Source organism: Soonwooa sp., assembly GCF_032062245.1.
GTDB lineage: Bacteria > Bacteroidota > Bacteroidia > Flavobacteriales > Weeksellaceae > Soonwooa.
In genome coordinates, this window is record NZ_DAMBQF010000017.1 from 1 (window position 1) to 54,214 (window position 54,214).

At 34.5% G+C, this 54,214-nt stretch carries 43 protein-coding genes and 3 pseudogenes; 23 read left to right on the top strand and 23 right to left on the bottom strand.

The genetic code is table 11. The annotated features are described in order from the left end of the window. Positions 1 to 68: 68 nt before the first annotated feature. Complete coding sequence (locus RT037_RS09170) at positions 69 to 2,069, bottom strand: S9 family peptidase (RefSeq protein WP_313030242.1); 2,001 nt, start codon at positions 2,067 to 2,069, stop codon at positions 69 to 71. A gap of 165 nt (positions 2,070 to 2,234) precedes the next feature. Here RT037_RS09170 and secG point away from each other — a divergent pair, with 165 nt between their 5' ends. After that, positions 2,235 to 2,582, top strand: coding sequence for a preprotein translocase subunit SecG (gene secG / locus RT037_RS09175; RefSeq protein WP_313030246.1), 348 nt, complete (start codon positions 2,235 to 2,237; stop codon positions 2,580 to 2,582). A 112-nt stretch (positions 2,583 to 2,694) separates the two neighbouring features. Further along, a complete protein-coding gene (locus RT037_RS09180; RefSeq protein WP_313030249.1) occupies positions 2,695 to 4,122 on the top strand; it encodes an MFS transporter in 1,428 nt (475 codons plus the stop codon). A 59-nt stretch (positions 4,123 to 4,181) separates the two neighbouring features. Here RT037_RS09180 and RT037_RS09185 read toward each other — a convergent pair whose 3' ends face one another. From RT037_RS09185 to recQ, 4 genes are all read right to left on the bottom strand, one after another. Next, a complete protein-coding gene (locus tag RT037_RS09185; protein WP_313030253.1) occupies positions 4,182 to 5,087 on the bottom strand; it encodes a DUF4476 domain-containing protein in 906 nt (301 codons plus the stop codon). Between the two features lie 224 nt (positions 5,088 to 5,311). After that, positions 5,312 to 6,715, bottom strand: coding sequence for a dihydrolipoyl dehydrogenase (gene lpdA, locus RT037_RS09190; protein ID WP_312324763.1), 1,404 nt, complete (start codon positions 6,713 to 6,715; stop codon positions 5,312 to 5,314). Between the two features lie 105 nt (positions 6,716 to 6,820). Continuing rightward, positions 6,821 to 7,894, bottom strand: a complete 1,074-nt coding sequence (locus RT037_RS09195; protein ID WP_313030339.1) for a glycosyltransferase — start codon at positions 7,892 to 7,894, stop codon at positions 6,821 to 6,823. 69 nt (positions 7,895 to 7,963) lie between these two features. Continuing rightward, positions 7,964 to 10,171, bottom strand: coding sequence for a DNA helicase RecQ (recQ, locus tag RT037_RS09200; RefSeq protein WP_313030258.1), 2,208 nt, complete (start codon positions 10,169 to 10,171; stop codon positions 7,964 to 7,966). Positions 10,172 to 10,392: 221 nt separating this feature from the next. Here recQ and RT037_RS09205 point away from each other — a divergent pair, with 221 nt between their 5' ends. The 3 genes from RT037_RS09205 to RT037_RS09215 all read left to right on the top strand — a co-directional run bounded on the left by RT037_RS09205 (position 10,393) and on the right by RT037_RS09215 (position 12,924). Further along, complete coding sequence (locus RT037_RS09205) at positions 10,393 to 11,343, top strand: KpsF/GutQ family sugar-phosphate isomerase (protein ID WP_313030262.1); 951 nt, start codon at positions 10,393 to 10,395, stop codon at positions 11,341 to 11,343. 85 nt (positions 11,344 to 11,428) lie between these two features. Next, positions 11,429 to 12,259, top strand: coding sequence for a twin-arginine translocase subunit TatC (tatC, locus tag RT037_RS09210; RefSeq protein ID WP_313030265.1), 831 nt, complete (start codon positions 11,429 to 11,431; stop codon positions 12,257 to 12,259). An 89-nt stretch (positions 12,260 to 12,348) separates the two neighbouring features. Then, entirely contained in the window at positions 12,349 to 12,924 is a 576-nt protein-coding gene (locus tag RT037_RS09215) for a mechanosensitive ion channel domain-containing protein (RefSeq protein WP_313030267.1), read from the top strand. 99 nt (positions 12,925 to 13,023) lie between these two features. Here RT037_RS09215 and RT037_RS09220 read toward each other — a convergent pair whose 3' ends face one another. The 3 genes from RT037_RS09220 to tpx form a co-directional block, all read right to left on the bottom strand. Continuing rightward, a complete protein-coding gene (locus RT037_RS09220) occupies positions 13,024 to 13,224 on the bottom strand; it encodes a hypothetical protein (protein ID WP_313030268.1) in 201 nt (66 codons plus the stop codon). A 655-nt stretch (positions 13,225 to 13,879) separates the two neighbouring features. Continuing rightward, positions 13,880 to 15,085, bottom strand: coding sequence for a DUF763 domain-containing protein (locus RT037_RS09225; RefSeq protein ID WP_312322754.1), 1,206 nt, complete (start codon positions 15,083 to 15,085; stop codon positions 13,880 to 13,882). Between the two features lie 60 nt (positions 15,086 to 15,145). Then, complete coding sequence (gene tpx, locus RT037_RS09230; protein WP_312322753.1) at positions 15,146 to 15,643, bottom strand: thiol peroxidase; 498 nt, start codon at positions 15,641 to 15,643, stop codon at positions 15,146 to 15,148. Positions 15,644 to 15,831: 188 nt separating this feature from the next. Between tpx and RT037_RS09235 the strand changes: the two genes are divergently transcribed. Continuing rightward, the gene (locus RT037_RS09235) at positions 15,832 to 18,048 is read left to right on the top strand and encodes an NADP-dependent isocitrate dehydrogenase (protein WP_313030270.1); all 2,217 of its coding nucleotides are present in this window, start codon (positions 15,832 to 15,834) and stop codon (positions 18,046 to 18,048) included. Positions 18,049 to 18,142: 94 nt separating this feature from the next. Here RT037_RS09235 and RT037_RS09240 read toward each other — a convergent pair whose 3' ends face one another. After that, positions 18,143 to 18,421: a hypothetical protein gene (locus RT037_RS09240; protein WP_313030274.1), complete on the bottom strand. Its 279-nt coding sequence runs from the start codon at positions 18,419 to 18,421 to the stop codon at positions 18,143 to 18,145. A gap of 428 nt (positions 18,422 to 18,849) precedes the next feature. Between RT037_RS09240 and RT037_RS09245 the strand changes: the two genes are divergently transcribed. Continuing rightward, the gene (locus tag RT037_RS09245) at positions 18,850 to 19,251 is read left to right on the top strand and encodes a hypothetical protein (RefSeq protein WP_313030277.1); all 402 of its coding nucleotides are present in this window, start codon (positions 18,850 to 18,852) and stop codon (positions 19,249 to 19,251) included. Positions 19,252 to 19,416: 165 nt separating this feature from the next. Here the strand turns inward: RT037_RS09245 and katG are convergent. Next, positions 19,417 to 21,528 (bottom strand): annotated as a pseudogene (katG, locus tag RT037_RS09250) (catalase/peroxidase HPI). Between the two features lie 439 nt (positions 21,529 to 21,967). On the opposite strand from katG, the gene RT037_RS09255 reads away from it, so the two are divergent. Further along, positions 21,968 to 22,435 carry a methylglyoxal synthase gene (locus RT037_RS09255; protein ID WP_313030279.1) on the top strand — a complete coding sequence of 156 codons (468 nt, stop codon included), beginning with the start codon at positions 21,968 to 21,970 and terminating at the stop codon, positions 22,433 to 22,435. A gap of 36 nt (positions 22,436 to 22,471) precedes the next feature. On the opposite strand, the gene RT037_RS13875 is transcribed toward RT037_RS09255, so the two are convergent. The 6 genes and pseudogenes from RT037_RS13875 to RT037_RS09285 all read right to left on the bottom strand — a co-directional run. Then, positions 22,472 to 22,855, bottom strand: a complete 384-nt coding sequence (locus RT037_RS13875) for a hypothetical protein (RefSeq protein ID WP_409529552.1) — start codon at positions 22,853 to 22,855, stop codon at positions 22,472 to 22,474. Positions 22,856 to 22,938: 83 nt separating this feature from the next. Beyond that, the gene (locus RT037_RS09265; protein WP_313030281.1) at positions 22,939 to 23,451 is read right to left on the bottom strand and encodes a YetF domain-containing protein; all 513 of its coding nucleotides are present in this window, start codon (positions 23,449 to 23,451) and stop codon (positions 22,939 to 22,941) included. Between the two features lie 33 nt (positions 23,452 to 23,484). Beyond that, positions 23,485 to 24,093, bottom strand: coding sequence for a T9SS type A sorting domain-containing protein (locus RT037_RS09270; RefSeq protein WP_313030284.1), 609 nt, complete (start codon positions 24,091 to 24,093; stop codon positions 23,485 to 23,487). A 104-nt stretch (positions 24,094 to 24,197) separates the two neighbouring features. Then, positions 24,198 to 24,602 (bottom strand): hypothetical protein, encoded by a 405-nt coding sequence (locus RT037_RS09275; protein WP_313030287.1) that lies wholly within the window; start codon positions 24,600 to 24,602, stop codon positions 24,198 to 24,200. Positions 24,603 to 24,777: 175 nt separating this feature from the next. Continuing rightward, positions 24,778 to 27,603 carry an excinuclease ABC subunit UvrA gene (gene uvrA, locus RT037_RS09280; protein ID WP_313030342.1) on the bottom strand — a complete coding sequence of 942 codons (2,826 nt, stop codon included), beginning with the start codon at positions 27,601 to 27,603 and terminating at the stop codon, positions 24,778 to 24,780. 99 nt (positions 27,604 to 27,702) lie between these two features. After that, positions 27,703 to 28,515, bottom strand: a pseudogene (locus RT037_RS09285) (DUF6845 domain-containing protein); the annotation flags it as partial. Positions 28,516 to 28,809: 294 nt separating this feature from the next. Here RT037_RS09285 and RT037_RS09290 point away from each other — a divergent pair. Then, the gene (locus tag RT037_RS09290; protein ID WP_313030292.1) at positions 28,810 to 29,604 is read left to right on the top strand and encodes a S1/P1 nuclease; all 795 of its coding nucleotides are present in this window, start codon (positions 28,810 to 28,812) and stop codon (positions 29,602 to 29,604) included. A gap of 405 nt (positions 29,605 to 30,009) precedes the next feature. Then, entirely contained in the window at positions 30,010 to 30,876 is an 867-nt protein-coding gene (locus tag RT037_RS09295) for an RNA polymerase sigma factor RpoD/SigA (RefSeq protein ID WP_079665561.1), read from the top strand. Positions 30,877 to 30,978: 102 nt separating this feature from the next. Here the strand turns inward: RT037_RS09295 and RT037_RS09300 are convergent, their stop codons facing one another. The 3 genes from RT037_RS09300 to RT037_RS09310 all read right to left on the bottom strand — a co-directional run bounded on the left by RT037_RS09300 (position 30,979) and on the right by RT037_RS09310 (position 33,553). After that, positions 30,979 to 31,974: a DUF4349 domain-containing protein gene (locus tag RT037_RS09300; RefSeq protein ID WP_313030294.1), complete on the bottom strand. Its 996-nt coding sequence runs from the start codon at positions 31,972 to 31,974 to the stop codon at positions 30,979 to 30,981. Between the two features lie 144 nt (positions 31,975 to 32,118). Further along, entirely contained in the window at positions 32,119 to 32,817 is a 699-nt protein-coding gene (locus tag RT037_RS09305) for a ZIP family metal transporter (RefSeq protein WP_313030297.1), read from the bottom strand. Between the two features lie 7 nt (positions 32,818 to 32,824). Beyond that, positions 32,825 to 33,553 (bottom strand): class I SAM-dependent methyltransferase, encoded by a 729-nt coding sequence (locus RT037_RS09310; protein ID WP_313030302.1) that lies wholly within the window; start codon positions 33,551 to 33,553, stop codon positions 32,825 to 32,827. A 132-nt stretch (positions 33,554 to 33,685) separates the two neighbouring features. On the opposite strand from RT037_RS09310, the gene RT037_RS09315 reads away from it, so the two are divergent. Next, entirely contained in the window at positions 33,686 to 34,846 is a 1,161-nt protein-coding gene (locus RT037_RS09315) for a THUMP domain-containing protein (RefSeq protein ID WP_313030306.1), read from the top strand. Positions 34,847 to 35,046: 200 nt separating this feature from the next. Next, positions 35,047 to 36,042 carry a glycosyltransferase gene (locus RT037_RS09320; RefSeq protein WP_313030309.1) on the top strand — a complete coding sequence of 332 codons (996 nt, stop codon included), beginning with the start codon at positions 35,047 to 35,049 and terminating at the stop codon, positions 36,040 to 36,042. 35 nt (positions 36,043 to 36,077) lie between these two features. Here the strand turns inward: RT037_RS09320 and RT037_RS09325 are convergent, their stop codons facing one another. The 3 genes from RT037_RS09325 to RT037_RS09335 form a co-directional block, all read right to left on the bottom strand. Further along, on the bottom strand, positions 36,078 to 37,619 hold the full coding sequence (locus RT037_RS09325) for a family 10 glycosylhydrolase (protein ID WP_313030314.1): 1,542 nt from the start codon (positions 37,617 to 37,619) through the stop codon (positions 36,078 to 36,080). A gap of 118 nt (positions 37,620 to 37,737) precedes the next feature. Continuing rightward, positions 37,738 to 39,543: a translational GTPase TypA gene (gene typA, locus RT037_RS09330; protein WP_313030317.1), complete on the bottom strand. Its 1,806-nt coding sequence runs from the start codon at positions 39,541 to 39,543 to the stop codon at positions 37,738 to 37,740. Between the two features lie 131 nt (positions 39,544 to 39,674). Beyond that, positions 39,675 to 42,278 (bottom strand): T9SS-dependent M36 family metallopeptidase, encoded by a 2,604-nt coding sequence (locus RT037_RS09335; protein WP_313030320.1) that lies wholly within the window; start codon positions 42,276 to 42,278, stop codon positions 39,675 to 39,677. A 339-nt stretch (positions 42,279 to 42,617) separates the two neighbouring features. Between RT037_RS09335 and RT037_RS09340 the strand changes: the two genes are divergently transcribed. From RT037_RS09340 to lgt, 10 genes are all read left to right on the top strand, one after another. Then, positions 42,618 to 43,901, top strand: coding sequence for a dihydrolipoamide acetyltransferase family protein (locus RT037_RS09340; RefSeq protein WP_313030322.1), 1,284 nt, complete (start codon positions 42,618 to 42,620; stop codon positions 43,899 to 43,901). Between the two features lie 748 nt (positions 43,902 to 44,649). Continuing rightward, complete coding sequence (locus tag RT037_RS09345) at positions 44,650 to 44,979, top strand: PadR family transcriptional regulator (RefSeq protein WP_079665560.1); 330 nt, start codon at positions 44,650 to 44,652, stop codon at positions 44,977 to 44,979. A gap of 10 nt (positions 44,980 to 44,989) precedes the next feature. Next, on the top strand, positions 44,990 to 46,744 hold the full coding sequence (locus RT037_RS09350) for a PspC domain-containing protein (RefSeq protein WP_312324173.1): 1,755 nt from the start codon (positions 44,990 to 44,992) through the stop codon (positions 46,742 to 46,744). A 320-nt stretch (positions 46,745 to 47,064) separates the two neighbouring features. Then, positions 47,065 to 47,631, top strand: coding sequence for a 1-acyl-sn-glycerol-3-phosphate acyltransferase (locus RT037_RS09355; protein WP_312324174.1), 567 nt, complete (start codon positions 47,065 to 47,067; stop codon positions 47,629 to 47,631). Positions 47,632 to 47,646: 15 nt separating this feature from the next. Further along, positions 47,647 to 48,069: a PaaI family thioesterase gene (locus tag RT037_RS09360; RefSeq protein WP_079665557.1), complete on the top strand. Its 423-nt coding sequence runs from the start codon at positions 47,647 to 47,649 to the stop codon at positions 48,067 to 48,069. A gap of 2 nt (positions 48,070 to 48,071) precedes the next feature. Next, a complete protein-coding gene (locus RT037_RS09365; protein ID WP_313030330.1) occupies positions 48,072 to 49,052 on the top strand; it encodes a chorismate-binding protein in 981 nt (326 codons plus the stop codon). Positions 49,053 to 49,366: 314 nt separating this feature from the next. Next, complete coding sequence (locus RT037_RS09370; protein WP_312323512.1) at positions 49,367 to 49,654, top strand: hypothetical protein; 288 nt, start codon at positions 49,367 to 49,369, stop codon at positions 49,652 to 49,654. A 53-nt stretch (positions 49,655 to 49,707) separates the two neighbouring features. Then, on the top strand, positions 49,708 to 50,319 hold the full coding sequence (locus RT037_RS09375; protein WP_409456523.1) for an alpha-ketoglutarate-dependent dioxygenase AlkB family protein: 612 nt from the start codon (positions 49,708 to 49,710) through the stop codon (positions 50,317 to 50,319). 64 nt (positions 50,320 to 50,383) lie between these two features. Beyond that, entirely contained in the window at positions 50,384 to 50,623 is a 240-nt protein-coding gene (gene yidD, locus RT037_RS09380) for a membrane protein insertion efficiency factor YidD (protein WP_079665553.1), read from the top strand. Between the two features lie 376 nt (positions 50,624 to 50,999). After that, positions 51,000 to 51,899: a prolipoprotein diacylglyceryl transferase gene (gene lgt, locus RT037_RS09385; RefSeq protein WP_312323516.1), complete on the top strand. Its 900-nt coding sequence runs from the start codon at positions 51,000 to 51,002 to the stop codon at positions 51,897 to 51,899. An 885-nt stretch (positions 51,900 to 52,784) separates the two neighbouring features. Here lgt and RT037_RS09390 read toward each other — a convergent pair. Then, positions 52,785 to 53,366: a hypothetical protein gene (locus RT037_RS09390; protein WP_313030336.1), complete on the bottom strand. Its 582-nt coding sequence runs from the start codon at positions 53,364 to 53,366 to the stop codon at positions 52,785 to 52,787. 642 nt (positions 53,367 to 54,008) lie between these two features. Between RT037_RS09390 and RT037_RS09395 the strand changes: the two are divergent. Beyond that, a pseudogene (locus tag RT037_RS09395) lies at positions 54,009 to 54,214 on the top strand (transposase); the annotation flags it as partial.

Consider the following 54,214-nt stretch of genomic DNA (forward strand, 5'->3'; position numbering starts at 1 on the left):
AATTAAAAATTTTAACCTGAAAAATTTGCAGATTAACATAGAACATCGGGGCTATCTTACAAGCTTTGTTACAAAGTCTCTTTCAACCAATCAAAAAATTCACGTTGCCATACCAATCCATTTTGAGGATGAAGCACCCAGTGATTTTCGTTCGGGAAGTATAAAAATTTAGTTTTCAAACCTTTTAATTTTGCAGCTTGGAAAGCTTCTTGACCTTGCTCATAAGGTACACGGAAATCAATTCCACCTTGGATAACCATAATTGGTTTGTTCCAATTAGCTACTTTTTTAATAGGGTTAAAATCGGTGTAAGCCTTAGGCGTTGGATTTTTCCAATAAGGTCCACCCAAATCCCAGTTTGCAAACCACAATTCTTCCGTCGTTCCGTACCAAGATGTCATATCGAATAAGCCATCATGCGCAATAAAAGTTTTGAATCTATTCTCATGTACACCCGCCAACATAAACACCGAATATCCGCCGTAACTAGCGCCAACTGCTGCAACACGATCTTTATCTACATACGGAAGTGTTTTAGCAAAATCCGTAGCAGCAAGATAATCACGAATTGGTTGTCCTCCCCAATCGCCAGAAATATATTCGTTCCATTTGGTTCCCCAACCTGGCATACCGCGACGGTTAGGCGCTACAACGATATAATCGTTAGCTGCCATCAAAGCGAAATTCCATCTTACAGAATTGTATTGAGTTAACGCCGATTGCGGACCACCTTGACAATATAGAAGCGTTGGATACTTTTTGTTCGGATCAAAATTTGGTGGATAATGGAACCAAACGCCCATCTCTTTACCATCCGAAGTTTTAACCATTTTAAGTTCAGACTTACCGAAAGTTAATTTTGCGTAGTTATCTTTGTTAACATCGGTGATCTGTGACAATTGCCCTTTTATTAATTCAACATTAAAAAGATCCGCATTGTGATTGATATCCACTTTAGAAACTACTAAACCGCTTTTAGTTTGAGCAAAAATATCATTAACGTCAAATTGACCATTCGTAACTTGATTGACTTTTCCACCTTTCGCATCAACAACAAAGAGTTGTTTAGTCCCGCGATAAGCCGCTGTAAAGTAGATACTTTTAGAATCTGCACTCCAAAATGTCGAACCAGACACCGTTTCGTCCCAAGCTTCCGTTAGATTTTTTTTGGTTTTAGACTTCCAATCCATAACGATAATGTCATTTTTGTCTGCCTCGTAACCATCGCGTTTCATGCTTAACCAAAGTAAATTTTTACCATCGTTACTAAAACTCGGGGCAACATCGTAACCCATCATTCCTTCTGTTAAATTGGTGGTTTGGCCAGTTGCTAAGTTGTAGGCGAAAATATCTGTATTGGTACTTTGCGCGTAGTCTGCACCACTTTTAGCTTTGGTTACATACAGCAATTCTGTAGAATCTGGACTCCAAACGAAATCCTCGCTTCCACCAAAAGGTTTCTGCGGCGAATCAAACTTTTTACCTTCTAATAAATCTTTTGCTTTATCTGACGAATTGGATGTGTTAACTACAAAAACGTGATTGTATTTTCCGTCATTCCAAGCGTCCCAATGTCTGTGGTTAAGATCTGTGTAGATTTGTCCTGTAGATTTTGGTGTATCAACATATTTGTCTTTAGCCATTAAATTCTCTACTAAAACAGCTTTGCTAAACGCCACCTTTTTTCCGTCTGGAGAAATTACAATATTCTCTGCATCAGTACCAATTGTATAGAATTCTGTCCAAGTTTTGCCCGCATCTTTTGACAACACAATTTTATTACCTTCTTGCGCGTACAAGCCATTTTTATCCCATTGGATAACCGCACGTTTTCCAAAATCAACTTTCTCTGCCGATTGATTGAGCAAATTCATAAAATAAGTAGAAGAATTTGATTTTTCTGTTTTCAAATCCGTTTTACTGACTTTGTAGATTAGCGAAGATTGATCTGGAGAAACTGCCTGAACGCCTAATTTATTAAGTGTCCATAAGATTTCGGGCGTTAATTTTTGCTGTGCATTCATCATAAAGGGCGCAACAAGCGCAACGATAGTATGTTTTAACTTCATGAAACTATTTTTTCTTTGTAAGCACGAATTTATTAATTATAAATTTAAATAATAGTAAATAAGCATAGTAAGTCAGATTTTAATACCAAAAATTGAAAATATTAAATTTTGATTTCAATAAATAAATATTTATCATTATATTTGCCACTCAAAATTTAAAATTACATGGGCACTATATTTACGCTATTTATGGTATTGATTATGATTGCATGCGTGCTGTTAATCATTATTATTATGGCTCAAAACCCAAAAGGTGGCGGTCTTTCAGGAACATTTGGTGGTACTTCTTCAGCAACTTTTGGAGTACAAAGAACCAATGACTTTATGGAAAAAGCAACTTGGACATTAGGAATTTTCATCGCTGTGATGATTATTTTAAGCATTGTTGTTACTGGTAAACCAACAACTACTTTCCAAGCGCCAAAAATGCCAACTAAGAAAGAAGTACCTGCACAAGGTCAAGCACCAGCTAATCAAACAGCTCCTGCAACACAGGCACCTGTTCAAAAATAAACTAACTACATAGTATATATAAAGCGATTGATTTTTTCCAGTCGCTTTTTTGTTTTTAAAATAGTTGATGGCATTATTTTAGCACCAAAGAAAAGTTGTTTTAATTATAAATATGGAAGCAAAAGCTCTTCGAGTTTCGTTGATAGTAGGTGCCACTTTTTTAATGGAAAATCTAGATTCCACAGTAATTACGACTGCGCTTCCACAAATGGCAAAATCTTTTGGCGCCGATCCGCTTCACATGAGTATTGGGGTTTCTGTCTATATTATAATGTTAGCCGTTTTTATCCCAATTAGTGGCTGGATCTCTGAAAAATTTGGTGTTAAAAAAGTTTTTGGAACTGCAATTCTTGGCTTTTTGGTTGCTTCTGCGCTTTGTGGGATAAGTCAAAATTTGACAGAATTCACTCTATCTAGAGCTTTACAAGGCTTCTTTGGAGCGATGATGGTTCCTGTAGGACGACTTTCGGTTCTTAAAAACACGGAGAAAAATGATCTAGTCAGCGCCATCGCATTTATTACTTGGCCTGGACTTATTGGTCCCATTCTCGGACCTTTTGTAGGAGGATATATTACGACCTATTTCAGTTGGCACTGGATCTTTTTCATTAATATTCCGTTGGGACTTTTGGCTTTCTTTTTAACCATGAAATACATTCCCGATACGAACGAAAAAACGGACAGAAAACTTGATGTTAAAGGATTTGCATTAAGTACGATTGGGATGATTGGATTTATGATGGGTTTAGAAAGTTTTACGAATGATATGCTGCCAGTTTATTATTCGGTACCATTGATGATATTTAGTATTTTGGTGTTTTATATTTTTTATTTACATACCAAAAAAGTTGATAATCCACTACTCGATTTTTCCGAATTAAAAACCAAAACTTACGCAATTACGATTTACTCTGGTTCGATAACAAGAATGGTTATTGGGATGGCGCCTTTTTTAATGCCATTAATGTTTCAAGTTGGATTTGGGTTGACAGCCTTCGAGTCTGGAAGTTTGCTAATGGCAAGTATGATTGGGAGTTTAGTAATGAAACCCTCAACAGTTTGGATCACTCGGAAATTTTCGTTCAGGAGAGTTCTAGTAGCCAATACTATTTTACTTAGTTTAACATCTTTTGCAATGCTGCTCCTCTTCCCAGATACGCCGCATTGGATGACCATAACAGTATTGTTTATTTCAGGATGCGTTCGGTCGATGCAATTTAGTAGTCTTAATACTTTAGCCTACGCTGACATCCCGAAAGAGCGCATGAACAACGCAAATACATTATATAGCACAGCTCAGCAAATGACTTTAGGAATGGGAATTACGCTTGGTGCATTCTCGTTAAAAACTGCAAGTCTTTTTCATGGTACTGAAGGTCATTATAGTGTTAAAGATTTTCATTTAGCTTTCGCGATTATTGGCGTTCTTGGCTTGGTAACACTTTACGAATATCTAAAATTATCAGATCGCGATGGCATCAATGTCAGAAATATGAAAAGCCGAAAACGTGCGAAAAACGATTTACACAAAACGCATTAACCAATTTAAGTTGCATTAAAAAACAAAAAAAGAGAAAGCTAACTTCCTCTTTTATTATATTATTGATTAGAAATAAACTTCATTAGATCTCGTCTTCCTATCTCAAAATCAAATGCATCACCGACAACGAAATATTGATTTTTATCAACGCAATTTTCGTATAATATTTTTGCTACATCCAGTCGATTACTGTCAAACGAAAACGGTTTTAGTAACATTGCAATTTGATTTGATGTAAAATTCGAAGCTCGGAGTTGTTGAAGAATGAACTCCTTTTTATCTTTATCAAAAGCCGCATTTTTCAGCATTGTATTATAAAATTGTTGAAACAATTGATTGTTCATAACGCCACTGTTGTTGAAATTTGGAGAAGTAGGTTGATTCCATCCAGAATTATATGGATTATTCCAAACATCATCCCACTCGTTAAAGCCATACATTTGTCCTTGTACAGGATACGAATCCAGCAAAAACAAACCTTTATTGGTAAAGAAATCCAAAACCATTCTACTGTTATTCGCCACCCTTAATTGAGTTCTATAAATTAAGTAACCATTTGTATAAATTGATACGGGAGTCTTACCAGAACTTAAATCAAAGAAACGGTATTTTCCTGAAGCATTACTTACCACTTGATCACCAACTTCTACTGTGAAATAGCCATGTTCAGGGATTCTTAAAAATACTTCCGAGTAGCCATAGTTTTGGTTCCAACGATAATTATTTGTCGACCTTGTTCCTGACGATCCATTGCTTCGACCATAATCATTACTATTATTTCCAGAGTTTCTTTGTCCGTTATTTTTTGAAGAACCTCTTTCACCACTTATCTCGCCAATATTATTTCGTTGTTGCATTTCGGAAGTACTCGCTTCATTTTTCAGCAATTCTCCAGATCGTCCAGCTTCTTGGGTAAAAGTTTGTAAGCTGACAGCTAAAATTAAAAATGTAAATATCTTTTTCATGACTTTTAAAATTTAGGTTTACAATTTTCTATATTCTACAAATGTGCCAAAAACCAAGTATTTTAGGACCTTTAAATGAATAATTTAATATTTTTAGTAAATCATTTTTTTTAACAAAATTCAATTTAACTCTCAATAAAAATTATCATCAAAGCAAATTTCAAAACAAAAAAAGAGAAGTCAAAACTGACTTCCCTTTATAAATATTTTGATTTTAAAAAATCTTACATATGGATTGCTCTTTTTCCTGTAGCGTCCAGAGCAGCTTCTTTTACAGCTTCTGCGTAAGTTGGGTGTGCGTGAGACATTCTTGTTAAATCTTCTGCACTTGCACGGAATTCCATTGCGGTAACACCTTCAGCAACCAAATCGGCAGCTCTTGCACCAATCATGTGGAAACCAAGGATTTCATCTGTTTTTGCATCAACAATAATTTTCACGAAACCATCAGTATCACCCGAAGCACGGCTTCTTCCTAAAGCTCTCATTGGGAAATTACCCACTTTATACTCAACACCAGCTTCTTTCAATTGCTCTTCAGTTTGTCCAACTCCAGCAACTTCTGGCCAAGTGTAAACAACGCCTGGGATTAAATTATAATTGATGTGTGGTTTTTGACCAGCCAAAGTTTCGGCAACGAAAACACCTTCTTCTTCAGCTTTGTGAGCCAACATTGCACCTTTAATAACGTCACCAATTGCATAGATATTTGCAACGTTTGTTTGAAGATGATCGTTTACTTTTACTCTTCCTCTTTCGTCCAACTCAACACCAGCATTTTCTAATCCAAGTCCGTCTGTGTAAGGTTTTCTACCCACAGAAACTAAACAATAATCTCCTTCGAAAGCAACTTCTTCACCTTTTTTGTTTTTAGCAGTAACTTTTACGCTATCACCATTTCTTTCAACACCAGAAACTGCTGTAGAAAGTTCAAACTTCATTCCTTGTTTTTTCAAGACTTTTTGAAGTTCTTTAGACAAAGATCCATCCATTCCTGGAATAATTTTGTCCATATATTCAACCACAGTTACTTGAGAACCTAATCTTAAGTAAACAGAACCTAACTCAAGACCGATAACACCACCACCGATTACGATTAAGTGTTTCGGAATTTCTTTTAAGTTTAAAGCTTCAGTAGAAGTGATTACTCTTTCTTTATCTAATGTGATAAATGGCAACGAAGATGGCTTAGAACCTGTTGCAATAATCGTATATTTTGACTCGATAGATTCCGCAGAACCATCGTTTTTAGTCACTTTAATTTTTGTAGCCGATTCAAAACTTCCTACACCTTCAAAAACGGTGATTTTGTTTTTGTCCATCAAGAAGCTGATTCCTTTCGTCGTCATATCAACCACTTCGTTTTTACGAGCGATCATTCTTGCTAAATCTGCTTTTGGCTCGTTGATGATAATACCGAAATCTGCAAAATCGTGTTTTGCTTTTTCGAAATGCTCAGAGCTATCCAAAAGTGCTTTCGAAGGAATACATCCTACGTTAAGACACGTTCCACCCATAGTTGGGTATTTTTCGATAATTGCTGTTTTGAAACCCAATTGCGCCGCACGAATTGCAGCAACGTATCCACCAGGACCAGAACCGATTACGGTAACATCAAATTGTGACATTATATATTTTTTATGTTAATACTTTTTAAGCGTTACAAATTTAAAGATAATATACAGCATCGCCAACTGAGATTGCGCAAAATTTTGTTAAACCTTCGATAGATATTATAAATTCCCTAAAACTTGCTCGTATTTTTTCATGATGATGTCTTTCGAAAATCTTGAAAGTATCGAATTTCGAATTGAATTTGCATCATGTTCTTGTTTTAAAACCTTTAAAATATCTTGTGCAAAATCCTCGTGATTTTCAATATTTGAAACTTCGCCGTTGATTCCACTATGAACAATTTCGTTAATTCCTCCCGGACAATTATTGGCTAAAGAAAAAGTTCCGCAAGCGCCAGCTTCCAACAAAACATTCGGGAAACCTTCATAGCGAGAGGATAAAATAAATAAATCTGCAAACTTTAAAAACTGATACGGATTTTCTTGTCTTCCGTGAAAAGTTACATTTTTAAGTCCAAGCAGTTCTTTCATCTCATGGAGCATTTCTTTATCGCATCCATCGCCCAAAATATGAAGCAAAATATTTTCATTTTTCAATCTTGAAAATACTTTTAATAAATTATCAAAACCCTTTCTCGAAGAAAGATTTCCAATGGCTACTACGTTTTTAAAATTGGTTTTAAAACTTTCTGGACGTTGAGACGATTTTAATTTTTCACCAATAAAATCAAAATCCACAGGATTATTTATTTTGACAATTTTATTGGATTTAATATCAAAATTTTTGAGTAAATCCTGCACCATATCATCACTTTGACAAATGATGCTTTTGTAACTGTTATAAAATTTATAAAAAAATCGAATTTCCTTTCTGGTAACGTGTTCCGAAACTACATTGGTTTCCCTAGCAATGAATTTCGTTTTCGGAAAAAGCTTGATAAACAAGGATAAGTAAGCATTGACTTCACCAAATCCAGAAAAAACAATATCAGGTTTTCTTTTTCGAATTTCCTTTAAAATTGGTCGAATCGAATGTCGAATGCGTTTTGTATTGAGGTCAATAATTTCTACATCACTTTTCACATACCGCAAATAGCCTCCTTCTTTACGCAAAAGCATGATTTTTGGTTCAAACTTTTCGCGTGGAAGATGGTTGGCAAGTGTCATCACAATGCGCTCAGCACCGCCAGTTTCCAAATCGGGAAGAATGAATATTATTGAATTTTTTTTCATCATTTCAAAGATAAAAAAATAAACGCTCTACTCGATTAGTAAAGCGTTTATTTAATATTTTAAAACAAATTAGTTAGCAACATCGCTAATAAATTTAATTCTTAACATTCGGATTTCTTCATCAGAAAGGTCGTCACCAAATTCGGCTGTTAAAACTTTCATCGAGTCACTCTCGGAATCTTTCATAAATTCCATAAATTCTTCAACAATGTCTTCATCAAAATTATCTTCGATGTAGTAATTAACATTCAATTTAGTTCCCTGGTATACAATGGATTCCATTTCTTTAAGAAGCTCATTCATTGTTAAATTTTTGGCTCTCGCAATATCTTCGAAATCTAATTTTTTATCTGTATTCTGAATGATAAAAACCTTGTGACTCGCCTTGTTGGCCACTTGTTTCAGAACCATATCTTGCATACGCTCGATATTGTTTTCTTCGACATATTTTTTGATGAACTCCGCAAAATCTTTTCCGTACTTTTTGGCTTTACCTTCGCCAACGCCATAGATTTTAGCAATCTCTTCCAAACTCGTTGGATATTGCACCGTCATATCTTCCAAACTCGGATCCATGAAAACCGTGTATGGCGGAATTCCTAGCTTGTGCGCGACTTTTTTACGAAGATCTTTTAGTTGCCCAAACAAAACTAGGTCGAGTCCACCACCAGCTTGCACTTGGACTTGCTCGGATTCGGACTTTTTGGTTTGTGCTAAATCATATTGTCTATCTTCCGCAATGAAGAATTGTTCTTTGCATTTGCCTTCAAGCATATCATTACCTTTTACAGACAACTTCAGAACGCCATAAGTTTCGATGTCTTTTTTAAGATATTCTTGCACCGTTGCTTGGCGAATAATCGATTTCCAATAATTATCGCTTTGCTCCTTCCCGATTCCAAAAGCTTCTGTTTTTTCAAGTTTGTAAGACTTTGTAACCGCAGTTTCTTTTCCTGTAATTATTGAAATCAAATCCTTGGTGCGGAATTTTTCACCCAAATCTTTTATCAGTTTTAAAACAAAATTTAAATCTTTGGTAGCTTCAATTAGATTAGGAGGATTAACCGAATTATCACACATTTTGGCACCATCACCTTTTACAGGATCAAACTTTTCTCCAAAATAATGCAACAAATATTGACGTCGACTCATCGAAGTCTCTACATAACCTACAACCTCATTCAAAAGTTGAAGTCCAATTTCGCGTTCAGAAACTGGTTTTTGAGCTAAGAATTTTTCTAATTTCTCAATATCTTTTGGATCGTAAAATGCCAAACAATAGCCTTCGCCGCCATCTCTCCCAGCTCTACCCGTCTCTTGATAATAACTTTCTAAAGATTTTGGAATATCATAATGAATAACAAATCGAACGTCTGGTTTGTCAATTCCCATTCCGAACGCGATGGTTGCGACAATAACGTCGACTTCTTCCATCAAGAATTTGTCCTGATTGGCAACTCTTGTTTTTTGGTCAAGTCCCGCGTGATACGGCAAAGCATTGATGCCATTAACCTGAAGAAGCTGTGCAAACTCCTCTACTTTTCGCCGGCTAAGACAGTAGACAATTCCAGATTTGCCTTTATGTTGATTGATGAATTTTACAATTTCTTTATCTACATTAACTTTTGGCCGGATTTCATAAAACAAATTGGCTCTGTTAAAACTTTCTTTAAAAACAACAGCATCGTTCATTCCCAAAGTTTTTTGGATATCATCCTGAACTTTTGGTGTTGCAGTTGCTGTTAAAGCCATCACAGGAACGTTCGCAATTTTGTCAATAATACCTTTTAAGTTGCGATATTCTGGACGGAAATCGTGTCCCCACTCCGAAATACAGTGCGCTTCATCAATGGCTACAAATGAAATTTTAACATCACGAAGAAATTCAACGTAATCTTCTTTAATCAAAGATTCTGGCGCAACATATAGTAGTTTTGTTTTCCCAGATTTAATATCATCAAAAACTTGCTTGGTTTGTGCTTTATTAAGTGATGAGTTAAGAACATGCGCCACGCCACTTTCCTCAGAAAGTCCATTAACAGCGTCAACTTGGTTCTTCATCAAAGCGATAAGTGGCGATACAACGATCGCTGTGCCTTCCGAGATTAATGCGGGTAGTTGATAACAAAGCGATTTTCCACCGCCTGTTGGCATCAATACAAAAACATCTTTCGATGCCAATAATGTACTTACAATCTCTTCTTGCTGACCTTTAAATGTTGAAAAACCAAAGTATTTTTTTAACTCCTTTGATAAGTCGATGTTCTTTATATCCATCCTTTAGTTTTGTTTACTAAATTTGCACAATAAATCAAAAATGACTTCAATTATTAAAGAATAACATTTTTGCTAAACTTTAAAAGCTTAATAGCTGACTTGATGTACTAAAGTTACTAAAGCTAATTGAAAAAACCAAAAATCTATTTTTTTGGGAACGTGAAGATAGCAAAATTTAATGTGATTCTAAAATAAATAATGAAGCTTAATAATTAAGTAACATGAATCTTCTTTCACTAGCAAAAGATGCCCTATCCATCGAAATCGCCGAACTTGAATCACTTAAAAATAGGTTGGATGACAGTTTTGTAAAAGCCGTTGAAAGCATCAATGCAGCCTCCGGAAAACTCATCGTAGTTGGCATCGGTAAATCTGCGCACGTTGGGAACAAAATCGTAGCAACACTTAACTCAACTGGCACGCCAGCGCAATTTCTACATGCTGCAGAAGCCATACACGGTGATCTTGGTGTTATCCAAAAACAAGACGTTGTGCTTTGCATATCGTATTCTGGAAACTCTCTAGAAATCGTTAATCTTCTTCCCTTTTTAAAAGATTATTCTTCTTGTTTAATCGGGATGACTGGAAATCCTGACAGCAAATTAGGAAAGGCATCTGCTATAATTTTGAATACGCATATTGACAAAGAAGCCTGCCCAAACAAATTAGCGCCAACAAGCTCTACAACAGTCCAAATGGCTTTGGGCGATGCGCTAGCAGTATGTCTTATGGAACTAAAAGATTTTAAAGATATCGATTTTGCAAAATTCCATCCAGGAGGAAGTTTAGGAAAAAATTTAACAGCAAAAGTTGAACAATTTGTTTCGCAAACCAAACCAGAAATTAATCCTGAAGCCACAATTCGAGAAGTTATTATTTCGGTGAGTGCTTCCAAACATGGTATAACCGTCGTGACAGAACACGGAAAAATTCTTGGTGTGATTACTGATGGCGATTTGCGAAGAATGTTATTAAATCAGGATGATGTGTCAAAAGTTATTGCAAAAGATATTATGAGCAAAAATCCCAAAAATATAGATAAATCCGAACTTGCAAAAGACGCTATGTACATTCTTAAAAATAACAATATCGGACAACTTATCGTAACGGATAACGGACAATATTATGGTATTATCGACTTACACAAACTTTTGGATGAAGGGATAATATAGAATTTCGAAAAAAGTCATATAAATATATAACAATAAAATAGTTAATTTCGCAGTCACAAAATTGCATTAACAGGAATAGAAATTAATGAGCGAAGAAAAAGAAATGTCCTTTCTAGGACATGTTGGAGAACTAAGAGCGCATCTTGTGCGATCAATAATAGCTATTATTGTCGGTGCACTTATTGTTGGTTTTAATATTAATTGGATTATGGATCACATATTTTTTGGTCCAACAAGTAATGATTTTCCGACTTTCCGATTGATAAATCATTTTTCGAAAATGTTTACTGGTGAAGAAAGCATCCATCTTCCCGACACGTTTAAAATTCAACAAAAGCAATTATTCCAACAGTTTAATGTAATGATGGCGGTTTCTATTTTTGGCGGAATTGTTATCGCATTTCCGTACATTATTTGGGAAATTTGGAGATTTATAAGTCCAGCTTTACTTCCTAAAGAAAAAAGAAACTCAGTTTTTTATATCAATAGCATTTGGATTTTATTTATTGCTGGTGTTTTAACAGGTTATTTTTTAATTCTGCCTTTAGCTATTAATTTCGGTTTACTATTCACAGTTTCGGAAAACATTGTTCAACTATTTGATTTAAGTGACTACACAACGCTTTTCTTACAAGTTGTGTTAGGAATGGGCTTGGTATTTTTGTTCCCCATTATCGTTTACATATTGACAGCCATCGGGATTTTAACACCGAAATTCTTAAAAACTTATCGTCGTCACGCCATTGTTTTAATCATGGTTGTTGCTGCGATTATTACGCCTGCTGATGTGCTAAGTATGATGGCGGCGGCCTTACCGTTATTATTGTTATATGAATTTAGTATTTTGATGTCAAAATATGTATACAATAAAATCGAAAAAGAAAACAAGCGAGATTTGATGAAAACCTCAAAATAAAATTAAAAAGCTACAAGATTAATTGTAGCTTTTTTATTGGCATAAGACTTGAAGCCTTGTAATTTTCAAAAAAATAAAAGAATGGACGGATGTTTGTAACAAAGCTTTTCCGAACTTTTATTTATAAATCTGAACGTATCGATGTCGGTAAAAAATTTGCGTTCTCTCAGATTTTAAAATATTTAATCATCCTGATCACAGCGATTTTGTCCTTCAAATCGATTGGTGTTGACGTTTCTACATTTCTATTTGGTGGAGGTGCAATCTTGATTGGGATTGGTCTGGGCTTGCAAAATTTAATTCTTGATTTTATTTCCGGAATCATTATTCTTCTAGATCGATGTAATAAAGTGGATGATGTTGTTGAGATCGAAGGCGTTGTCGGAAAAGTTCAACAAATTAACATCCGTACTTCGACAATGTTAACACGTGATAATAAAACCATGATTATCCCAAATTCCATTTTGACCAAAAATAAATTGGTGAACATGAGTTATGATGATGATAGTTCGGGATTTAGTATTTCAATTGGTGTTGGTTATGATTCGGATGTTAAGCAAGTTATCAACTCGATGGAAGAAGCTGCAAAGTCGCATCCAGAGGTTATGCATGAGAAACCAGTCAATAAGAACTGCCTATACACCGAATATGAAACATTCTCTTGATGAAAGGAAGGCTTAAGTTCTAACAATTTCTTTTCTAATTCTACTGAGCGAAGTGTCGGTAATTCCTAAAAATGAAGCAATAAATTTTAACGGAACCGTTTACAGAATCTTAGGTTTTTCTTTGGATAATTTTAAATATCGACTCGTTGCGCTTATTGTAATCATGTCCAAAGAACGTTGTTTCAAGGTGAACAACTGATAAGTAAACCATAATCTTCCCCATTCAGCAAAACCTGGAATAGAACGAAAAACTTCCTGAAAATCATCGTATTTAATTTCCCAAACTTCGCAATCTGTCACGGTTTGTAAACTTTCTTGAGAAGGAATTTACTGAAACAAAGAACTCGGAATAATCACAATATCGCCATCAATAAAAAATTCGGTGGTGATATCATTGTTATCCATATCATTTACAAATGACCTAACTACGCCTTTTTCCAAAAGACAATACGATTCTAAAACCTTATATTTGGCTAAAATAATTATTATTGGGAGATTTGTCAGACATTTTAAAATACTCTTCTGCCTCTTGCCGATACTTTTCGACATTCACTTTATCACCAACTGTTAGATACAGCGTGTTAACTGTCATATAAAATCGACCTGCATCTTGAAATTTTTGATTTTTTTTTCAAATAATCAGCAGTTTGTAGGGAGTGTGCAATTGCACTATCAATTTCCTCTTAACGATTAAACTGGTTGATCATGTCAACTGTAATATTAACACGAATTTTCTCGTCCTTAGCATCTTTTAGCTTATGACGAAGTTCTTTAATAGAAACCTAATCCTGCGCTTTTAAAACAAAAAAAGAACTTAGTGTTATACATATGAAAATATAGAAGGAAATGGAGATATTTTTCAAATCATGCTTTTTATCGCAAGCAAAAATAAAAATTAATATTAATTTTGAATCATCAAAAACGCTAAAATTTTAAGAATTTATTAAAAAATCAATTAAAACAATGACAATTGTATTCCATTACTTGGTGGTTTAGCGTCGCCCATAACCGTCTTTCCACCAAATCGAAATGAATTTCGGCGTTCATCTTCAACAACAGCATCAAAATCAAAATCGGGAGTAAAGTTTTTTTCGGTTTCAGCAACAATATGATGCAGTTTCTCAATAGACTTTAATTTCTCCGAATTTCCAAGTTTGGATTTTTCAACACCTTTTTGAAGAATCGAAATCGTCTCATCAAACGTATTAATCGGCACAGGAAAAGGATGACCATCTTTCCCGCCATGCGCAAAAGAAAATCTCGCAGGATCTTTGAAACGTGACGGCGCACCATGAATAACCTCACTAACCAAAGCCAAACTTTGCATCGTGCGAGGACCAACACCTTTTAACAATAATAAATCCTCAAAATTTTGAGGTTGTAATTCTCGAGTGACATACAGCAAAGCGCCAAGTCTTTTTAAATCGACATCTTTGGCGGTGACTTCGTGATGTTGTGGCAGAATTAAATTCGCAAAATCCTGCATAATATTCTCGGAATTGGTATGTGAAATGTCTAAAATTCCGTTTCGATTGTCTTTGGCATCACTTGATGTTAGATTGAGAATTTCTCCCCGATTAACACCTTGGATCGCGCTGTGAGGATCATCAACAAAGGATTTCAGATTTTCGGAATGCCAATGATAGCGGCGCGCCGTTCCATCAGCATCATTCAGACCTTGCTGAACAACCGCCCAACTGCCTTCATCACTCAAAATAAAATTATGCAAATACAATTGATAACCATCCTGGATCGCCGTATTATCAACTTTAGCAGTCAATTTGCTTGCTCGGACAAGACTGTCAGCATTTAATCCAGTTTTATCGGCAATTAGGAGAAGTTCGGATGGTGTTTCTTTAGAATATTTGCCTTTTCCACCACAAATATAAATTCCCAAATCTCTAGCGATAGGATTGATACTGCGTTTTAGAGCGCCCATCACGGAAGTGGTAATCCCCGACGAATGCCAATCCATGCCCATAACAGCACCAAAACTCTGAAACCAAAAGGGATCCGACAAACGACGTAGCACTTCGGCCTTTCCATAATCTGCCAAAATAACTTCGACAATGGAAAGTCCCAAAGCAGACATACGCTCGTACAACCATGGCGGAACTTTGCCATAGTGAAGCGGAAGTGTTGTGGTTCCTGATCGTTTCATAGGATTAAAAAACGGTCCACTCGAAGGCAGACCGTCTAGGTTTTTATTTAAATATAAATTTTATTTAACAGCTGCTAAAGCATTTTCGTAGTTTGGTTCTTGACCAATTTCTGGGACTTGCTCTGTGTATATCACTTTTCCGTTTTCATCAACCACCACAACTGCACGACTTAAAAGTCCGTGAAGTGGAGAATCCTCTAAAGTTACACCATAATCTTCACCAAAACTTCCTCTAAAATCAGAAAGTACATCAACATTACTAAGTCCTTCTGCAGCGCAAAAACGACTCAACGCAAAAGGTAAATCGCGAGAAACGTTAACAACAACTGTATTGTCTAAAGAACTTGCATCTTGATTGAAGTGTCTTGCAGAAGCTGCGCAAACGCCAGTATCAATACTTGGAAAAATGTTAAGAACAACTTTCTTTCCTTTATAATCGGATAATTTTTTTTCGGATAAATCGGAAGCTACCAAAGTAAAATCTTTAGCTTGAGTTCCAACTTCTGGAAGATTCCCAACTGTGTGTATTGGATTTCCTTTAAATGTAATATTTGCCATACTTTTTTTATTTGAATCAAATTTAGGTCAAGCTTTTCAGTAATCCTATATCATAGGTTAATATTTAAGAAAATTTAACGCAGAGACACGACAAACCCACTTAAAATCATCTTGCATATTAATAAAAGTTCATTTAATAATGCTTATTTTTGTAGCTAGATCAAAAAAAGATAAAAAGAACAATTATAATGTCACAAGCAAAAATTCATTACACACTTACGGATGAAGCGCCAATGTTGGCAACTCACTCATTTTTACCTATCGTAAAAGGATTTACAAAAACTGCTAACATCGAAATCGAAGTTCCAGATATTTCTCTTGCAGGAAGAATCTTGGCAAACTTCCCAGAATTCTTGAAAGAAGAACAAAGAATTCCTGATGCGCTTGCTGAATTGGGTGCTTTGGCGACAACTCCAGAGGCAAATATCATTAAACTTCCAAATATTTCTGCTTCTGCACCACAGTTGGATGAAGCGATTGCTGAACTTCAAGCGAAAGGATTTGCAGTTCCTAATTACCCTGCAGAACCTAAAAATGATGATGAAAAAGCGATTAAAGCTAAGTATGCTAAAGTTTTAGGAAGTGCTGTAAACCCAGTTTTACGTGAAGGTAACTCCGACAGACGTGCTCCAAAAGCGGTTAAGAATTACGCAAAAGCAAACCCACACAAAATGGGAGCTTGGGCTTCTGACAGCAAAACTGATGTTGCAAAAATGACAGAAGGTGATTTCTACGGAACTGAAACTTCTACAACTGTTGAAAACGCAACAGAATTTAAAATTACTTTTTATGGAAACGATGGTTCTTCTAAAGAAGTAAAAGGACTTTCTGCACTAAAAGCTGGAGAGGTTATCGATTCTTCTGTAATGAATCTTAATGCACTGAGAGCTTTTGTACAAAATGCAATTCAAGAGGCAAAAGATAAAAACGTATTGCTTTCTGCACACCTTAAAGCAACGATGATGAAGGTTTCTGACCCAATTATATTCGGGGCGATTGTGGAAACTTTTTTCAAAGATGTTTTTGCTAAATATGGTGAATTATTCAAGTCTTTAGATATCAATGCTAATAATGGTTTAGCAGATTTATATGAAAAAATTAAAGGTCAACCTCAAGAAGCAGAAATTAAAGCTGCAATTGACGCTGACTTGGCAAACGGACCACGCGTTGCGATGGTAAATTCTGACAAAGGAATTACCAATTTCCACGTTCCTTCAGATATTATCGTTGACGCTTCAATGGCTGCTTTGGTAAGAAACGGCGGTAAAATGTGGAACAAAGATGGTGCTGAAGAAGATACTATTGCGATTATTCCAGACCGTTCTTATGCAGGTTTCTACCAAGCTGTTGTTGATGATATGAAAGAAAACGGAGCGCTTGACCCAACAACAATGGGTTCTGTTCCTAACGTTGGTTTGATGGCTCAAAAAGCTGAAGAGTACGGTTCTCACGATAAAACGTTCCAAGCACCAGCAGACGGAACGATTAAAGTTGAAGACGCTAACGGAAATCTTCTTTTAGAGCAAAAAGTTCAAAAAGATGATATCTTTAGAATGTGTCAAACTAAAGATGCTCCAATCCAAGACTGGGTTAAATTAGCGGTAAACAGAGCAAGATTGTCTGATACGCCTGCAATTTTCTGGTTGGATAAAGGAAGAGCTCACGACAGAGAAATCATCAAAAAAGTAGAAAAATATCTAAAAGATTTCGATACAACAGGTCTTGACATCAGAATTATGGATGTAAAAGACGCAATGAGAGAAACTTTGAAAAGAGCAAGAGAAGGAAAAGACACGATTTCTGTTTCTGGAAACGTATTGAGAGATTATTTAACAGATCTTTTCCCTATTTTGGAATTAGGAACTTCTGCAAAAATGCTTTCTATCGTTCCTTTGATGAACGGTGGTGGATTATTCGAAACGGGTGCTGGAGGTTCTGCTCCAAAACATGTTGAACAATTCTTAGAAGAAGGTTATTTAAGATGGGATTCTTTAGGTGAATTCTTAGCTTTACAAGCTTCTTTGGAGCATTTAGCACAAACTCAAAATAATACAAAATCTCAAGTTTTAGCAGACGCTTTGGATGAAGCAAACGCTAAATTCTTAGCAACAGATAAATCTCCAGGTAGAAAATTAGGAACTATCGACAACAGAGGTTCTCACTTCTATTTAGCTATGTATTGGGCTGAAGCTTTGGCTGTACAAACGAAAGACGCTGAAATGGCTGCTAAATTTGCTCCTATAGCACAAGCATTGAAAGAAAACGAAGAAGTGATTAATGCAGAATTAATCGGCGCTCAAGGAAAACCTCAAAACATCGATGGTTATTACAAACCTGATACTTATAAAACTTACGCTGCAATGCGTCCTAGTACAGTTTTAAATGAAATTATTGATGGAATTTAATTATAAATTCTTTCTGAAAATAAATTACGGCAGCTTCTTCGAAGCTGCCGTAATTGTCTTATAATATAATACAATTCGATTTTTCAAAAATATTCTAAACTTTGTTTTGCCTTCTCGAATCAAAAAACACATAAACTACGCCTAATACAATACTCACACGATTAATAATTTTTAAAGTAGAACTAAGACTTGCATAGATATATTTTTCTTTTGGTAATATAAAATTTACAATGGAATTAAAAAGCAATACTCCAGCCAAAACAATTTTGACTATTTTTCGCCCAGAAGGTGCTGTTGCCGATCCATTAAAAATTAACATACCTGTAGCGATGGTATGAAAGATAAAAAAAACGATAAAGAAACCAAGTTGCACTTGTAATTTTTAGCACCGCGTCCGAGAAACCATTTACCACCAAAAAACTCAGCATAGCAACAGGTAGTACAAGAATCCATCGAAGAGATGCAGACCATTTTTGCATTAAAACAAAACCTGCATTCTCATCATACATTTCTTTTTTTTGTGTTTTATTATTTCCTATGTTATTTCGTATTTAGTTAAATATAAAAAGAAAAATACTTCTACATGTATTACTTTTTGCTTTTCTGATTTAAAATCAATCAAAAAACTAAATTACCACATTTATAAATTTTCATTAAATTACCTAACACAAAATCTAAATCTATTAGAAACTGAAAAAATCATACTTCTGTTTTTTAATTCCTCTAAATATTACTATTTCTTGTAAAAAATCTAAAAACGTTGAGAAATTAAGGCAACAAGAAGATAGTTTGAAAACAGCTATGTCCACAGGCTTTACATCCCAACAAATCAATGAAAAATGTGAGCAGAGAATCCATACGAAATTACTTCCCGATAGTATTTTAGCTCAAGCTTTTCCTAAAAAGTTACTAGATATGAAGGGCGACACGATTCAACCGTTTTTCGAAAAGGAAAAACAAAATCCTAAAATCCTAATCTCTTTAGTAAACGCGATTTATCGAAATAATGATACGATTATAAACCTCGATATAAGCGACAGCTCAGAAAAATTTGCGAGTTTGACCATGAAAACGGCAATGATTATGGAAACTCAATACGAAAATAAAATTATAGAAAACGGATTCGAAAAATCGCAAGTCTACAAAAATCATATAATCTGGACTAGACAAGTTAAAAAAATGATGAATTACAATCTAATATAAAGCTACAACTTAAAGAACGATACTTCGTGGACATCTATGCAACCAATATTACCGAAAAAAAATTAGTGCCTGTAATTACAGAAATCAAGTATCAATATTTTCCTGATTAATAAAAAATCCTCACAAGCTTTAACTTATTAGGATTGTATTTACATAATTTAAATCTTACTTCAAATCATATCGATCTGCGTTCATCATTTTAACCCAAGCAGCAAAGAAATCCTTTACAAATTTCTCTTTGTTGTCGTTTTGCGCATAAACTTCAGAGTACGATCTCAAAATTGAATTAGATCCGAAAACCAAATCCACACGTGTTGCCATCCATTTTGTAGAACCAGCATTACGATCCACAATATTGTACAAATTATCACCTGTTGAAATCCATTTATTGTTCATGTCGGTTAAGTTCACAAAGAAATCGTTCGTTAAAACACCTTCTCTATCTTTGAAAACGCCATGTTTTGTTCCTGCATAATTAGTTCCTAAAACGCGCATCCCACCGATTAAAGCAACCATTTCTGGAGCAGTTAATCCCCTTAATTGCGCTCTGTCTAACAATAATTCTTCGGCTTTAAAATCGTAATTTTGTTTCAAGAAATTTCGGTAACCGTCGTAAAGTGGCGCCAAATATTCAAAAGATTCGACGTCGGTTTGTTCTTGAGTTGCGTCGCAACGACCTGCTGCAAAAGGAACTGTAATGATCACACCAGCTTCTTGAGCTGCTTTTTCAACCGCTGCAGTTCCACCCAGAACAATTAAATCCGCAATAGAAACTTTCTTCGCCAATCCAGCTTGAATTTCTTCCAATTTTGCTAAAACTTTATTTAATCTTTCAGGTTCGTTGGCAACCCAATTTCTTTGAGGTTCTAGTCTAATTCTCGCTCCATTAGCGCCAACGCGATAATCGAAACCTCTCCAAGTTCTTGCAGAATCCCAAGCAGTGTTGATTAATTCCGTTCTTGAAAGACCAGAACTTAATAAAGTTTGTTTTAAATCAGCAATTTCAGAATCGCTGAATGTATAATCTACTTTCGGAATTGGATCTTGCCAAATCAAATCTTCTGCAGGAACATTAGCTCCCAAATAACGATTTTTTGATCCCATATCACGGTGCGTCAACTAGAACCAAGCTCTTGCGAAAACATCCGCTAATTTATCTGGATTATTTAAAAAGTTTAATGAAATTTCTCTGTAAATAGGGTCAAATTTCATCGCCATTTCGGCATCTGTCATCATCGGATTACGCTTCACATTCGGGTTGAATGCATCAACTGGCATAGCTTCTTCCGCGATATTAATGGGTTCGTATTGATTTGCTCCAGCTGGAGATTTTGTTAATTGCCAATCGTATTTGAAAAGCAACGTCAAGAATTCGTTATACCAAAGCGTCGGATTGGTTGTCTAAGCAACTTCAATTCCCGATACCATCGTATTGTCACGATTTCCAGTTCCTACCGAATTATGCCATCTCAAACCTTGTTCGTTAACATCTGCTCCTTCTGGATCTGGACCTAAATTTTCTGCTTTTCCGTTTCCGTGAGATTTTCCAATCCTATGTCCACAAACCGTTAATGCAACAGTTTTTTCATCGTCCATTCCCATTCTTTTAAAGGTTACACGAATGTCTTGCCCTGTTTTAATTGGGTCAGGATTTGCGTCCACACCTTCAGGATTTACATAAATTAATCCCATTTTTACCGCTGCCAAAGGATTTTCTAAGGTGTCGCGGTTTTCATCATCACCGTAACAATGCTTTGTATAGTCTAACCATTTTTTCTCAGAACCCCAATAAAGATCTTTTTCGGGAGCATAAATATCCAAACGCCCCCCGCCATAACCGAAAGTTTTCAAGCCAACCGCTTCGTAAGCAACCGTTCCTACAAGGATAATTAAATCAACCCAAGAAATTTTATTACCGTACTTCTTTTTAATTGGCCAAAGCAAACGGCAACCTTTATCTGTATTTACGTTATCTGGCCAAGAATTTAACGGTGCAAAACGTTGGTTTCCTGTGTTCGCACCACCACAACCGTCCATTGCACGGTAACTGTCCGCCATGTGCCAAGCCGTACGAACGAACGTTCCTGCGTAATTTCCATAATCAGCTAGCCACCAATCTTAATTGTCCATTAATAAAGTTTATATATCATTTTCAACAGCTTCTAAATCCCGTTTTTTGAATTCTTCGGCATAATTAAAATCTTCACCAAAAGGATTTGTTTTTTGGTCGGGTTGCGCCAAAATATTCAAATTAAGCGCATTTGGCCATGCAACCATCACAGATTCGTAGTTGAAAGTAAGTCCACCATGAATTACCGGGCATTTTCCTGAATTAGAATTTGTTTCTTGAGTTGGTTGTGGTGAAGTTTCACCGTGATTAAAAGGGCATTTGTCTTCTCCGTTTTCTGTGTTTATATAAGTTTATTTTTAATTTCTAAAAGGTTTTAAGAAAACTATTGGTTTAATATTGGGAAAATTAATTTTAGTCATAACTTAAATTTAAACATCTAATAAATAGAACCTATCATATTTTAAATTTTAATTTCATTCATCTATATAAAATTTGATAATACATAAATTTTATCTTTAAATTTAAAAGATATCTCTATGATAAGCGCAATTGTTTATCCATTTTAAAATAAGATTAACATTCGTAAGTTTTATTTAATGCAAAAAACCTATCGAAACAATTGATTAACTTTGTTTTGAAATAAAAATGATGACAGAATTAAAACAACTTCCCGCAAAAAAGACAATTGCTCTGGTAGCACACGATCATAAAAAAGATGAATTACTAGATTGGGTAAAACTTCATAGAGATATCTTGGTACAGCATCATCTGATAGCAACGGGAACAACTGGAAAACTAATTTCGGAGAGCCTGAATGTTGAAGTGAAGCGTGTCCTGAGTGGTCCACTAGGTGGAGATCAACAGCTTGGCGCCATGATCGCTGAAGAAAAAATTAATATGGTAATTTTCTTTTGGGATCCGATGGAATCGCAACCTCATGACAGCGATGTTAAGGCTTTTTTGAGACTTTGCGTGGTCTGGAATATCCCAACGGCAAGTAATTCTGCAAGTGCCGATTTCTTAATTACTTCTAAATATATGGACGAAAATCATAGTGTCGCGCTTCCTGATTACAAAACCTATTTGAACCGAAATATCAAGAAAGGTATCTAAAAAAAAACTCGGATGTAATTATCCGAGTTTTTTATTTTAATCATCGTCGTGGTCACGGTGATGTTTTTTGCCTTTATTTTTTTTGTGATTCCTTCCTTGATCATCATCATCGTAATAATAGTTTTTGGCTTTTTTACGTTGACCTGGTGCATATTTTTTAGCTGATTTATCACCATATATTTTTTTTGCTTGGCCAGGAGGTAGATTTCTGTAATCGCCAGAATTTCTGTCGTAAACAATAACTCTACCATTTTGATAAACACTACCATTTCTATCTCTGTAGACCTCCCCTTGTCTATACACACCGCCATCTGGCGCACGATAGACTCGATCATTCTTTCCGTATATCGAACCTGTAGAACATGATATTGCTAAAAAACCTCCTGCAATACTAAGTCCTAAGTATTTAATCCATTTCATAACACTTAAATTTTACGTTCGCTTATGTTAATTCAATATGAATGCCAAAAAAGAAATAACAAATTCAAATGCTTGTAAAATTCTTAAAAAGTCCTTTTTCTTCGTAGCCATTTTTTATGTCTTGTATAATGTGTCGATCCATTTTGATCCTGAGACACAACACTTATATTACCGTCAACTTCCAAAATAGCTAGTTTGACTTTATCTAAGCTTTCGATGCCGTGTTCATGGACGGTTTCGAGAAGTTCATCTTTTGAAATTTCTACTTTTTGACAAGTTTCTTGAAAAATTTGTCCATCTCTAATTAAAACATAAGGTTCTGACTCTAGCAAGTTTTTGAATTTTTGATTTCTAAACATAACTTTTTTAACTATAAAATTAGCAACAAACAACACCAAAGCCGCTAGCAAACCGCCTTGTAACGTGGTATTTGGGCCAACCATCGCATTTTGTACGGCATTGGAAATTAACAACAACAAAACAACATCGCCCGCATTAAGCTGTGACAACTGATTTTTACCAAATAACCGCAATGCAATAAGCATAAAAATATATACAGCAAGTGATCTTAGCGAAATATCTAAAAATGGATTCATTTATTTACAAATTTTTACTTTATTAGAAACGAGTTAGTCTTTAATAATTTTCTTAACAATATGCGCTCCTGTTTTTGTTGTCATATAGATGATGTAAATGCCTTTTGTTAAGTTCGAAATGTCTACAGAGTGTCCTGTTGTATTAACCTGCAGCAATGCTTTTCCCGAAATATCAAAAATTTTAACATCATTTATTTCTTCCGAAAAGTTAACGATACCTTTTGTTGGATTCGGAAAAATATTTTTAGAATTTTGAATATAATTTTGAACTTCTAGAGCAGCTCCCATACTTTGAAAAGAAACACGCTCTGATTCGATATTGCCTTCATAAACCGCTGATACATAACCAGTAAAAGGTCCTAAGTCAAGAAACTCAAGATAACCACAATCCTCTGTTCCTCCCCAATCAGGATGACAACCTAAGGAAGTTTTGGTCTGGAATCTAAACAACACATCCTCTTTATAGATGTTATAACCTATTAAATTAGCATGTGGTAAAGCAGGCTCTTCCCAAGTAAGACTATAAATATTTCTCATATTTTCATACCATTGCTCCCATTTTAAATTCTGTACAGGATTATTTTGTCCAAATCCAAAGCTACAAGCCATGAACATCAAGACCATAGATAATTTTGTTTTCATAAGATTAGTTTTTGTTCTACTAAAATTACTAAAAAATCTATAACAAATTAAAAAAACCACACATTATACAATGCATGGTTCTATAAAAAAATTTAATAAAGAAATTATCTTTGTGCAATCATCACCGTAACAGGAAATGTATAATTATCTGCGATCATATTGGTTTTTAGTTTAGAAACATCAACTTTGTATAACAAATGTGTTAATACATTTTCGATTTCTTTACTCACATTTTTGCAATCTCCTTTTGCATGAACATTAGAAATTTTACCATCTGGCGTTAAGCTAAAACTAACATCAGAATTGATAATTCCTTCTTTAAAAGTAGGATTATTAAAATCGAAATTGTCTTTTAAAAGGTTTCTAAGTTCTCCAAATCCATCTCCAGATTTTACAGTAACTTCTTGTAATTCGCTGTGGTTACCGGTTTGCGCTTTAGTTGTAGAAAAAACTCCTGCAAGTCCAAACATGAATATAGATAGCGATAAGATTTTGATATTTGTTTTCATAATGTGTTGATTTATAGATTAATTATTCAATGACAAAAACAAAGTTACAAATTTTTAATACATAATTAAACTTTAGTTAACATTAAATTCACATTAATATAAAAATTTAACATTGGAGTAAAAAAATACCTCATCAAAAAGACAAGGTATTCTTATATGTATAACTGAAATTTGCTTAAAACTCTTTCTTCAAAAACTTACCCGTTAATGATTTTTTAGATTTGATAATTTCTTCAGGCGTTCCTTGTGCAACGATGGTTCCACCGTGTTTTCCACCTTCTGGACCTACGTCAATAATATGATCCGCCAATTTGATAACATCCATATTATGTTCAATAATAATAAATGAATTCCCCAACTCGACCAACTGATTAATTGCGTCCATCAAAATTTTGACATCTTCAAAATGCAATCCAGTTGTCGGTTCATCCAAAATATACAAAGTGTTACCCGTTTGTCTTTTGGAAAGTTCGGTTGCCAGTTTCACACGTTGCGCTTCTCCCCCACTCAAAGTTGTAGATTGCTGTCCAATAGTGATGTAGCCAAGGCCAACATCTTTCAACGTTTTAACTTTATTGTAAATTTTTGGAATCGGTTGGAAGAAATCCACCGCTTCGTTAATTGTCATTTCTAGAACATCAGAAATCGATTTTCCTTTGTATCGAACTTCCAAAGTTTCTCTGTTAAAACGCTTACCATGGCAAGTTTCACAGTGAACATAAACGTCTGGCAAGAAATTCATTTCGATAACTTTAAGTCCGCCACCTTGGCAAGTTTCGCAACGTCCACCTTTTACATTAAAAGAGAAACGTCCCGCTTTGTAACCACGAATTTTTGACTCAGGAAGCTCTGCAAAAAGATTTCTTATATCTGTAAACATTCCGGTATAAGTTGCTGGATTCGAGCGCGGTGTTCGACCAATTGGACTTTGATCAACATCAACAATTTTATCAATATTATCAATACCATCAATGCTTTTGTAAGGCAAAGGCTCTTGCACACTTCGGTAGAAATGACGGTTAAGAATCGGATACAAAGTTCCGTTAATCAAGGATGATTTTCCACTTCCCGAAATACCAGTCACAACCACCAATTTCCCAAGCGGAATCTCGACATTTACATTTTTAAGATTGTTGCCCGTCGCACCTTTTAGCACAATAGATTTTCCGTTGCCAGCTCTTCTAACTTCTGGAATTTCGATTTTCCGCTTTCCTGTGATGTAATCTGCAGTAATCGTATTGGCTTTTTTAATATCTTTTGGATCACCTTGCCAAAGAATTTCGCCACCGAATTTCCCAGCGCGTGGTCCAATATCCAAAACATGATCTGCTTCCAAAATCATGTCTTTATCATGTTCTACAACCAAAACCGAATTCCCGATATCACGAAGATTTTTCAATGAATTAATCAATCTTTCGTTGTCACGTTGGTGTAATCCGATACTTGGCTCATCCAAAATATAAAGCACATTAACCAACTGAGAACCGATCTGTGTCGCCAAACGAATACGCTGAGATTCGCCACCAGAAAGAGTTTTGGAACTTCTACTTAAACTTAAATAATCCAAACCAACATTCAATAAAAACTGAAGTCTTGTTTCGATTTCTTTTAAAATTTCGTGGGCAATGATTTTATTTTTTTCACTGAATTTATCTTTAACCTCAGCCAACCAATCTTTTAGATCAATTAAAGAAAGTTCGTTAATTTCAGCAATATTTTTTCCATCGATTTTAAAACTCAAACTAGAAGCCTGCAGACGCGCACCTTTGCAACTAGGACAAGTTTCTTCCGTTGTAAAGTTTCTTTCCAAAACAACGGCGTCATAATTCTCGCGCTCTTCCACCATTTCTTCCAAAATCGCCACCAAACCATCAAAATTGATTTTTAGCTTTTTAGAAATGCCAGCGTGTTTTAGTTCTTTATTTATTTCTTGATGTGCTCCATAATAGATCATATCCAAAGCTTCCTTCGGAATATTCTCAAAAGGCGTCGACATCGGCAAATCAAATTGCTCTAAGATCATTTTGATCTGACCAATTATCCATTTATTATTTTTAATTTGTTCCAAAGGCAACAAAGCGCCTTGGTTAATGGATAATTTGGGATTGTCTACAAAATAATCGGTGTTGACTTTTTTAACAGTTCCTAAACCTTTACAAGTTGGGCAACTTCCTTTAGGAGAATTAAACGAAAACGTGTTAGGTTCTGGCAATGCCAAAGAATCTCCCGTCGCATCGTCCATTAAGTTTTTACTAAAATATTGGACGTCCTCCTCTCCCATTTTTTGGATTGCAATAATGCCATCTCCCATTTCCATGGCGGTTTTCAGAGATTTTGGCATTCGCGTTTCCGAAGCTGATTCGCCAATAATCCAACGGTCGATAACGACTTCGATATCGTGGGTTTTGTAACGATCAAGTTTTAGATCATACTCGATATCCTGAAGTACGCCATCAATTCTCGCTTGTGAATATCCTTTTTTTGCTAACTGAACAAAAAGCTCGTGGTAATGCCCTTTTCTAGAACGTACAACTGGCGAAAGCAACAAAATCTTTTGACCTTTAAAATTTTCTTTAATGGTTTCTAAAATTTGATCTTCCGAATAGCTCACCAATTTCTTCCCAGAACTTTGAGAATAAGCATCAGAAACTCTCGCAAATAAAAGACGTAAAAAGTCGTACAACTCCGTAATCGTCCCCACTGTAGAACGTGGATTTTTATTGGTGGTTTTTTGTTCGATTGCAATAACTGGCGAAAGTCCTTCAATTTTGTCAACGTCAGGACGCTCTAATCCTCCCAAAAATTGTCGTGCATACGCCGAAAAAGTTTCGATGTAGCGACGTTGACCTTCTGCAAAGATGGTATCAAACGCTAAAGAGGATTTTCCACTACCCGAAAGCCCCGTTATAACGACCAATTCGTTGCGCGGAATCTTTACATTAATATCTTTAAGATTGTGCTCGCGGGCACCATAAACTTCTATAAAATCTTGATCTGCCATAGATTTTGCAAAGGTACAAATAATCAAATCTTTAGTCATCATAGCAACAAAAAAATCCCAGAAAATTATGGGATTTTATGATTAATTAATATTCTAATCTTAGTTGACAAAGTTGTTGTAGTTTAAGATTGCAGAATCGTAAGCGCTGTCCAACGTACTCATGATAGACTCAGAAACTTTTCCGCTTTCTTTAGAGTCACGCATTACTTTTCTTAATTTATCAAGATAGCTACTGATATCTCTATTAAAACTATCATAGTACACACGCCTCGATGTGTAAGAAGCATCTTTAACTTCGAATTTTTTATCTTGATTTGCTTTCAAAGTTTTTTTTAATGTATCATAAGCTTTTTGCACTTCAGCTTCGTTGTATTTCCCTGCAGCAAAAGATTTATCCATCGCATCGTAAGACGCATCAAGACTATTAAGAACAGTTTTAGAACTTATAATATAATCTTTAAGAGGATAATCTTTAAGCGTAATTTCTTCGGCTTTATCAGCAATCGGTTTTAGCGTTTTTAAAATAGAATCTCCAGCAGCAAAGAAGGTATTAGAAGCTGTTGCTATTTCTTTAGCAATTGCATCAGCTTTTGCACCTTTGCCATCTTTATAGTCTTCTGCCGACATATAAGATTTTAGTTCTTCAAACTTTTTTTCAATGGTCGCAAAAGAAGATTTAAAACTTGCATAAGACTTATCCATTGCATCTTTATCCTTTCCAAAAGCTTTTGGCACTTCTGATACATCTTTTTTACTAAAGCCAATCATGGGGATGACAGATGGTATAAAAGGTACATTTTCCCCTTTTGACTTCGCAACAGCTTTGTCCATGTGTTGCAAAATATTGTCAACACGTTTAGACTTCTTTTTGTATTCTTCGATAATGATATTGTTAAAATCGATAATATCATTAGCGTCGTCAGAACCTTTTACGCTAACTTCGGTTTTAGAAGAATCTGTTGCGCCATCTTTTTTTCAACTCGTTGACACGCTTGCGATTGTTAAAGCACCAACAATCAAAAATACTTTTTCATTACTTATTTTTTCAGTGTTTCAATATTTGTGTTTTAAATATAGAATAAGATCAACTAAAATCAATAAAACATTACAATAATTTAACATATTTTGAAACTGTGTTAAAAATGATGTTGAATGTTTTTAAAATCTAGGTTAGTATCTTTGCCGTTCTAAAACTTTTTAATAAAAATGAAGAAACTTTGGGTAAAAGTTTTGATGCTATTAAGTATCTCGACGTCGATATATTCTTACGCATGGGGATTAACTGGTCACCGTATAATTGCAGAGATTGCAGAAAATCATCTTGATGGTCGCGCACGTCGCCAAATAAAAAAAATAATGGGACAAGAACGCCTTGCCTATTGGGCAAACTGGCCAGACTTCATTAAGTCTGATAAAACAGGTATGTGGAAAGAAGCATCATCATGGCATTATGTTAATATCGATCCACAAACGGATTTTAAAGCTTTTGAAGAAAATCTAAAAGCGCAAGCTGGACCAAGTCTTTACACACAAATCGGTGTTCTGTCTTCTCAGATTAAAAGTGATAAAACTTCTGAAAAAGACAGAAAAATAGCTTTAATATTTTTGATTCATTTGCTTGGTGATTTAGCACAGCCGATGCATACAGGTCGTTCGGAAGATTTGGGAGGAAATAAAATTAATGTGACTTATTTTGGCGAGAAGTCTAATATACATTCGGTTTGGGATGGTAAATTGGTGGATTCTCAAAAATACAGCTACACTGAATATGCGAAACTTCTCGATATTAAAACTAAAGATGAAGTAAAAGCTATCCAAGCAGGAACTTTGGAAGATTGGTTATATGATTCTCATAAAATCGCCAACGAAATCTATGCAGCAACGCCTAACGACAGTAAATTGGGTTACGATTATCAATACCAATTTAACGAAGTTATGGAAAGACAATTGCTTTACGGCGGTCTTCGTCTTGCTAAAGTCTTAAATGATGTTTTTGATTAGTGATTCTAGATATTAGATATCAGATACTAGATATTTTAAAGCCTTTCAGAGTTTGAAACTCTGAAAGGCTTTCTTGTTTAAATATTTTACTAATTCATAATTCCCTAAAATTTTAAAAATTATCCGTCGTCTGCGTCCCAGATGAAACGGCATGTTGGAGCTCGCGCCGCAGGCGCGAGAATTAGCTTTGGCGTGGCACAGCGACTAGTGACAGCTGGTTAAGACGCCCTTAGAGTTTGTTTAAAAATTTTACCGAAAGGTTTTTTTAAATATCCACACCTTCTTTAATAATATATAAAACAGGCTCTTAAAAAATAATAATTAATAGTTAAAGTAAATTGTTTGTAACCTTTTGGCAAACTTCTTCGTATAATATAATAGAACTCTACATTGAGTGATTTTATAATGAGACAGTTAAAAATTACAAAACAGGTTACCAACAGAGAAACCGCTTCGCTAGACAAATATCTACAGGAAATTGGTAAAGTAGAATTGATCACGGCTGACGAAGAAGTAGATTTGGCACAACGTATCCGCGCCGGCGATAGAGCTGCATTGGAAAAACTTATCAAAGCCAACCTTCGTTTCGTAGTATCCGTATCTAAGCAATATCAAAACCAAGGTCTTTCTCTTCCGGATCTTATCAATGAGGGCAACTTGGGCTTAATGAAAGCTGCTAAACGTTATGACGAAACTAGAGGTTTCAAATTTATCTCTTATGCGGTATGGTGGATTAGACAATCTATCTTGCAAGCTTTGGCTGAGCAATCGAGAATTGTAAGACTTCCGTTGAACAAAATCGGTTCTATCAACAAAATTAACAAAGCCTACGCACACCTAGAGCAAGAGAATGAAAGACCACCTTCTCCTGAAGAATTGGCTGAAGTGCTTGACATGAGCGAGGACGACATCAAAGAGTCTATGAAAAACTCTGGTCGTCACCTATCGATGGATGCTCCGCTTGTCGAGGGTGAAGACTCTAACCTATACGACGTTTTGCGTTCTGGAGAATCTCCTAGCCCTGATAAAGACCTTATGCTTGAGTCTTTGCAGATCGAGATCGAAAGAGCACTTAATACTTTGACGCCTAGAGAAGCTGATTTGGTGAGATTATATTTTGGACTGGGTGGTAAGCATCCTATGACTTTGGAAGAAATTGGGGAAACATTCGATCTTACAAGAGAGCGCGTTCGTCAGATTAAAGAAAAAGCAATCAAGCGTCTGAAACATAATTCGCGAAGCAAAATCCTAAAATCATATTTGGGTAAATAATTTTAACGATTTTAATATCTAAGGATTCGAGTTTTCGGATCCTTTTTTAATAAAAAATCAGTTTCATTTTATAAATTGATTTTTTATTATTTTCCACTTGCGTTAATGTTCTGTATTATCACTAGATCTTTGATTGGTCGTATCACCATCATCTTTTTTCTTAGTAAATTTCTTTCTATAAATAAATATCCCGACCAGAACAATTAAAAAAAGTGGCCAAAACGGTAATAAAAACAAAATGATATCACCCAAAACTTTTCCACCACTTCCGAAAGCATCACCTGCTTTTTGAGAGAAAGTTTGGTTTTCGTTATTTTCTTTTTTGGCTAGATTTTGATTTTCTAACAATGTAAACTCAACATTACACATTTGATTTTCAGTATAATCTCGTCCTTTAACTTCAATGTTTTTAGACTTTATACTTCCAAGATTGTTGCTTGCAGATTCTACAAAATAATCAAATTGCGATAATGGAATTTTCGCAGACAAATACATCGTTTGCAACTCATTGTTACTCACAACATTTTCAGTTTCTATTTTTCCACCGAATCTTGTCAAATCTTGACTTAATTGCTGACGAGCCATCGTCAAATTATCAACACCAAGCTCAATCTTTGCAGATTTTGTCAACATATCCAACTTTGATTTTTGTTGTTGTTGTTGTTGTTGTTGTTGTTGTTGTTGTTGTTGTTGTTGTTGTTGCTGTTGAGGACGATCTTTATAAACAACTTTAACTTGTTCTTTCAATTTTTTAAGATCATCAAGACTTTTAATTTTAGAACTTACAGAATCGATTTTCTTTTGGATTTCCTTAGAATCTACAGTTTCCTTAAAATTATCAATGCTAGAACCAAGAGAGTCAATTGACTTTTTAGAATCATTAAAAACTTTTTCCAGTTTTTCTTTCTCTTTTATGATTTGTGGAACGCTTACAGAATCTAAATCAATAGAAAGTGAGTCAATATTTTTGAGATTGTCGTTAACGTTACTTATTAGACTATCTGCTGATTTTATATGATCTTGCAGTTGTTTTACTTCAGATTTTTGACACATCACTAATGTGTTAAGCATGATGATGCCAATAATAATTTTTTTCATATTCAAAAAATTTACGAGATAAAACTAAGGTCTTTTAAAAGAAATAAATTGTAAAACTTCAGCAAAACAATTGTAATGACAACCGACTGATTACCAATTATTAAATCTTAATTTACAAGAATTTTACAAGAATAAAATAGAGAATTAATGGTGGTGGTCGTGGGTTAAATGTCCTAACATCGCCAAAGCAATACCTAAAACCACAAAAATAATTTTTGACCAATCCATTTTGTGATTTTTGTTGCTTTCAAAAATGATAACAGACGAAATATGTAAGAAGATCCCGGCAACCACCGCTAAGAAATAAATTTTGTGTTCAGGGTTAAAATAATGTCCAATCCACATACCTAGTGGAGAAGCCAAAGCGAATATTAAAACCACCAACCAAAATTTGGGAGAAAAGGTTTTACTTCTTGCCAAGAAACTTCCCAAAACAAACGAAATCGGCAGATTATGAAACAAAATTCCCGTTAAATAAGGTGAGAACACTTCCTTCTCTTGAGCCAATGGAATTCCTTCTATAAAAGCATGAACAAATAAACCTACAATTAACGCAATTGGTAAAATATGTTCGTCTTCAGCATGATGATGAAAATGTCCATGCTCAAAACCTTTGGTTAAACTTTCCAAAAGCATTTGTAGCAAAACGCCAGCAATTACAAAAATACCAACGTTATGCTCGCCACTTCCGTAGATTTCGGGAAAAACTTCGTTAATACAGATTGTTATTAAAAATCCAGCACTCATCACCAAAAGATTCTTTGCGAACTTCTGTTGACTACCGAAATACTTACCTAGAAAAACGCCTAATAAAACGCTTAACATCAGAGCAATAACAATCATCTAGAAATTATTTTCTTTCAAATAAATTAATGCATCGTGGTGATGTTTCAGGATCGAAATCGCTCAATTCGTAATTTCCCCAAACCTTAACACGTTCAAAACCAACTTGTTTTGCATAAGCTTCAATCTGAGCAGGTGTTGACAATTTCACTTTTTCAAAAAAATGATAATCTGTACCTTCATCCTGAAACTGAATATTTTTTACTACAAAGTTGTTTTCTATTTTTTTAGAAATATTGAACTTAATTCCTTCCTTTTCAACCAAAGCTTCCGGAACCAAAGTATTTCTAACATAAGTTTCATTCAAAAAATCTAAAACGAAATAGGCACCAGATTTCATCGAGTCATAAACCGATTGAAAAACTTTAAGATCGTCGCCAGAATTTTCAAAATAACCAAAACTTGTAAAAAGATTGAAAACCGCATCAACAGGTTCGGAAACATGCATGGGATCACGCATATCATGAATCGCAAAATGTAAACTTGGATTCTCAAATTGTTTATTATGTTGGATACTTTGCTCCGACAAATCAAGCCCTAAAACATTATAACCTAACTGATTAAGAAATAAAGAATGACGTCCTTTGCCACAAGCTAAATCCACGATTCTTGCATGTGGTGGTAATTCTAAATCTTTAACTAGAAGATTGATAAAATGTTCCGCTTCGTTGTAATCTCTATCCTTGTAGAGAATATGATAATATGGTGTATTAAACCAAGATTCAAACCATTGCATAGGCGCAAAAATACGACATTTTAACGATAGTATATCTTAATGATTGTTTAAAATTCGATACAAAAAATCTATTATTAAAACAGAGATTGTTTTCCATACACTTACTAAACATAATATGCTTAATTTTGCAACATGAATACAGAAAATCTGCAAATACAAATAAAGACTTTTTTTGGCCTGGAAGAGATTCTAGCAGAGGAAGTTAAGAAGCTTGGCGGTCGTAAAGTTGAAATTAAAAACAGAGCAGTTAACTGCGAAGGTGATCTTGGTTTTTTATACAAGATCAATTATTCTTGCCGCACTGCGCTAAAAATTTTGGTGCCTATTAAAAGTTTTAAAGCTTTTGATGCGGATCGTTTTTATGACAGATTATTCGATATTCAGTGGGATGAATATATGTCAATTGACCAAAGTTTTGCCATCGACGCAACGATAAATTCGGAGCGTTTTAGTCATTCGCAATTCATGACTTTAAAAATGAAAGATGCGATCGTGGATTTCTTCAAAATGAAATATCGAGACAGACCAAATGTTGACAGCAAAAACCCGGATATAAAATTCCATTTACATATTGATAGAGAGTTAGTTAGCATAAGTCTTGACAGTTCGGGGGATCCACTTTTCAAAAGAGGTTATCGTCAAATGCAAACCGAAGCGCCGATTAACGAAGTTTTAGCTTCTGGACTTTTGCAAATTGCAGGTTGGGATGGTAAAGGTAATTTTTTAGATCCAATGTGCGGAAGTGGAACTCTACTAGTAGAAGCTGCGATGATTGCTTTGGATTTACCGGCACAAATTTTTAGAAAGAAATTCGCTTTTCAAAACTGGAAAAATTATGATGCAGAATTGTTCACAAAGATTAAAGAATTTAGAATCAATCGGATAAAAGAATTTACTGGAAAAATTGTCGGTTACGACATTGATTTAAATGCACTTAATATTGCAAAAACAAATATTGAAGCGGCAGAATTGGAAGAGGTTATAGAAGTTAAAAAGCAAAATTTCTTCGAATCTAAGAAAGAATTATTCCCACTTTTGGTTGTGTTTAATCCGCCTTACAATGAAAGAATCTCTATTGAAGTTGAAGATTTTTACAAAAAAATTGGTGACACTTTCAAACAAAATTATCCAAATACTTTAGCTTGGTTGATTACATCCGATCTCGAAGCTACCAAAAAAATTGGCTTAAGACCTTCCCGAAGAGTCAAACTTTTTAATGGTAAATTGGAGACACGTTTCCTACAATACGAAATGTATGAAGGCACGAAAAAAACGCATAAAATAGAAGGTTAAATATTAATATGAGTGATAATTATGTACTATTTGCAATTGGTATTTTATTTTTATTTATAGGAATTCGAACATTCAAAGAATATAAAAATTTAAGATACCCAAGTCCATTCAAAGCTAAAATCATTGTTGTTACAATTGGGCTGGGATCAATCTTGACAATTTGGTTTTTTTTGAAAATTATAAAATTTGTTTAATTAACTATGCAATGCATTTCCATCATTATAGCCATATATAATCGCCGAGACGAACTTTTCGAATTACTAAATTCTTTACTCCGTCAAACAGATAAAGATTTTGAAATTATTGTTGTTGATGATGGTTCAAAAATAGATTTAAGTCCAACTATAAAACTTTTTGATAATCAGCTAGATATACACTTTTATCAAAAAACTAATTCAGGTCCAGGGCTCACGAGAAATTATGGTGCAAAACGCGCCAAAAATGATTGGTTGGTCTTTGTTGACTCAGACGTTATTGTTGAAGAAAACTACATCGAAAACATTAAAAAAGACTTAATCGAAATCCCATGTGATGCTTTCGGAGGTGCAGACAAAGCGCACAAAGGTTTTAACATTATGCAGAAAGCAATTTCTTATTCAATGACGTCGGTTTTTACAACTGGTGGCATTAGAGGAAATAAAAAAGCTGTTAGTAAATTCCAACCAAGAAGTTTTAATATGGGTGTCAATAAAGAAGTTTTTTTGAAAGTCGGCGGCTTCTCGGAAATGCGAATTGGGGAAGATCCAGACTTGTCGATGACACTTTGGGAAAATGGTTACACAACTACTTTTTTCGATAACATTGGTGTTTATCACAAACGAAGAACTGACCTTGGTAAGTTTTCGAAACAAGTTTATCAATTTGGTTGTGCGCGCCCAATTCTTAACCGAAGGCATCCAAACTATGTGAAGCCAACATTTTGGTTCCCAAGTTTATTCCTCTTAGGTTATGTTATGGGTGTTTTCCACTACTTTGTTTGGGGTTATGGACATCTTTTAGCTTTATATGGCTTATATACCTTCATTGTCTTTTTTCATGCTTTAATCGTGACTAAAAATGTCAATATTGCGGCGATGGCGATTATTGCAACTTATGTCCAAATGTTCTCTTACGGCTATGGGTTTTTAAAATCTTGGATCAAACTAAATATTCTACGCCAAAGTCCTAAAGAAGCATTTCCTTCCCATTTTCATTAGGAAGGAAATGTATGCAATTATATTTAAGACGAAATTTAATTGATTTTCAGCGCCTTATATTCGCTCGGGTTGCTCAGCTTATCAATCGCTTGGATCGCAACAGTATTAAGAGATTTACCATTATTAGCAGCCGGAATAACCAAAGACGTAATATCTGAAGTTAGGATTTCGGTTTTCCAAGTGTCTCCATATTTTGCAAAAAGAACCCATTGGAAGACATTCATTTTATCTTCAACAGACCAAAAAACAGTTGTATTTCCGCTCTCTTGTTTGTATCCTAAAGTCGGTTGTGCAATTGAATTAATCTTCAACCAAGGACTTTGAGGAATTAATGCTTTCTCTTGATAGACTTTAGTTTTCAAAGCATGTTGCATTGCCCAACTTTTTGTTAAACCAGCAATACTCCAATGGATTTCTCCTGGACTATTTTTAAGTATGTTACGACTAACTTCTACTTGGTTGACGATTTCTGTTGGCTTGTCAGACGCTTTTACTTCAACGGTGTTAAGGCCGGGCCAGAGATGTCTTTTCATAGTATTTTCGCTTTCCCACCATTCTAGAAGCTTTGGAAAGCTTTGCCCAGAAGAATTAATCGGCCAATACAATTGTGGAGCAAAATAATCGACCCAACCTTTATTTAACCATAATTTGGCGTCAGCATAAAGCTCATCATATTGCGAAGAACCTTTGATGCCTGCAGGATAACCAGGTTTCCAAATTCCGAATGGACTTATCCCGAATTTAACATAGTTTTTTTCTGCTTTTATTTCTTTGTAAACGCGTTCTACAAACTTGTTCACGTTATTTCTTCTCCAATCTGCTCTTGACAAATTTCCGCCAGAAGCTTGATAAGCATTCCAAGTTTTAGAATCTGGAAAATCTACGCCACCATTGTAAGTTGCATACGGATAGAAATAATCATCAAAGTGAACGCCATCTATTTCGTAACGTTTTACTAAATCTTTCACCACGTTAGAAACATGATCCTGAATATCTTTACTTGCAGGATCAAACCAATACATTCCATTTTTTAAACGATACGTATATTCTGAAAATTTGTTAACGAGAGAACTTCCATTAACTTTTCCACCATTAGAATGATGCGCTCGATAAGGATTTAGCCAAACATGAAGCTCCATACCTCTTTTGTGGGCTTCTTCTACCCACAAAGTTAAAGGATCGTAATATGGATTTGGCTTTTTGCCTGTTTCTCCTGTTAAAAAGTATGACCACGGTTCATGCGGACTTTCGTATAAAGCATCACCAGAAGGTCTAACCTGCAAAATTACCGCATTGAAATTATTGTTTTTCAACATCTCTAATAATTCGATGGCATCAGCTTTTTGTTGATATGTCGATAAATTATTTTTTGAAGGCCAATTAATATTAGCAACCGAAGCAATCCAAGCACCACGGAACTCACGATTTAGCGCTGGAAGATCAACTTTGTAATCCGTACTTTTAACAGGCGTTGTTGGTTTTGGTGTTGTTGGCTTGGTTGGTACCGGTTTTTTGGGAGGTACGGCCTTTTTGGGTTGAGAGCCGCAACTGTACACCAACATTATCGCTAAAATCAATAAAGAACATAGTTTGAATAAGCTAAAATTCCTTTTAAACATATTTAAAAAATTTAATGTTCGAAAATAATAAAAAAAGCCTCGAAAATCGAGGCTTTCATATAATAATTAAGAATAATTATCCTTTTGCGTTACGTTCTATACGTTTTCTTTCTTCTTCAGAAAGGATTTTCTTTCTCATACGGATAAAGTTAGGGGTTACCTCAATGGCTTCATCACCTTGGATATATTCCATACATTCTTCTAGAGAGAATAAGATTTTTGGCGCAACACCTGTATCTTTATCTTTACCAGCAGCACGCATGTTGTTCAATTGTTTTGCTTCAACGATGTTCACCACCAAATCTCCAGGTTTGTTTTGTTCACCTATAATCATCCCAGTGTAGATTTCCTCTCCCGGATCAACGAAGAACTTACCTCGATCTTGAAGTTTATTGATTGAATATTCAGTAGCTGGACCTGTTCCTTTACTTACTAATACACCATTATTTCTTCCCGGAATCACACCTTTGAAAGGTTTGTATTCTGTGAAACGGTGTGCCATAATTGCTTCACCTGCAGTTGCTGTAAGCATTTGAGAACGTAATCCGATCAAACCTCGTGAAGGAATTTCGAATTCCATATGCTGCATTTCACCTTTTGTTTCCATAATGTGAAGATCTCCTTTTCTTTGTGTTGCCAAATCGATAACACGAGAAGCGAATTCTTCTGGAACGTCTACTACTAAAGACTCATAAGGCTCACATTGCTCACCATCAATTTCTTTAAAGATAACTTGCGGCTGACCAATTGTCATTTCGTAACCTTCTCTTCTCATCGTTTCGATAAGAACAGATAAGTGAAGAATACCACGACCGAAAACTAAGAATGTATTAGCGTCATCAGTCTGTTGAACTCTAAGTGCTAAGTTTTTCTCTAATTCTTTTGTTAAACGTTCTTTAAGGTGGTTAGATGTAACATATTTACCATCTTTTCCGAAGAAAGGCGAGTTATTAATTGAGAACGTCATGTTCAACGTAGGTTCATCAATTGCAATTCTTGGAAGTGGTTCTGGATTATCAACATCAACGAATGTATCTCCAATTTGGAATTTGTCGAAACCAACGATTGCACAAATATCACCAGCGAAAACTTCTTGAACTTTTTTCTTACCTAATCCTTCGAATACGTAAAGTTCTTTAACTTTTCCTTTAACAACTTTGTCTCCTTCTTGAACAAGACCAATCCATTGTCCTTCTTTAACAGAACCTCTTGCAACTTTACCAATCGCAATTCTTCCTAAGAAAGATGAAAAGTCTAGTGATGTAATTTGCATTTGAAGACTTCCTTCTTCTACTTTTGGTTCTGGAACGTATTTAAGAACTCCATCTAAAATTGGTAAAATACTATCCGTAGGCTCCAAAGACGTGTTGAACCATCCTTGTTTTGAAGAACCATAATAGGTTGGGAAATCCAATTGCTCTTCTGTTGCATCTAAAGCAAAGAACAAATCGAAAACTTTGTCATGAACTTCGTCTGGACGGCAGTTTTCTTTGTCTACTTTGTTGATAACTACAATTGGCTTAAGACCCAATTGCAAAGCCTTTTGCAAAACGAAACGAGTTTGTGGCATTGGACCTTCGAAAGCATCAACTAACAAGATAACACCATCAGCCATTTTCAAAACACGCTCTACCTCTCCACCGAAATCGGCGTGACCAGGCGTATCGATAACATTGATTTTGGTGTCTTTGTATGTAACAGAAATGTTTTTAGATAAAATAGTGATACCTCTTTCTCTTTCAAGGTCGTTATTATCCATAATCAATTCTCCAGATTCCTGATTTTCTCTAAAGATATTGGTTGCATGGATGATTTTATCAACCAAAGTAGTCTTACCGTGGTCAACGTGCGCGATAATCGCAATATTTCTAATGTTTTGCATAAAGGATTTTTACGGGTGCAAAATTACGGAATTTTCAGAAAAAAAAATTATAAGTGACGAAAATTTAACAAAAAAACAAAAAGTCCACTCTCACGAATGGACTTTTAAAAATTTATAATTACAAAAATTAATTATTCTACAATTAATTTATCTTTTTGGATAACATTTCCGTTTTCGGAGATATTAACTATATAAACACCTTTTGGCATGTTAGACGTTGATACAGCTTCAACACTATTTTTCTTTCTTTCAAAAGATTTGATTGTTTTTCCAGAAATATCAATTATTTCAACTTTAACAGAACCTTGGTTAAGTGTAGGTTTTCCAGAAATAAAGAATTCTCCTTTAGCAGGATTTGGATATACATTAAATGCTTTTGTTTTATTAGCTTCAGAAGTTGCAAGTTTACATTTTTCTGGAACATTATAGTCTTCAGTCTGATCAGCAACACTATTATTAGAACCAGCATTTGCGTTAAGACCTAAACCTCTTTTAGCAAAAACATTCCAGATTAAACATTCGTCAGCACCACCAGTAGCAAGATCAGCTTGTATGATAGCATTTCTTCCTGATACGAAATCTGGAGAACAAGGTTGTAACTTCAATCCATCTACTACTAATTGTACAACTTTAGCACTACCACTATTAGGATTTGCAACGATATCTGAGGCGTATCCATATTTTTCTGCTAACTTCCAATGCAAATCCCAAAGCATAGTTGCCCATACTTGACCTACATCGTGTGGCGATTGTGCACCAGCGATACTGTTATAAGTCCAGTTGTTAACAGCAAAATCAGGAGAATATTTTTTCCCTCTAATACCTAATCCTGTAGGTTGTTGTCCAGCAGAATAAGTAGCAATACTTCTTGCAGTTGCAGCAGTATATTCTGGTTTGTTAGTCATCATCAAAGCAAAGAAATCTGACCAACCTTCACCCATCTGCTCACTATTGCTAAGACATCCCATACTATTACCTGTAAGACGATTAGAAATACCATGTCCATATTCATGAACAATTACACCATTATCAAAACTAGAGTTTTTATAGCCATTCCCCATGTCCTTCAAGTCAACATTAACTGTTTTACCACTGTTAAGTAAAGAAATAATATAATCACCCTCATCTTTACCAATCATTATTGATGGAATAACAACCGTTTGATCAGTACCATTCATATCAATTGCTGTATTTGAATTTGCACGATGAATAATTGCTCCTTTAGCACCAGCAGCTTGCGCATTTTTCACTTTTACAATATTCGAACATTCTCCTGCACTTCCAGGAGAATAATTTAATAATGCAATTTTACCAGTCAATGAGCCAGCTGTAATAGTACTACAGCCATTGGCTACATTAGGAATAGCTACATCTCCAGTTGTCGGAATTGAAAATAAAACTTTTCCAAAATTACCTGCACCTGCCGCTACACCTGGTCTAGTTACAGCTTCCTCTGGAGAATTGTAGAACAGTTTTTGTTTTAAACCTAATGTTCCTGATTTCCAAAGATACATTTGCATTCTTGGTGCCGCAACTGTTGATTCGGTTTCATAACCTGCATTAAAGTTTGCGTTGTTATAACCACTGCCATCATAACCTTCTGCTCTTACAGCATCATTACCTCTACCTCCTTTATCGAAATTATTTGTTTGGAAGTTTTTTGATGATTCTGTAAATCCAAATCGATAAAAAACATCATGCACCATATTATTAGAGTAAAATAAATTGGTAATAGCAGCGTGCTTGTTATCATATGCTGAAATATCTTGGCCTTCCGCATAAGGAAAATTAAAATTCATTGCTGATCCACCGTCAGTTATATCTGTGTTAGGTGGTGTATTTGTACCCGCATTATCAAAATATGCCCATACGTTATTTCCCCTCGTATAAGTATAGTTTGCAGAGCCTGTATCGTGCCATCCTAACGGTGATGCGCCAAGATCCCATGGATCTGTTAGAACTGATCTGGAGCCAAATGTTGGAGCCTCTATCGGAAAAGGAAAAACGTTATAAGAAGCACTTGCGACAGCTGTTGCAGCTTTATGTGCAGTATTTATTTGATTTTGAACAAAAGCTGGCAAAAAATGATTGTGTACATGCCCTCCATCTTCTGAAGCTGCGTAGGCATCATCATGGAAATTACATGAAATAACCATATTATGTTTTTCTAAAACCCCGTTATTCTCAAGATTAACCATTACTTGCCAAAACGCATTGTTTTTAGAATCATCTATAAAGAATAAACGTGCAGGCACTAACTTACCATCTTTTTGATAATAGTAAGCAAAATTGGCAACTTGATCAGCGGTTGGATTGTCTACAGCAACACCATCAGCAATCAATTTGTAATTAACTTCATCAAGGCCTAGATTAGTAATTACAGAAGAAAATGCCGAAGTTACAGAATTAGGTTTCGAATATTTTGAAACATTCTGAACAGTATCAAAATTATTATTAAATGACCACATTTTACCATCTTTGATAATAGCTTTTGCTAATGAATGATAAATAGGGATACCGTTTACAGTTTGTTGCACATCAACAACATTTGCTTTCAAGCTAGCAGAATTATCCTCATTAAGGATTTTAAACTCTACCGTTTTTGACACTCCTTTAAAACTTGCGTCATTTGAGATATGATCTCTAATAATCGTCTCCGTACTTTGTCCGTTCATCACAGTTAAGAAGAACAATGCTCCTACTCCGATTGAACGCTTTAATAAAGAATTTTTCATATTAAAACTACAATTGTATATTTTGTTTTTTTGAACGTCCTAATGTACAGCTTTTTTTATTGAATTTAAGATTCAATTGTTAAATAAATAAGTTTTAATTAAAATTTAAGTCCCACATCATTGTTATTTTCATAAAAATAATTGATTATAATCAATTATCAACAATCATAACTAAAAGATGTATAAACTTATTTTTGCAGATATTTTAAATGCCATGTTTAAGAAAACACCTAAAAATCATCTTTAAACACAACTCAAACAATTTTTATCAATATTTTTAAGAACGTTATATATCTATCAAAAAAAAATGTATTTTTGTAAAAATTCAAAAAAAATAAAATGGCTGAATATAAGTTAATACTACCCTCAATGGGAGAAGGTGTGATGGAAGCGACAATCATCAGTTGGTTATACAATGAAGGTGATATGGTTAAAGAAGACGATTCTGTTGTAGAAATTGCAACAGATAAAGTTGACTCAGACGTTCCAACGCCAGTTTCTGGTAAAATTGTAAAAATCCTAAAACAAAAGGATGAAGTTGCTAAAATCGGCGAAGCCATTGCCATTTTAGAAATTGAAGGAGAAGGATCAGCTTCTACTGAAGCTGCCCCTATTGCAGATTCAAAGCCAGATGCTGAAACTTTAAAAACGATAGAAGAACCATTACAAGTTGCAGCTGCAGTAGCACTTTCGGGAGATCTTAATCTTTCACCGCTTGTAAAATCTATCGTACAACAAGAAAACATTTCTGAAACTGAACTCAAAACCATTAAAGGAAGCGGTTTAGAAAACAGAATTACAAAAGAAGATATTTTAGCTTATGTAGCTAATCGTGGTAATCACGCTGCACCAGCACAGGAAGCTCCAAAAGCTGCTGCACCAACTGCTCCGGTTACGCCAATCGCTGTTGCAGCGGGTGACGAAATCATCCCAATGGACAGAATGCGTAAGATTATCGCAGAAAATATGGTTAAAGCGAAACAAATTGCACCACACGTAACATCTTTCATCGAAACAGATGTTACTAATGTTGTAAAATGGAGAGCTAAAAATAAGGCAGCATTCGAAAAGAGAGAAGGTGAAAAACTGACTTTCATGCCAATTTTTGTAAAAGCGATTGTAAAAGCGATTCAGGATTTCCCAATGATCAATGTTTCTATTAGTGGTAAAAATATCATCAAAAAGAAAAACATCAACATCGGTATGGCAACGGCATTACCAGACGGTAACCTAATTGTTCCAGTTATCAAAAACGCTGATCAATTATCACTTTCTGGACTTGCAAAAGCCATCAACGATTTGGCTTACAGAGCGAGAAACAAAAAATTAAGACCAGAAGACACGCAAGGTGCAACTTATACTATTTCTAACGTTGGTAGCTTTGGCAACCTTATGGGGACGCCAATTATCCCTCAACCGCAAGTTGCAATTTTAGCAATTGGTGCGATTGTTAAAAAACCAGCAGTTTTGGAAACGGCAGATGGAGATGTTATTGCAATCAGAAACTTGATGTTCATGTCACATTCTTACGATCACAGAGTTGTTGACGGATCTTTGGGCGGGATGATGCTAAAACACGTTCACGATTACCTAGAAAACTGGGATCTAAATACAGAAATCTAACATTAAATTTTTCCAAATACAAAAGCCTTCAAAAATTTGAAGGCTTTTTTTATTTGGGCGTCTTAACCAGCTGTCACTAGTCGCTTCGCTGCGCCAAAGTTAATGCCCGAGCCTGTGGTGCGAGCTCCAATATGCCGTTCCATTTGGGACGCGGACTACGGATAATTTTTAAAATTTTAGTAATTGAATTATGAATTATGAATTATGAATTATGAATTATGAATTTATAATTCATAAAATATTTAGACAAGAAAATCTTTCAGGGTTTCAACCCCTTAAAGGCTTATTGTAAGTCGTATTATGGATTTTGGCTAAGTTTTTCTTTCAATTATTTTGTAAACTAATCTTCTAAAAAATTTTTCGTTTTGTTAAGAATGGATAATAAGAATGTTTTAATAAGAAAGTCGTAGTTTATTTGAGTTAGGATATTTGATAAATAAGAACAATCGTAAATCAAAAAAAACCGCAAATCCAATAGCCCTGATTGAGCGGCATGTGTGAGCTCGTTACAAAAAAAATGGCCAGAAACTTGGCTTTGTAACAGCGAGTAGCGAAAGCAGGTTCTCGGCTCCTAAAAATTTTATATCTGAATATCAACGAGTTAAATACGATACTAAAAATATTTTACTACTTTGTATTGCATAATACCAAACTTAATACATATCTTTGCTATGTAATATTACTTAAACTGCGTAGAAAAGCTAAGTCGCTTTTCGAGAATAACGATCATTAATAATCATAAAACACTATGAATACAGAAAATACAAAAGCGCAAATGCGTAAAGGCATTCTGGAGTTCTGTATTTTGAGCCTTATTCAGAGTCGAGAAATGTATGTCTCGGATCTGATCGACGAACTCAAAAAAGGAAAACTGGATGTGGTAGAAGGCACGCTCTACCCGTTACTAACCAGATTGAAAAATGGAGAATTCCTTAACTATCGTTGGGAAGAATCTACAAGCGGACCACCAAGAAAGTATTATCAAATTACCGAAAAAGGTAGTCTTTTCTTGAAAGAATTACAAAATACTTGGAACGAACTGACCGAGTCGGTTAACCAAATTACAAAACCACAATAACACTAAAACTATGAACAAGACATTATCAATAGCACTCGCAGGATTTTCCTTCATCATTGATGAGCATGCTTATATAAAACTTAGCGACTATCTTAATGCGTTGCGTAGTTCTCTAGATGCAACCGAAGCGGACGAAGTAATGCACGACATTGAGATCCGAATGGTTGAAATTTTCAAAGAAAGCCTTGGCAAAAGAGAAGTTATTAACGATATCGATGTTGAAAAAGTGATTGCCCAAATCGGCACACCAGAACAAATCGACGAACAAGAAGAAGCTTACTTTTCTGAAAGTAAACAAAATAATCAAAAAACGAGATCTAACTTTAGTAGAAACGTTAACGGACAAAGACAACTTTTCCGTGATCCAGGTCAACAAAAAATAGCTGGTGTTTGTGCTGGTCTAGCAGAATATTTTGGACTGGATGTTACATGGATGCGACTAATCTGGGTTGGTACTTTTATCCTACTTTGGATAGCGCCAGGATCATCTCTATTGGTTGTATTATTATACGGAATCCTTTGGATGGTGCTTCCAAAAGCAGAATCGGCTTCAGATTATCTAAAGCTAAAAGGGAAACCGCTTAATTTTGACAACTTAAAAGAAGAGTCAGGTAAAATTGTACAATTCGCAAACGAGTCAACACAACGCGTTGGCGAAATCTACTACAACAACAAGCAAAGCATCAACAATGCTGGAAGCAGCATATGGAATGTTCTTAAATATGTTGTAGGCGTTTTCGCAATACTTTGTACGGCTGGATCTTTCATTGGATTGTTTGCGATTTTCGCAGCTTTTAATACTGGTAGTTTTAACGTTGGTGATAATTTGTCTTTCTATCTACAAGAAAACAATATGTCTTACCTAATGTTAGCTTTGGCTGGGATCCCAGTTTTAATATGTGGTATTTGCTTTTTGTTATTGGCGATTAAGATTTTCTCTCCAAAGTCAAAATTCAATTATGTTGGTACTTTCATGGCGATTTTAGGACTTATTTGGTTAGGTGTAGTTGGAGTTTTTGCATACAGTGCCATTTCTGTAGAGAATCAATTTGAAGGTCATAATGAAGAGACTGAGAATGTATCGATTAATTCAAAATCTGACAGTCTTTTTGTAGGAAGTAAGAATGTAACGATTCCACAACAATTCAAAGGTTATTGGGGAAGAATCTACTCTGACAAAAAAGTTATCTACAAGCAAGATTATCCAAGCGTTGAAATTATTAGAAAAGACAATGTAACAACACCATATCTTATCATTAAAAAAGATGGTGAAGGTTATAACACGCCACTTAGGATGTCAGTTCCTGTAGAAGTTGTTGGCAATAGAGTTTTGTTACCTAATTATTTCTCTTATCCTTATGATTACAGATTCAGAAGTTATAGAGTGGATTATGAATTGGTTGTTCCTAAAAGTATGAAAATCATCAAAGAGCATGGTAACGACGTTAGCTTCCGCGGTGATATTGATGACGACAATAATCCAGACAGCAGCGACAGCCAAGATTTTGATTATGATAACTACTCTAACGGAAATAGCAACAATACAGGAATCAGTATTGAAAAGAATAAAATCAAAATTAATGGTAGCACGATCGAGTACAATTCTAATGATGACGACCATGTAAGAATCAACGGAAAAAGATACCATATCGACAGTGCTGACGCAGTTTTAGACAAACTTAATATTGACAAAAATGATCTTAACGATCTTAACATTAATATTAAAGATGGCAAAAAAGAAGTGACAATAAAAGCAACTAAATAATGAAATCTACTTTTTAGTTATAACTTTAAAATATTTTAACTAAAAAGAAATATTAATATGAAAAATAAACACTAATTTTGTTAACTATAAAAACCAAATCTCATGATCCAGATCGTCATAGAATTCGCTATCAAAGTTGTAGATTTCGTATCTAACTTATTCTAAAATTCTTAGAAGCAGAAGGTCATTCCGTAAATCTTCTCATCAAGAAGATACGGAAATAAAATAAATATTTTATCAAAATATAACGCTAATTTTTATGTAGCTTTGTAAAGTATAGCCATATTGGTTATACTTTTTTTTGTCATAAATAATTACTTATGAAAAAACTAATAGGAAGCTTAATGCTAAAACTAATGGGTTGGAAGATTGTATTAGACGGCGACGTTGACAATCTTGACCGTTGCGTTTTGGTTGTGGCACCTCACACTCATAACATCGAGTTTATCTTGGGTAACTTCGCATATTGGAAGTTGCAAAAACCTCTAAAAATTATCATTAAAGATGCGCATACCAAAGCTTGGTATGGTTTCGTTGTAAAATGGCTTGGCGGTATTGGTATCGATAGATCACAAAAAAATAATTTGGTGCAGTTTGTAGCTGACCAATTCAAAAAAGAGAGTTTCAGTTTGGTGATTACGCCAGAAGGCACAAGATCTCGTGTTGAAAAATGGCGCAAAGGTTTTTATCACATGGCATTAGAAGCTCAAGTGCCTTTAGTGATGGCAACAGGAGATTTTGCTACCAAAACTCTATATTTAGGTTACAAAATTAGCTATGAAGATTTGGTGTCACGTTCTTATGAAGACGTTATGGAAGAAATCCAAAACTACCTTAAAAAAGTTACACCTCGAGTTCCTGAAAATTGGAATCCTAAAATCTATTAATTTAAGTTTTATAAAATGGATCAAGCGACGAAAGAAGCAAAACTGAAGCACCTTAACGAATGGTGCAAACATACAATATTAGAAGTTCTAGACATTAAATTTATTGATATTACCGAAGACAGTCTTACTGCAACAATGCCTGTAACTTGGAAGGTACATCAACCGATGGGACTTATGCACGGCGGCGCAAGTTGTGTATTAGCAGAAAGTCTAGGTTCGACGCTTTCTGTTACAGCTTTAGATTTGGACAAATATTATGCAGTAGGAACTAGTATTAACAGCAATCACCTAAAAAGTGCTACAAAAGGCATCGTAACGGGTACTGCAAGATTCATCAGAAAGGGTGCAACTTTGCATTATTCCGAAATCGAAATCCGTAACGAAAAAGGTGAACTTCTTAACCATACCACGATGACTAACATCGTAATCCGCAAATAATTATGTTGTACTTTCGATTTCCTGAGGGAGAAAAGTTTTATACAACCGATGATGATGCATCGGAAGTCAATGTCAATTTTGTAAGTTTTGACCGAAAAAAAGAAATTGATTTTAAAGGAAATCTTATCGAAATTTCTGCTGAAGAAATAGCTGAAGAAGATTATGTCCCGAAGTCAAAAAAAGAGCGTATCGAACTTTATAAAGATACCGAAGATACCTACTCTCGCAAAGTTCTACAAGCGATTGACTACATCAAAGCCAATCAACTAAAAAAGTTAGTGATCTCTCGCGGAAAAATATTGATGTATACGGATATTTCACACGACAAAAAACTGGCTTTAGGAAAGAGTTTTCTGCAGTTTTGCGATAATTATCCAACGGCTTTTTGTTATCTTTTTGAGAAAGATGGACAATGTTGGATGGGTGGATTTTCGGAGGTTTTAGGAAAATATAATAAAAAAACTAACGCATTCGAAACCATGAGCCTTGCAGCAACGCTTCCTCTCAACGAAGCTTGGACAGACAAAGAAATTGAAGAGCAAAAACCTGTTACAGACTATGTTCATTCGGTGTTAAAACGTTTTGCAGTCGACATCAGCGTTTCCAAAGTTCAGGATCATATTTCTGGGAATATCAAACATTTGAGAACGGATTTCAAAGCGACAGTTTATCCTCAAGATTTAGAAAATTTAATAAAGGAATTACATCCAACGCCTGCCGTTTGCGGTTTTCCGAAAGATGTTTGTATGCAAGGCATCAAAATAATCGAGTTTAACAGTCGTGAGTTTTATTCTGGTTTTATAAAAGTTGAAACCGAGGAAGAAATCTATTATTTCGTGAATTTGAGATGCGCAGAATTTTTTAAAAGTTATGCTATTTTGTACGTTGGCGGCGGAATTACAGAGAAAAGTGATCCAAAAAAAGAATGGACAGAAACAGAATTAAAATCTTTAGCCATCCAAAATAATTTGGTGTTTGATTAAATTTTAATTTTTTATTTTGACTTAAAATCTTGCTAAATCTTAACCCAATGTAGGAAAATTTAAAAAAATATAGCATTCAATTTATTAAAGAAATTATTCCTGTTATTGCAGGTATTTTAATTGCGCTTTTTATTGAAAATTGGAATTCTGAACGTAAAGATAAAGCCTATGTTGACCAAGTTTTTACCACTGTAAACAGCGAATTAAAAGATAGTAAAGAAGATATTAAGACAATAATCCCTAAACAAGAAGTCCTACTTGCATCTTTAGACACCAATGTTAATAATAAGAATATCAATATTCTAAACATTATTATGGAGTCGGGCGGATTTTATCTTCCACAGATTAAAACCAATGCTTGGCAATCGGTTTCCAAATCAAAAATAGATTTGGTTGACTATAAAAAAATCGCAGCTCTGTCTAGAATTGAAGATATAAAATCAACGTTAAATAACAAAAGTGATCTTATGATGAGTTTAGTTTATAGCAATATCAATGCAACAGATAAGGATAAAAAAGAAACTTTGAAAATGATTCTTAAAGATATTATTCAAACTGAAAAAACCGCACTAAAAGTTATTGAAGATTACGAGAAACATTAATTTTTTAAAACTAAATTTCTTCTTTTTTTCATTTTTAAAATAAATTCTAAAACATGTTGTCATTATTCCCTGAAGAGTTTGATTCCACTAAAAATCTTCTGCCTTTTGACGGAACGGTTCTTTATTATGGGAAAGTGTTTAGCAACGAAGAAACTGAATTTTATTATTCCAATTTATTTAATAATATCGACTGGCAAAATGATGAGGCTTTAATATACGGAAAACTCATCACAACCAAACGAAAAGTAGCTTGGTACGGTGATGACGACTACGCTTACACCTATTCTAAAAGGACAAAAATTGCTAAATCTTGGACGCCAGAACTTTTAGACATTAAAAAGAAAATTGAAAATTTAACCTCCGAAAATTTTAATTCTTGTCTTCTGAATCTTTATCATGATGGCAACGAAGGCATGGCTTGGCACAGCGATTCTGAAAAAGAATTGAAAAAAAATGGCGCGATTGCATCGATAAGTTTTGGAGCAGAACGCAAATTTTCTTTTAAACATAAGGCTTCTGGCGAGGTTGTTTCTTTAACTTTAGAATCTGGAAGTCTTCTCATTATGAAAGACGAAACGCAACAACATTGGCTACATCGTCTTCCACCGACCAAAAAAATATTTGCGCCACGAGTTAACTTAACTTTTAGAAGTTATGTTAGCTAATCTTTAACAGCAAAAAATCTATTTTAAAATAAAAATCCTTTATTTTTGTAGCTTTAACAAAAGGATGTTTAACAAAATTATTACTTTTCCGTTGGTAGCGTTGATCAAGTTTTATCAACTTGCAATATCGCCTTGGTTGGGTAAAAATTGTCGTTACGAGCCAACTTGTTCGCACTATACTGTCGAAGCTTTGCAAGTCCACGGGATCTTCAAAGGTAGTTGGTTATCGATAAAGCGAATCTTGTCTTGCCATCCTTGGGGCGGCGAAGGTTATGATCCTGTACCGCCAAAACATGAACATTAAAATATACTAAATGCAACAAAAATTATTTAGCTTGTACTTCACTTTAGTAATTGGTTTTTTCCAATTATTAATAGCTCAAACTTCTGACATCAAAACCACGTCTGCACAACTTGACATCCAAGGGAAAAATGTTCCGGTTGAGATTTTTGCAACCGTTAATGGTAATACTTTCAGTGCCTACTCGAACGAAACACCAGCGAAAAATTATTTAATTATTGTTAATAAAGATAATAAAGAGCCGATAAATGCTGATTACGAAGCATTTATACTTTCTACATTTGCTAATTATAAAAATCATAATTATCAATTTTTAACTAAGGATTTCAAATTAATAGATAATGCTGTTAATATTAATGACATCCAAAATGTAAAATACATGTATCACGCAGTTAATCAAAGTGATATAATTAAATCTAATGATACAGTATCCTTAAAAACAGATTTCAAAATTTGGGATCCAGCCAATGGAATTAATTTAGGTTTTGGTACGCTACATTTTTATAGTTTGATGTTCGTTTTCGCTTTTGGATTCGGTTATATTTTAATGAAAAAAATCTTCAAAATCGATAATGTTGACGAGAAGTTTTTGGATCCATTATTCACTTGGACTTTGGTTGGAACCATTCTGGGTGCGCGTTTGGGGCACGTTATTTTTTATCAACCCGAACTTTTCAAAGAAGATTTCTTAAGTGTTTTCTTACCGATTTCGACAAAAGGAGGATTGCATTTCACAGGATTTTCGGGGCTTGCAAGTCACGGCGCAACCATCGCTCTAATCTTTACAACACTTTATTATAGCTTTAAAGTAATCAAGAAAAATCCGTTTTGGGTATACGATAGACTAGGAATTGTAGTTGCTCTTGGTGGCGCTTTTGTTAGAATGGGTAACTTTTTTAATTCTGAAATTATCGGAAAACCTGTTGATCCAAAATCACCTTATGCTTTGTTATTTCCGCAACAAAGCTCAGAATATGGTGTGACAATTCCTCGTTATCCGACACAACTTTTTGAAGCTGTTGGTTATGTATTGTTATTTGTTCTGCTTTGGTTTTTATACAGAAAAACAGATAAAAAATATCAACAAGGTTGGCTTTTCGGATTGTTCTTCATCATCCTTTGGGCAATAAGATTCCTTGTAGAATTCCTGAAAGAACCACAAGGCGACGAGTTTATCCAATTCGCTGGTTTGAATACGGGACAAGTTTTAAGTATTCCTTTTATGATTGCCGGTTTGGTAATTATGCTTTACTCAAAAAATTGGAAATTAGAGAAATAAAAATTAAAGAGGTTCGTTTTATATGAGCTTCTTTTTTGTTTGAAGAAAAAAGTAAACATTTTTCTATTATGCTGAAAACAAAAAGATTTATAACGTTAAAATTTGATAAACCCGAAGTCGAATTTTTATTTTTGCTGAAAATATTTTCTTTAATTATTTTTGGTGCAGCTATTATCTCTTTTAGCACATATTATGGCAGACTCATTTTGCCATTTATAACACTTGGTATAATCTATTTACTGTTTATCATAATAATAATTCCCATTTACATAGTAGTTAAAATCTACATTTTCACTACTGATCAAATGAAAATTTATGACGCTACTATTTGGGGCAAAAAGAATGAAAAATTTATTGACTACATGAGCATAACTTCTTTTTGAAAATCTTACAATATCTATCGATTAATTTTAAAGATTCTCAGAATATAGCTGTAAGCTTGGTTAGAGGCAAGTTAGATTCTTTTGATTTCGTTGTCAAAACATTGTAAAATGTCAGTTTAAAAATTACAATCAGAAAATTCGAAATAACGAAACTGTTGTGTTTAATTTTCATGTCTTTGATAACTATAAAGTATTAGTACAAACTCCAAATGTGGAGTTGTATTTTCAAAATACAAAAAGAATTGAATTAAATAAGATTTTTATAAAAATTAACTCTAAATCTTTTTCATAGAGCAATATTTGGAACTCGAGAGTAAAATACCGAAATACTATCGAAATGTTGTCACAACTCGATAATGAAATTCGCTATAAAATTCAAATCGAAAATTATGAAATTCTGAATAATTTGATATATAATTATTGGTAAAATTTCTCTAAACTAAATTAATAAAGGCTGTTACGAAAACAGCCTTTTGTTAACCCTAAAAAAACTATGGTAGCCTTACACAAAGTACCATTCTTCATTTGATGAGTAAGATAATAACCACTCTTGTTGCTCTGGAAAAATTAAAACATCACCGTCAATAACATTAAAAACTTCTTCAGAATCTAACTTTAAAATATCAAATAAATTTGCCTCAAGCAAAATTGAATATTTGATAAAATAGAGAAAAATTTTCTGATTTTCAAGTTCTTTTTGACTAATCAATCGTTCCAAAATTGTACGATTGCATCGTTTTTCTTTGGGAATGTAATCATGAAAATCTGGAATATACTTAATAGGATTAAGTGAAGGATACTTACTAAAACAAATATCCATAAGCCGATTATTATCCATCAAAATGGCATGATAAAATTGATAATCCTTAAGTCTAGATGACATAAAAAATTCTCTAAGAGGCCAGCGCCACTGACTTGGTATCTTATCTATAGACATTACCCGATATGGCAATTGGCGCTCTTTAAAACAATCCAAAACATGGATAAACTCCATAATATAGTCATCGATAAAATTTTGGATTTTTAGCTGAAGCTGAAGCTGCAATTTTGACTCTTGCAACTCCAAATGTTGTACGGAATTCATGGTAAGTGTTTTTGGTTAAAAAAAATAAATAAAATTATATCAATTAGCTCTGATCTAATGTTTGTATTGTAAAAATAATAGTAACTAAAACTAAAAACAATACCTACTTTTCGGTATATTTTAAATATTATTTATTTTGAAATATTTTCTTCCACTTTGCAATCGAATTTCGTCTTATCTTGAAATATTTAGCGATTTCGGAGTTATTAAGCTCCCTAGAAATCTGAAAGTTAAGAATTTTTTAAATATCTTTTTTTGAATAAGACCGTAATTTCTGGTTTGATATATCTAGATTATTACCAAACAACTTCTTATTGATAGCAATAACATCATATAAGATATTTTCTTTTTCGAAAATAATATTGTTGTAAATTCCTCTACTTTATCAGGATATTTCATCGCAATCATATCACTATAAATACGATGATAATTAGGCAGTTGACTTACTTTTGATGTTTACTGATCCATTTGTACAAGGTTGTTTTAGGTATATTATATTCTGTAATTATTTGTTGTTTAGTTTTCTTACCTATTTTTACTAACTCGCAAATGAAATCAATAACTTCTTGTGTATGTAAGCTCCCCCGAAAACAGTACGGTTTAAAAGTATAAAATAATTAACTTTAAATCGTAATTAAGACAATGAAAAAGAGCACATTCAGTCCTGCAAAGATTGCAGGTGTTTTTAAAGGAGTTTGCCGGCGGCCGCAGTGCCGAGGAATTGGCAAGGGAAAATGGCATCAGCACAGCAACTTTATATAAGTGGCGCCAGAAGTACAATGGCATGGAAGCCAGTGAACTCAAACGGGTGAAAGAGCTGGAAGAAGAAAATGCCCGGCTCAAGCGGA

What these genes read in the sequence shown, in the direction of transcription:
- tatC (WP_313030265.1), top strand. Translation starts at nt 11,429, where the DNA reads ATGAGCGAAGAAAAAGAAATGTCCTTTCTAGGACATGTTGGAGAACTA.
- RT037_RS09270 (WP_313030284.1), bottom strand. Translation starts at nt 24,093, where the DNA reads ATGAAAACAAAATTATCTATGGTCTTGATGTTCATGGCTTGTAGCTTT.
- RT037_RS09235 (WP_313030270.1), top strand. Translation starts at nt 15,832, where the DNA reads ATGTCACAAGCAAAAATTCATTACACACTTACGGATGAAGCGCCAATG.
- lpdA (WP_312324763.1), bottom strand. Translation starts at nt 6,715, where the DNA reads ATGTCACAATTTGATGTTACCGTAATCGGTTCTGGTCCTGGTGGATAC.
- RT037_RS09365 (WP_313030330.1), top strand. Translation starts at nt 48,072, where the DNA reads ATGTTGTACTTTCGATTTCCTGAGGGAGAAAAGTTTTATACAACCGAT.
- RT037_RS09275 (WP_313030287.1), bottom strand. Translation starts at nt 24,602, where the DNA reads ATGAAAACAAATATCAAAATCTTATCGCTATCTATATTCATGTTTGGA.
- RT037_RS09295 (WP_079665561.1), top strand. Translation starts at nt 30,010, where the DNA reads ATGAGACAGTTAAAAATTACAAAACAGGTTACCAACAGAGAAACCGCT.
- RT037_RS09290 (WP_313030292.1), top strand. Translation starts at nt 28,810, where the DNA reads ATGAAGAAACTTTGGGTAAAAGTTTTGATGCTATTAAGTATCTCGACG.
- tpx (WP_312322753.1), bottom strand. Translation starts at nt 15,643, where the DNA reads ATGGCAAATATTACATTTAAAGGAAATCCAATACACACAGTTGGGAAT.
- RT037_RS09345 (WP_079665560.1), top strand. Translation starts at nt 44,650, where the DNA reads ATGAATACAGAAAATACAAAAGCGCAAATGCGTAAAGGCATTCTGGAG.
- RT037_RS09320 (WP_313030309.1), top strand. Translation starts at nt 35,047, where the DNA reads ATGCAATGCATTTCCATCATTATAGCCATATATAATCGCCGAGACGAA.
- RT037_RS09265 (WP_313030281.1), bottom strand. Translation starts at nt 23,451, where the DNA reads ATGAATCCATTTTTAGATATTTCGCTAAGATCACTTGCTGTATATATT.
- RT037_RS09390 (WP_313030336.1), bottom strand. Translation starts at nt 53,366, where the DNA reads ATGAATTCCGTACAACATTTGGAGTTGCAAGAGTCAAAATTGCAGCTT.
- RT037_RS13875 (WP_409529552.1), bottom strand. Translation starts at nt 22,855, where the DNA reads ATGAAATGGATTAAATACTTAGGACTTAGTATTGCAGGAGGTTTTTTA.
- RT037_RS09340 (WP_313030322.1), top strand. Translation starts at nt 42,618, where the DNA reads ATGGCTGAATATAAGTTAATACTACCCTCAATGGGAGAAGGTGTGATG.
- RT037_RS09255 (WP_313030279.1), top strand. Translation starts at nt 21,968, where the DNA reads ATGATGACAGAATTAAAACAACTTCCCGCAAAAAAGACAATTGCTCTG.
- RT037_RS09360 (WP_079665557.1), top strand. Translation starts at nt 47,647, where the DNA reads ATGGATCAAGCGACGAAAGAAGCAAAACTGAAGCACCTTAACGAATGG.
- RT037_RS09195 (WP_313030339.1), bottom strand. Translation starts at nt 7,894, where the DNA reads ATGAAAAAAAATTCAATAATATTCATTCTTCCCGATTTGGAAACTGGC.
- typA (WP_313030317.1), bottom strand. Translation starts at nt 39,543, where the DNA reads ATGCAAAACATTAGAAATATTGCGATTATCGCGCACGTTGACCACGGT.
- RT037_RS09375 (WP_409456523.1), top strand. Translation starts at nt 49,708, where the DNA reads ATGTTGTCATTATTCCCTGAAGAGTTTGATTCCACTAAAAATCTTCTG.
- RT037_RS09305 (WP_313030297.1), bottom strand. Translation starts at nt 32,817, where the DNA reads ATGATTGTTATTGCTCTGATGTTAAGCGTTTTATTAGGCGTTTTTCTA.
- RT037_RS09315 (WP_313030306.1), top strand. Translation starts at nt 33,686, where the DNA reads ATGAATACAGAAAATCTGCAAATACAAATAAAGACTTTTTTTGGCCTG.
- secG (WP_313030246.1), top strand. Translation starts at nt 2,235, where the DNA reads ATGGGCACTATATTTACGCTATTTATGGTATTGATTATGATTGCATGC.
- yidD (WP_079665553.1), top strand. Translation starts at nt 50,384, where the DNA reads ATGTTTAACAAAATTATTACTTTTCCGTTGGTAGCGTTGATCAAGTTT.
- RT037_RS09300 (WP_313030294.1), bottom strand. Translation starts at nt 31,974, where the DNA reads ATGAAAAAAATTATTATTGGCATCATCATGCTTAACACATTAGTGATG.
- RT037_RS09185 (WP_313030253.1), bottom strand. Translation starts at nt 5,087, where the DNA reads ATGAAAAAGATATTTACATTTTTAATTTTAGCTGTCAGCTTACAAACT.
- recQ (WP_313030258.1), bottom strand. Translation starts at nt 10,171, where the DNA reads ATGGATATAAAGAACATCGACTTATCAAAGGAGTTAAAAAAATACTTT.
- RT037_RS09310 (WP_313030302.1), bottom strand. Translation starts at nt 33,553, where the DNA reads ATGCAATGGTTTGAATCTTGGTTTAATACACCATATTATCATATTCTC.
- RT037_RS09350 (WP_312324173.1), top strand. Translation starts at nt 44,990, where the DNA reads ATGAACAAGACATTATCAATAGCACTCGCAGGATTTTCCTTCATCATT.
- RT037_RS09170 (WP_313030242.1), bottom strand. Translation starts at nt 2,069, where the DNA reads ATGAAGTTAAAACATACTATCGTTGCGCTTGTTGCGCCCTTTATGATG.
- RT037_RS09370 (WP_312323512.1), top strand. Translation starts at nt 49,367, where the DNA reads ATGGAGTCGGGCGGATTTTATCTTCCACAGATTAAAACCAATGCTTGG.
- RT037_RS09355 (WP_312324174.1), top strand. Translation starts at nt 47,065, where the DNA reads ATGAAAAAACTAATAGGAAGCTTAATGCTAAAACTAATGGGTTGGAAG.
- RT037_RS09205 (WP_313030262.1), top strand. Translation starts at nt 10,393, where the DNA reads ATGAATCTTCTTTCACTAGCAAAAGATGCCCTATCCATCGAAATCGCC.
- uvrA (WP_313030342.1), bottom strand. Translation starts at nt 27,603, where the DNA reads ATGGCAGATCAAGATTTTATAGAAGTTTATGGTGCCCGCGAGCACAAT.
- RT037_RS09245 (WP_313030277.1), top strand. Translation starts at nt 18,850, where the DNA reads ATGTCCACAGGCTTTACATCCCAACAAATCAATGAAAAATGTGAGCAG.
- RT037_RS09225 (WP_312322754.1), bottom strand. Translation starts at nt 15,085, where the DNA reads ATGAAACGATCAGGAACCACAACACTTCCGCTTCACTATGGCAAAGTT.
- lgt (WP_312323516.1), top strand. Translation starts at nt 51,000, where the DNA reads ATGTATCACGCAGTTAATCAAAGTGATATAATTAAATCTAATGATACA.
- RT037_RS09335 (WP_313030320.1), bottom strand. Translation starts at nt 42,278, where the DNA reads ATGAAAAATTCTTTATTAAAGCGTTCAATCGGAGTAGGAGCATTGTTC.
- RT037_RS09180 (WP_313030249.1), top strand. Translation starts at nt 2,695, where the DNA reads ATGGAAGCAAAAGCTCTTCGAGTTTCGTTGATAGTAGGTGCCACTTTT.
- RT037_RS09215 (WP_313030267.1), top strand. Translation starts at nt 12,349, where the DNA reads ATGTTTGTAACAAAGCTTTTCCGAACTTTTATTTATAAATCTGAACGT.